General features: G+C 70.8%; 61 protein-coding genes, 1 tRNA gene and 1 pseudogene (1 of these 63 running past the window's edge). 28 read left to right on the top strand and 35 right to left on the bottom strand.

Annotation, left to right across the window (positions count from 1 at the left end):
• Positions 1-65: 65 nt before the first annotated feature.
• The 4 genes from ABZ923_RS10815 (at position 66) to ABZ923_RS10830 (ending at position 1,996) form a co-directional block, all read left to right on the top strand.
• Positions 66-356: a hypothetical protein gene (locus ABZ923_RS10815; protein WP_030342363.1), complete on the top strand. Its 291-nt coding sequence runs from the start codon at positions 66-68 to the stop codon at positions 354-356.
• A 65-nt stretch (positions 357-421) separates the two neighbouring features.
• The gene (locus tag ABZ923_RS10820) at positions 422-781 is read left to right on the top strand and encodes a hypothetical protein (protein ID WP_361469559.1); all 360 of its coding nucleotides are present in this window, start codon (positions 422-424) and stop codon (positions 779-781) included.
• 42 nt (positions 782-823) lie between these two features.
• Complete coding sequence (locus tag ABZ923_RS10825; RefSeq protein WP_361469561.1) at positions 824-1,474, top strand: hypothetical protein; 651 nt, start codon at positions 824-826, stop codon at positions 1,472-1,474.
• A gap of 108 nt (positions 1,475-1,582) precedes the next feature.
• Positions 1,583-1,996, top strand: coding sequence for a hypothetical protein (locus ABZ923_RS10830; protein WP_361469564.1), 414 nt, complete (start codon positions 1,583-1,585; stop codon positions 1,994-1,996).
• 4 nt (positions 1,997-2,000) lie between these two features.
• Here ABZ923_RS10830 and ABZ923_RS10835 read toward each other — a convergent pair whose 3' ends face one another.
• The 5 genes from ABZ923_RS10835 to ABZ923_RS10855 all read right to left on the bottom strand — a co-directional run bounded on the left by ABZ923_RS10835 (position 2,001) and on the right by ABZ923_RS10855 (position 5,131).
• Entirely contained in the window at positions 2,001-2,426 is a 426-nt protein-coding gene (locus ABZ923_RS10835) for a hypothetical protein (RefSeq protein WP_361469565.1), read from the bottom strand.
• Between the two features lie 235 nt (positions 2,427-2,661).
• On the bottom strand, positions 2,662-3,054 hold the full coding sequence (locus ABZ923_RS10840; RefSeq protein WP_361469568.1) for a DUF3592 domain-containing protein: 393 nt from the start codon (positions 3,052-3,054) through the stop codon (positions 2,662-2,664).
• Positions 3,055-3,102: 48 nt separating this feature from the next.
• Positions 3,103-3,678 (bottom strand): hypothetical protein, encoded by a 576-nt coding sequence (locus tag ABZ923_RS10845; protein ID WP_361469570.1) that lies wholly within the window; start codon positions 3,676-3,678, stop codon positions 3,103-3,105.
• 17 nt (positions 3,679-3,695) lie between these two features.
• Positions 3,696-4,295: a hypothetical protein gene (locus ABZ923_RS10850; protein ID WP_361469572.1), complete on the bottom strand. Its 600-nt coding sequence runs from the start codon at positions 4,293-4,295 to the stop codon at positions 3,696-3,698.
• A 77-nt stretch (positions 4,296-4,372) separates the two neighbouring features.
• Positions 4,373-5,131 (bottom strand): VWA domain-containing protein, encoded by a 759-nt coding sequence (locus ABZ923_RS10855; RefSeq protein WP_361469574.1) that lies wholly within the window; start codon positions 5,129-5,131, stop codon positions 4,373-4,375.
• Between the two features lie 56 nt (positions 5,132-5,187).
• Here ABZ923_RS10855 and ABZ923_RS10860 point away from each other — a divergent pair, with 56 nt between their 5' ends.
• From ABZ923_RS10860 to ABZ923_RS10910, 11 genes are all read left to right on the top strand, one after another.
• Complete coding sequence (locus ABZ923_RS10860; RefSeq protein ID WP_361469577.1) at positions 5,188-5,685, top strand: hypothetical protein; 498 nt, start codon at positions 5,188-5,190, stop codon at positions 5,683-5,685.
• Positions 5,686-5,796: 111 nt separating this feature from the next.
• A complete protein-coding gene (locus ABZ923_RS10865) occupies positions 5,797-6,816 on the top strand; it encodes a hypothetical protein (RefSeq protein ID WP_361469580.1) in 1,020 nt (339 codons plus the stop codon).
• Positions 6,817-6,962: 146 nt separating this feature from the next.
• A complete protein-coding gene (locus ABZ923_RS10870; protein WP_361469583.1) occupies positions 6,963-7,799 on the top strand; it encodes a hypothetical protein in 837 nt (278 codons plus the stop codon).
• On the top strand, positions 7,786-10,197 hold the full coding sequence (locus ABZ923_RS10875) for a hypothetical protein (RefSeq protein ID WP_361469586.1): 2,412 nt from the start codon (positions 7,786-7,788) through the stop codon (positions 10,195-10,197). Before ABZ923_RS10870 ends, ABZ923_RS10875 begins: the two co-directional genes overlap by 14 nt.
• Positions 10,190-10,441: a hypothetical protein gene (locus ABZ923_RS10880; RefSeq protein ID WP_361469588.1), complete on the top strand. Its 252-nt coding sequence runs from the start codon at positions 10,190-10,192 to the stop codon at positions 10,439-10,441. The genes ABZ923_RS10875 and ABZ923_RS10880 overlap by 8 nt, the downstream gene beginning before the upstream one ends.
• Entirely contained in the window at positions 10,438-11,094 is a 657-nt protein-coding gene (locus ABZ923_RS10885; RefSeq protein ID WP_361469591.1) for a hypothetical protein, read from the top strand. Before ABZ923_RS10880 ends, ABZ923_RS10885 begins: the two co-directional genes overlap by 4 nt.
• Positions 11,095-11,217: 123 nt before the next feature.
• Positions 11,218-12,063: a peptidoglycan-binding protein gene (locus ABZ923_RS10890; RefSeq protein ID WP_361469593.1), complete on the top strand. Its 846-nt coding sequence runs from the start codon at positions 11,218-11,220 to the stop codon at positions 12,061-12,063.
• 51 nt (positions 12,064-12,114) lie between these two features.
• Positions 12,115-12,330, top strand: a complete 216-nt coding sequence (locus ABZ923_RS10895) for a hypothetical protein (RefSeq protein WP_361469596.1) — start codon at positions 12,115-12,117, stop codon at positions 12,328-12,330.
• The gene (locus ABZ923_RS10900; RefSeq protein ID WP_030342341.1) at positions 12,327-12,581 is read left to right on the top strand and encodes a hypothetical protein; all 255 of its coding nucleotides are present in this window, start codon (positions 12,327-12,329) and stop codon (positions 12,579-12,581) included. Before ABZ923_RS10895 ends, ABZ923_RS10900 begins: the two co-directional genes overlap by 4 nt.
• Before the next feature lie 132 nt (positions 12,582-12,713).
• Positions 12,714-12,941, top strand: coding sequence for a hypothetical protein (locus ABZ923_RS10905; RefSeq protein WP_361469599.1), 228 nt, complete (start codon positions 12,714-12,716; stop codon positions 12,939-12,941).
• Positions 12,942-12,995: 54 nt separating this feature from the next.
• Positions 12,996-14,045: a YIP1 family protein gene (locus tag ABZ923_RS10910; RefSeq protein WP_361469602.1), complete on the top strand. Its 1,050-nt coding sequence runs from the start codon at positions 12,996-12,998 to the stop codon at positions 14,043-14,045.
• A 70-nt stretch (positions 14,046-14,115) separates the two neighbouring features.
• Here ABZ923_RS10910 and ABZ923_RS10915 read toward each other — a convergent pair whose 3' ends face one another.
• From ABZ923_RS10915 to ABZ923_RS10925, 3 genes are all read right to left on the bottom strand, one after another.
• Positions 14,116-14,619, bottom strand: coding sequence for a phosphoribosyltransferase (locus tag ABZ923_RS10915; protein ID WP_181797374.1), 504 nt, complete (start codon positions 14,617-14,619; stop codon positions 14,116-14,118).
• A gap of 13 nt (positions 14,620-14,632) precedes the next feature.
• Positions 14,633-15,208: a dCTP deaminase gene (dcd, locus tag ABZ923_RS10920; RefSeq protein WP_189295289.1), complete on the bottom strand. Its 576-nt coding sequence runs from the start codon at positions 15,206-15,208 to the stop codon at positions 14,633-14,635.
• A gap of 96 nt (positions 15,209-15,304) precedes the next feature.
• Positions 15,305-15,463 (bottom strand): hypothetical protein, encoded by a 159-nt coding sequence (locus ABZ923_RS10925; RefSeq protein WP_361469605.1) that lies wholly within the window; start codon positions 15,461-15,463, stop codon positions 15,305-15,307.
• A gap of 270 nt (positions 15,464-15,733) precedes the next feature.
• Between ABZ923_RS10925 and ABZ923_RS10930 the strand changes: the two genes are divergently transcribed.
• Positions 15,734-15,807, top strand: a tRNA-Gly gene (locus ABZ923_RS10930).
• 124 nt (positions 15,808-15,931) lie between these two features.
• Here the strand turns inward: ABZ923_RS10930 and ABZ923_RS10935 are convergent.
• From ABZ923_RS10935 to ABZ923_RS10945, 3 genes and pseudogenes are all read right to left on the bottom strand, one after another.
• Positions 15,932-16,060, bottom strand: a pseudogene (locus ABZ923_RS10935) (site-specific integrase); the annotation flags it as partial.
• A 119-nt stretch (positions 16,061-16,179) separates the two neighbouring features.
• Positions 16,180-17,247 (bottom strand): CAP domain-containing protein, encoded by a 1,068-nt coding sequence (locus ABZ923_RS10940; RefSeq protein ID WP_361469608.1) that lies wholly within the window; start codon positions 17,245-17,247, stop codon positions 16,180-16,182.
• 444 nt (positions 17,248-17,691) lie between these two features.
• On the bottom strand, positions 17,692-18,432 hold the full coding sequence (locus ABZ923_RS10945; protein WP_361469610.1) for a hypothetical protein: 741 nt from the start codon (positions 18,430-18,432) through the stop codon (positions 17,692-17,694).
• Positions 18,433-18,756: 324 nt separating this feature from the next.
• On the opposite strand from ABZ923_RS10945, the gene ABZ923_RS10950 reads away from it, so the two are divergent.
• The 5 genes from ABZ923_RS10950 (at position 18,757) to ABZ923_RS10970 (ending at position 22,994) form a co-directional block, all read left to right on the top strand.
• Entirely contained in the window at positions 18,757-19,290 is a 534-nt protein-coding gene (locus ABZ923_RS10950; RefSeq protein ID WP_361469613.1) for a SigE family RNA polymerase sigma factor, read from the top strand.
• A gap of 9 nt (positions 19,291-19,299) precedes the next feature.
• Positions 19,300-20,163 carry a hypothetical protein gene (locus ABZ923_RS10955; protein WP_361469615.1) on the top strand — a complete coding sequence of 288 codons (864 nt, stop codon included), beginning with the start codon at positions 19,300-19,302 and terminating at the stop codon, positions 20,161-20,163.
• 134 nt (positions 20,164-20,297) lie between these two features.
• A complete protein-coding gene (locus ABZ923_RS10960; RefSeq protein ID WP_361469618.1) occupies positions 20,298-20,537 on the top strand; it encodes a hypothetical protein in 240 nt (79 codons plus the stop codon).
• Positions 20,538-21,100: 563 nt separating this feature from the next.
• Complete coding sequence (locus tag ABZ923_RS10965; RefSeq protein WP_361469621.1) at positions 21,101-21,466, top strand: hypothetical protein; 366 nt, start codon at positions 21,101-21,103, stop codon at positions 21,464-21,466.
• A 391-nt stretch (positions 21,467-21,857) separates the two neighbouring features.
• Positions 21,858-22,994 (top strand): peptidase M6, encoded by a 1,137-nt coding sequence (locus tag ABZ923_RS10970; protein WP_361469623.1) that lies wholly within the window; start codon positions 21,858-21,860, stop codon positions 22,992-22,994.
• Between the two features lie 65 nt (positions 22,995-23,059).
• On the opposite strand, the gene ABZ923_RS10975 is transcribed toward ABZ923_RS10970, so the two are convergent.
• The 6 genes from ABZ923_RS10975 to ABZ923_RS11000 all read right to left on the bottom strand — a co-directional run bounded on the left by ABZ923_RS10975 (position 23,060) and on the right by ABZ923_RS11000 (position 29,725).
• Complete coding sequence (locus ABZ923_RS10975) at positions 23,060-23,662, bottom strand: hypothetical protein (RefSeq protein ID WP_361469626.1); 603 nt, start codon at positions 23,660-23,662, stop codon at positions 23,060-23,062.
• Between the two features lie 197 nt (positions 23,663-23,859).
• Complete coding sequence (locus tag ABZ923_RS10980) at positions 23,860-24,330, bottom strand: hypothetical protein (protein ID WP_361469628.1); 471 nt, start codon at positions 24,328-24,330, stop codon at positions 23,860-23,862.
• 109 nt (positions 24,331-24,439) lie between these two features.
• A complete protein-coding gene (locus tag ABZ923_RS10985; RefSeq protein ID WP_361469631.1) occupies positions 24,440-25,117 on the bottom strand; it encodes a hypothetical protein in 678 nt (225 codons plus the stop codon).
• Entirely contained in the window at positions 25,114-26,766 is a 1,653-nt protein-coding gene (locus ABZ923_RS10990) for a polyprenyl synthetase family protein (protein ID WP_361469633.1), read from the bottom strand. The genes ABZ923_RS10985 and ABZ923_RS10990 overlap by 4 nt, the downstream gene beginning before the upstream one ends.
• Positions 26,759-27,844 (bottom strand): hypothetical protein, encoded by a 1,086-nt coding sequence (locus tag ABZ923_RS10995; protein WP_361469636.1) that lies wholly within the window; start codon positions 27,842-27,844, stop codon positions 26,759-26,761. Before ABZ923_RS10995 ends, ABZ923_RS10990 begins: the two co-directional genes overlap by 8 nt.
• Positions 27,845-28,033: 189 nt before the next feature.
• Positions 28,034-29,725 carry a serine/threonine protein kinase gene (locus ABZ923_RS11000; RefSeq protein ID WP_361469639.1) on the bottom strand — a complete coding sequence of 564 codons (1,692 nt, stop codon included), beginning with the start codon at positions 29,723-29,725 and terminating at the stop codon, positions 28,034-28,036.
• Positions 29,726-30,349: 624 nt separating this feature from the next.
• Here ABZ923_RS11000 and ABZ923_RS11005 point away from each other — a divergent pair.
• Together ABZ923_RS11005 and ABZ923_RS11010 are read left to right on the top strand one after the other, a co-directional pair.
• Positions 30,350-31,003 carry a hypothetical protein gene (locus ABZ923_RS11005; protein WP_361469642.1) on the top strand — a complete coding sequence of 218 codons (654 nt, stop codon included), beginning with the start codon at positions 30,350-30,352 and terminating at the stop codon, positions 31,001-31,003.
• A gap of 20 nt (positions 31,004-31,023) precedes the next feature.
• Complete coding sequence (locus tag ABZ923_RS11010; RefSeq protein ID WP_361469645.1) at positions 31,024-31,890, top strand: lamin tail domain-containing protein; 867 nt, start codon at positions 31,024-31,026, stop codon at positions 31,888-31,890.
• A 142-nt stretch (positions 31,891-32,032) separates the two neighbouring features.
• On the opposite strand, the gene ABZ923_RS11015 is transcribed toward ABZ923_RS11010, so the two are convergent.
• From ABZ923_RS11015 to ABZ923_RS11025, 3 genes are read right to left on the bottom strand one after another with little or no spacing between them, the layout of a single operon-like run.
• Positions 32,033-32,449, bottom strand: a complete 417-nt coding sequence (locus ABZ923_RS11015) for an arsenate reductase ArsC (protein WP_361469648.1) — start codon at positions 32,447-32,449, stop codon at positions 32,033-32,035.
• Positions 32,450-32,474: 25 nt separating this feature from the next.
• Positions 32,475-33,218: an MIP/aquaporin family protein gene (locus ABZ923_RS11020; protein WP_361469651.1), complete on the bottom strand. Its 744-nt coding sequence runs from the start codon at positions 33,216-33,218 to the stop codon at positions 32,475-32,477.
• Positions 33,215-33,595: a metalloregulator ArsR/SmtB family transcription factor gene (locus tag ABZ923_RS11025; RefSeq protein ID WP_361469654.1), complete on the bottom strand. Its 381-nt coding sequence runs from the start codon at positions 33,593-33,595 to the stop codon at positions 33,215-33,217. The genes ABZ923_RS11020 and ABZ923_RS11025 overlap by 4 nt, the downstream gene beginning before the upstream one ends.
• A gap of 80 nt (positions 33,596-33,675) precedes the next feature.
• Here ABZ923_RS11025 and ABZ923_RS11030 point away from each other — a divergent pair, with 80 nt between their 5' ends.
• Positions 33,676-34,149 carry an ArsI/CadI family heavy metal resistance metalloenzyme gene (locus ABZ923_RS11030; RefSeq protein WP_361469657.1) on the top strand — a complete coding sequence of 158 codons (474 nt, stop codon included), beginning with the start codon at positions 33,676-33,678 and terminating at the stop codon, positions 34,147-34,149.
• 175 nt (positions 34,150-34,324) lie between these two features.
• Here the strand turns inward: ABZ923_RS11030 and ABZ923_RS11035 are convergent, their stop codons facing one another.
• The 7 genes from ABZ923_RS11035 to ABZ923_RS11065 form a co-directional block, all read right to left on the bottom strand.
• A complete protein-coding gene (locus ABZ923_RS11035) occupies positions 34,325-35,005 on the bottom strand; it encodes a hypothetical protein (protein ID WP_361469660.1) in 681 nt (226 codons plus the stop codon).
• 931 nt (positions 35,006-35,936) lie between these two features.
• Positions 35,937-37,787: a hypothetical protein gene (locus tag ABZ923_RS11040; RefSeq protein ID WP_361469663.1), complete on the bottom strand. Its 1,851-nt coding sequence runs from the start codon at positions 37,785-37,787 to the stop codon at positions 35,937-35,939.
• A gap of 328 nt (positions 37,788-38,115) precedes the next feature.
• Positions 38,116-38,562, bottom strand: a complete 447-nt coding sequence (locus ABZ923_RS11045) for a hypothetical protein (RefSeq protein WP_361469665.1) — start codon at positions 38,560-38,562, stop codon at positions 38,116-38,118.
• A 465-nt stretch (positions 38,563-39,027) separates the two neighbouring features.
• Positions 39,028-41,262 (bottom strand): transglycosylase domain-containing protein, encoded by a 2,235-nt coding sequence (locus ABZ923_RS11050; protein ID WP_361469668.1) that lies wholly within the window; start codon positions 41,260-41,262, stop codon positions 39,028-39,030.
• Between the two features lie 20 nt (positions 41,263-41,282).
• Positions 41,283-43,484 carry a bifunctional polysaccharide deacetylase/glycosyltransferase family 2 protein gene (locus tag ABZ923_RS11055; RefSeq protein WP_361469671.1) on the bottom strand — a complete coding sequence of 734 codons (2,202 nt, stop codon included), beginning with the start codon at positions 43,482-43,484 and terminating at the stop codon, positions 41,283-41,285.
• Positions 43,485-43,498: 14 nt separating this feature from the next.
• Positions 43,499-44,350, bottom strand: coding sequence for a hypothetical protein (locus ABZ923_RS11060; RefSeq protein ID WP_361469674.1), 852 nt, complete (start codon positions 44,348-44,350; stop codon positions 43,499-43,501).
• A gap of 136 nt (positions 44,351-44,486) precedes the next feature.
• Positions 44,487-44,966, bottom strand: coding sequence for a DUF1877 family protein (locus tag ABZ923_RS11065; protein WP_361469677.1), 480 nt, complete (start codon positions 44,964-44,966; stop codon positions 44,487-44,489).
• Between the two features lie 446 nt (positions 44,967-45,412).
• Between ABZ923_RS11065 and ABZ923_RS11070 the strand changes: the two genes are divergently transcribed.
• Both ABZ923_RS11070 and ABZ923_RS11075 read left to right on the top strand, forming a co-directional pair.
• Positions 45,413-46,045 (top strand): RNA polymerase sigma factor, encoded by a 633-nt coding sequence (locus ABZ923_RS11070; protein ID WP_361469680.1) that lies wholly within the window; start codon positions 45,413-45,415, stop codon positions 46,043-46,045.
• Between the two features lie 199 nt (positions 46,046-46,244).
• Entirely contained in the window at positions 46,245-47,006 is a 762-nt protein-coding gene (locus ABZ923_RS11075) for a hypothetical protein (RefSeq protein ID WP_361469683.1), read from the top strand.
• A gap of 695 nt (positions 47,007-47,701) precedes the next feature.
• On the opposite strand, the gene ABZ923_RS11080 is transcribed toward ABZ923_RS11075, so the two are convergent.
• From ABZ923_RS11080 to sigJ, 5 genes are all read right to left on the bottom strand, one after another.
• Complete coding sequence (locus tag ABZ923_RS11080; protein ID WP_361469686.1) at positions 47,702-48,130, bottom strand: PRC-barrel domain-containing protein; 429 nt, start codon at positions 48,128-48,130, stop codon at positions 47,702-47,704.
• A gap of 33 nt (positions 48,131-48,163) precedes the next feature.
• Positions 48,164-48,730 carry a PRC-barrel domain-containing protein gene (locus ABZ923_RS11085; RefSeq protein ID WP_361469689.1) on the bottom strand — a complete coding sequence of 189 codons (567 nt, stop codon included), beginning with the start codon at positions 48,728-48,730 and terminating at the stop codon, positions 48,164-48,166.
• The gene (locus ABZ923_RS11090) at positions 48,727-48,873 is read right to left on the bottom strand and encodes a hypothetical protein (protein ID WP_361469692.1); all 147 of its coding nucleotides are present in this window, start codon (positions 48,871-48,873) and stop codon (positions 48,727-48,729) included. The genes ABZ923_RS11085 and ABZ923_RS11090 overlap by 4 nt, the downstream gene beginning before the upstream one ends.
• Before the next feature lie 196 nt (positions 48,874-49,069).
• A complete protein-coding gene (locus ABZ923_RS11095) occupies positions 49,070-49,705 on the bottom strand; it encodes an SUKH-4 family immunity protein (protein WP_361469695.1) in 636 nt (211 codons plus the stop codon).
• A gap of 144 nt (positions 49,706-49,849) precedes the next feature.
• Positions 49,850-50,803 carry an RNA polymerase sigma factor SigJ gene (sigJ, locus tag ABZ923_RS11100; protein ID WP_361469698.1) on the bottom strand — a complete coding sequence of 318 codons (954 nt, stop codon included), beginning with the start codon at positions 50,801-50,803 and terminating at the stop codon, positions 49,850-49,852.
• A gap of 150 nt (positions 50,804-50,953) precedes the next feature.
• Here sigJ and ABZ923_RS11105 point away from each other — a divergent pair, with 150 nt between their 5' ends.
• Entirely contained in the window at positions 50,954-52,072 is a 1,119-nt protein-coding gene (locus ABZ923_RS11105; protein WP_361469701.1) for an LUD domain-containing protein, read from the top strand.
• Between the two features lie 117 nt (positions 52,073-52,189).
• Here the strand turns inward: ABZ923_RS11105 and ABZ923_RS11110 are convergent, their stop codons facing one another.
• Positions 52,190-52,909 (bottom strand): DUF4232 domain-containing protein, encoded by a 720-nt coding sequence (locus ABZ923_RS11110; RefSeq protein WP_361469704.1) that lies wholly within the window; start codon positions 52,907-52,909, stop codon positions 52,190-52,192.
• A gap of 185 nt (positions 52,910-53,094) precedes the next feature.
• On the opposite strand from ABZ923_RS11110, the gene ABZ923_RS11115 reads away from it, so the two are divergent.
• Positions 53,095-54,486 (top strand): helix-turn-helix transcriptional regulator, encoded by a 1,392-nt coding sequence (locus tag ABZ923_RS11115; RefSeq protein WP_361469706.1) that lies wholly within the window; start codon positions 53,095-53,097, stop codon positions 54,484-54,486.
• A 43-nt stretch (positions 54,487-54,529) separates the two neighbouring features.
• On the opposite strand, the gene ABZ923_RS11120 is transcribed toward ABZ923_RS11115, so the two are convergent.
• On the bottom strand, positions 54,530-55,174 hold the full coding sequence (locus ABZ923_RS11120; RefSeq protein WP_361469709.1) for a response regulator transcription factor: 645 nt from the start codon (positions 55,172-55,174) through the stop codon (positions 54,530-54,532).
• A protein-coding gene (locus ABZ923_RS11125) for a histidine kinase (protein ID WP_361469712.1) crosses the window boundary here: on the bottom strand, positions 55,162-55,286 show its end. Its footprint extends 1,126 nt past the window's final position; the window shows 125 of its 1,251 coding nt (coding positions 1,127-1,251); its start codon lies off the right edge, out of view — the gene reads right to left on this strand; the stop codon is at positions 55,162-55,164. Before ABZ923_RS11125 ends, ABZ923_RS11120 begins: the two co-directional genes overlap by 13 nt.

Below are 55,286 nucleotides of genomic sequence, written 5' to 3' on the forward strand. Positions count from 1 at the left end.
GACGCACCTCCCCGCGTCCCGGCCCGCCCGCACCACCCGCTTCTCCTCATGAACGGAGTTGATCCATGGCAGGCTTCGACGTCAGCGCCGCCCGGGCCCAGCGCCTGGAGGCGCTCGGCCGCAGCTGGTCGTTCACCATCGACGGCGACACCTTCACGCTCCCCACCGAGCTGACCCGCAAGACCGCCCACGCCCTGCGCCGGCTGGACGACAACGACGTGGACGGGCTGCTGCGCGTGCTGCTCGGCGACGCCCAGTACGCCCGCTTCGACCGGCACGACATCACCATGCAGGACATCGCCGCGATCATGGAGGCGTACGGCAAGGAGACCGGGCTCGGCCTGGGGGAAGGCTGAGCCTCGGCGAGCTGGTCGACGAGCACGCCGAGGCCCTGGAAGCGGACCTGCTCCGCCACTACGGCGTGGACCTGCTGGACTGGCACCGCGGACGGCTCTCCTCGCGCCGGCTCGCGGTGCTGGTCAGGCACCTGCCGCAGGACAGCGCGACGCTGCGGGAGCTGCACGGCGAGGCGGCCGACTGGTCGGTCACCGACTACCTCCTCGCCGCCGTGGTCGACCAACTCGCCGAGGCCAACTGGATGTTCGCGACGGTCAACCGGGACGAGGACGCGGAGCCACTGGAGTACCCGAAGCCGGTACCGCGGCCGGGCACGGCCGAGCGGACGACCGGCGCGGACGCCGCCGAACCGCCGTCCGGTGCCCCGGAGCCGCCACCGGCCCGCAACCCCACGGCGACCGAACTGGCCCAGTTCTTCTCGTAATCCCGCCCGGTTCCCCTTGTCGTACGCAGGGAGCGATGACCCATGACGAGTTACACCCCGCTCAACGCCCTCCCCTATCCCCAGCCCACCGATCCCGCGAACCTGCCGCTGCACCTGCAGTCCCTGGCCGAGGGCATCGACGGCCGCACGATCCTGCGGTACGCCACCGCCGCCGACCGGGACGCGGCGGTCACCACCCCGGCGGCCGGCATGGTCGCCTGGCTGACCACGCCCGGCACGCTCAGCTACTACACGGGCTCGGCGTGGATCGCGCTCGGCGCGTGGAACACGTACACCCCCGCCTGGACGGCGACCACGACCGCCCCCGCGATCGGGAACGGCACGCTGACCGGCAAGTACGCGGTGGTGGGCAAGGTGTGCCACTTCACCACGCTGGTCACCTTCGGCTCGACGACCGCGTACGGCAGCGGCTACTACGGCTTCGGCCTCCCGGTCACGGCCGGGGCGCTGGGTGGCCTGCCCCAGTTCCACGGCATGGCGACCGTGCCTGGCAACCGTGCGGTCCTCACCGCCCAGCCGGTCGCGTCGACGGGCGCGACGTCGTACACGCTGTGGGGTCCCACCTCGGCGTCCGCTTCCGGGATCGGGCAGATCGGCAGCGGAGGTGTGTTCGGTACGGCGTTCGCGAGCGGCAACGTCATCCGGATCGGCGGCACCTACGAGGTGGCCTGAAGCACCCCCCTGTTTTCCGACCGGCTTCAGAAGGGTGTCGGGTATTCTCGATGGGTAATCGCTCATGCGTTCGATCACGGGGAGAGCGGTGCGGAGGGATGGGGCCGAGTGACGAAGAACGAGGGCGCGGTGCCGGGCGGGATCGACTACGTCGAGGCCACGGGCGAGCTGCGGCGCACGCTGGCCGAACGCCTGCGGGGGCGCCCCCTCCCTCCCGATCTCGTGGTCACCACGCGGTCCGAGATCGAACGGCGGGAGTTCCGGGCGTACGGGCAGGGCTGGCGCGACCGGGGCGAACACGAGGCGCGGCGGGCGGAGGGCACGGATCCCGCGGCCCGGACGGCGGACGGCGCGAAGGTCCTGCCGTTCCCGCAGTCGCCTCCGGCACCGGCACCGGCCCCGGAGCCACCGGTACCGCAGCCGCCGGTGCCGCAGCCGCCGGCGTCATGGTCGCCCGGTCCGCACGCGCATCCGTCGGGCCCGCCGACCGCGCGTCCGCACCCCTCGGACGACCCGTCCTGAGCGCTCAGTGATCGAAGAAGTCCCGGCGGTCCTTCCGCCGGGACCTTCCGCGTTCCACCTTCGGTATGGTCGGCGCCTTCGACCGGGGACTCTTCTGCGCGAACCGGGGGCGCTGCCGGGCCGGGACCGTACCGCCGTCAGCCGGGCCGTCGCCACGTGTGCCCTCGTCCTCCGGCACGCCCTGCCGCTCCGGGAACGGAATGACCTCTCCGCCCTCCAGCAAGGTCAGTTCAGGCCGGCGGAGCTGCACGGGCAGGGAGGTGAGCGCATCTTTCCAGCCATGGGCGTACGCGGCGAACTCCCTGCGTTCGACCTCGGATTCCGTGTACACGGCGTCGCCCCCGTCGCCGAACTCCTTGACCAGTCGCCGCAGTGCCGCCAGGATCTCGGCCAGCTCGGCCTCCTGGCGGCGGTCTCCGCTCGCGTCCACCCCAGGTCGCCCTCACGATCGACCGCACCACGAAGGCCGGCCCGCCCCCTCGCCGCCCCCGGCCGGGAACGGCACGCCCACCTGCCTGATCGGGCGGATGGACATTACCTGATGCGCCGTCAACAGGCAGTTGCGCACGACACACTCCGCCCGGGAACTGATTCCGCGCCGCGACGCACACCGGCAGCATGGACGCCGTTCCGGCGCGGTACGGAGTACAACGTCGCGGTCGTCATCACCATGTAGCGAACGTGATGACGATCGCCAGCACGCAGAAGAGGAGAAGCAGGCTGGAGCCGATGGTGAGCAGGAGTGCGACGCGGCCGGTCCCGATCTCGTCGGGCATCAGGACGTTGCTCAGATCCTGCGGGTCGTAGATCACCTCCACGGTGCCACCAACCGAGGCCGGAGGCCACTTGAACGGACCCACTGCGACCCGCTTGGACCCTCCCTCGACGGAGAACTGCACCAGCAACTCGGTCCGGCCGTTCTCGTTCCGGGTCCCCACACATCTCGCCCGGGTGCGAATCCCGCGCCTCCGCAAGGCACGCCCCCGCCAATGGATCCCCCACGAGAAGAAGAGTACAAACCCCGCAATCACGGCAACAGGAATCGCCGGCCCGCCCATACCGCCCCCTTGTGCGCCCGCACCCTTATGCGCCCGCACCTCGGCGAGTCAGCTCACGACCTCCAGGGACCACTTCGTCAACGGCCCCCATTTCAGCTCCGGACCTTCCACCGCGAGCAGACCCTTCACATCCGGCACGGTGACGACGTCGTCGAAGCGATGACCGCGTCCCGCCAGAACACGAATGCACCGCCCTCGCTCGTCGTAGACACCCAGCCGCCCCCCGGCGTCACCGAACTGCGCGGCGATCCGCGTTCCGGGTGCCGGGCACCGGAAGAACCGTGAAGCACCGCCGCGGACCTTCGACGGCATGGCCTCCACGGACATCGCATCCAGGAACCGCACCTTCCAGCGGCCCGACATATGGGTACCGCGAATGATGCGCACCTCCTCGCACTCCCCCGGCTCCAGAAGGATGTGCGCCTTCTCGCGCATCCCCCCGGACTCGCCGGCACGCTTCTCGGTGTAGCGCCCACGCGGCCGGGTCACCCCGACGACCTCGAACCCGCCGGCGCTGCCGAGCCACCCCCACGCCTCCACTACGACAGCCCGCTCGCGCAGTTCATCGGGCACCGGCACGATGCGCGACCGGTATCCGGAGAAAGAGCTCTTCTGACCACCCACGCCGGACGCCCTTCGCATCAAGTGCCGAGCAGCAGTCCGACGACCACTGCGCCTGCCAGGAACCCGGCCGCCATCGCAAGGTAGTACCTGAACTCGTAGGCGGTCAGCGGGCCCGTCCACGGTGTGGCGTTCTGCTGGCGTTTGTCGGTGCCGGCCGGGACATCGGCCGCCCGCAGCAGCAGCCGCGGATTGCGGCGGCCCGGCAGTCGTACGAGGCGCACGGTTTCCCCGCCCGCGATCCCAAGGGCGATCACCGTGAACGCCACGGCCGGGGCGGCCGACTCCCGGGTGACCGCGATTCCCACGCACAGGGCGACCCCGAAGACCGAGAGATAAGTGGCGAGGAGCTGTCTGGCCGGGACACGTCTGCGAAAGGCGAGGTGATAACCGAGCAGGATCCACTGGCTCAGCCCCAGCACCAGGACGCAGCTCAGGACGACGGCAATGATCAGGTTGCTGGTGTCAAGGTCGCACTCCGCCTGTAACCGGCCACCGCATGGCCCTCGTTGTCCCAGTTCGTACAGCAACGCAGCAGCCGCGGGTACGGCAGCGAAGAACACACCGACCCCCAGGACGTTCAGCCACCCCCAACGCCCCCCTCCGACCGCTTCTTTCATACCCCCACCCCTCGATGGTCGTGGACCGCCTCGCCGGGTCCCCGACCGAGATGTGAGGCCGCCCTTGAGGACATCCGTCACCGCGGTCTTCGCCCACTTCGGTACCAGCGGCTGAAGGGCTTCAACACGCCTTTGGCGAAGAAGTAGTCTGGCGTGTCGGCGAGTTCGTCCCACCCATTGTAGAGATGGACGTTCGCGATGTCGGGCGCTTCCGTGCGCAGTCGCCGGAGAACTTCTTGGACGGAGTCCTGCGCGCTGTACTCGCCGAGAAAGAGCCAGAAGACGTTACGGTCCGCCTCTTCGCGCAACCGGTCGGCCAACTCCGGCCCGTCTGATTGCGCGGCCCACAGGAAGAACAGCACCAGAGTGGGCGTCCCGTCCTCCGGAATCCTCCCAGCCAGGTCTTTGACTGCGAGAGCCACATCCTCGTCGCTTCCTTCACCGTCCAGGCCGTGCTGGCGCATGTAGCCCGCCAGCCGGTTCCTCGGCACTGCGTCCTCGGTGAACAGAGGATCCTTCGATAGAACCGCCCAGTCCTCGATCCACTCAGCGGCATCGGAGGGACGCAGTTGCGGCAACTGATACGCACGCGAGGTGTAGATCCACACGTCTGCATCCGACGTCTCGGAAAGGAACGATGCCAGCAAGGCCGCCCTACGTACGATGTCGGCCGCCATTCGATTTTCCAGGAAATATCGCTTGCCCGCCGGAAACGCGAGTACGACTCGCGCCGACTTTCGTCGCACGCCTGCTCGCCGGGAAGCAGAAAGAACGGCCAGGCGCCCTTTCATGTCGCGTAATTGACTCTGCCTCGAAGACTCACCCTCACGACTCATGGCGCACAGGCTACAACACAGGTAAGTAAGCGACAACAGCAGTGAAGGAGTTTGCCATGGCAGTGGATGTCGTACATCTACTCAACGAAATCGGAGTACTCAAGAAGGAAGTCAAACGGTTCAGTGACGCCGTGCCCGGCTTGAAGGCAGATCTTGACGGGCTCAAGTTGGCAGTCTCCGTAGCCGCCGTTTCGGCACAGATCCTGAAGATCGACTACAGCCTGTGGAAGGTCGACGAGAAGGGTGTCACTTTCCGCGGCATGCAGAAGGTGACGTGGAGTCGGATCGCAGAGGCAGACAAGGAAAAGGCTCGCCGGAAGCAGGTGGAACTGGAACAGCGCTTGCATTCACTGTTCCTCGAAAAATCTCACGAGGGCGACATCAAGGCCGCACAGGGATCTGCCGACAAGGCGAATCGCGACATTCATGAACTCAGGACATCACTGCGCACGATGGGCCAGTCCTCGATTCCTGGCACCGGAAACAAGAAGCAGGAATTCAATCAGGTCCGGAACTCTATACGCAATCTCACTCAGGCTCTCGCCGGTATCTGATGTAGCTCGACAAGTGGATTGGGGAACACGATGAACCTGAAGCAAGCCGTAGCGGAGGTGGACACCAGACTGGGTGTTCTCGCCGGCACACTGACGCGTGCGGGCGCTTCGATGAACAGGGTGAAGGGGTACGCCGAGAACGTTTCACGCTCCTTCGGCCAGATCAGGACCGCGGCGAACAACAGCGACAGTGGGCTGAGCAAGATGCGCGGCAGTCTGGCCAGTACCCACACCTCCCTCGGCAAGCTCAAGACCGCCGCGACCCAGGGCGGTGGCGGGCTCGACAAGGTGAAGTCGGCCTCGCGGGACGCCGACGGCGGGCTCGGCAAGGCGCGTACCGGTACCGACAAGCTCAAGTCCTCCTTCGACAAGCTCAAGGCCGCCGCCAAGGGGGCCCACGGTGAGTTGAAGAACGTCAAGAAGCAGTCGGACGCAGTGGAGAAGTCCGTCGGCAAGGCCGCGAAGAACGCCGACCGGGGCGGGAAGTCCATGGGCGGCCTCGGCAAGGGGCTCAAGGGCGCCTCGCTGGCGCAGAAGGGGCTGAACCTGGCGATGGCCGCCAACCCCTTCGGCCTGGTGATGACCCTGCTGACGCCGCTCATCGCGCAGTTCGTCAACATGGACAAGATCACCAAGCTGCTGCAGAAGGGCGTCTCGTACGCCATGAAGGCCATCGGCTCCGCGGTGGGCGGCCTGGTGCACAACGCCGGCCCCCTGCTGCGCGGCCTCGGCAACGCGATGCTCGCCCCGATGACCGGCCTCGCCAACGCGCTGAACGGCCTGCTCGGCGCGCTCGCCGGCATCCACATCAGCATCCCGGACTGGGTGCCGAAGTTCGGTGGCCGCTCCTTCGGCTTCCCCCGCCTGCACGTGCCGGTCCCGCACCTGGCCACCGGTGGTGTCGTCCAGGCCCGCCCCGGCGGCACGCTCGCCCTGCTCGGCGAGGCCGGCGAGAACGAGGCCGTCATCCCGCTGTCCAAGCTGGAGCGGATGCTCGGGCACGGCGGCGGTCTGCGCACCCTCGCCGCCGCGGTGGAACGGCTGGCCGACCGGCCCGTCGTCGTCCAGGTCGACTCGCAGGAGATCGCCCGCGCCGTGTTCCTCGGACAGCGGCAGCTGTCCCGGCGGTAGCGCCGCCTCGCAGAAGTACGCCTCCGGTCGACGGCTCACGCCCGTCGGCCTTTTTTCATGCCCGCATGCCCGCATGCCCGCACGCATCACGCCCGCATGCCCGCACGCCCTCATGCCTGCACGCCCTCATGCCCTCAGGAGTCCTCATGGGAAATCTCTGGATCGGCCCGCCCGGGGCGATGACCGAGATCGACCAGGCCGCCAAGTCCTTCGACCGCAGCGCGGACCTCGGCGTCACCGAGTTCAAGTCGCTCGGCGGCCGGGTCACCGTCACCCGCAACCAGTCCCCCGTCCGCCGGCTGAAGCTGTCCTGGGACCTGCTCGCCCCGGCGCACGCGCGCGCCCTGGACCGCATCGCCCGCCGCGTCGACGGCCCCGGCCCGGTGTACGTCGTCGACCCCGCAGCCGGGAACGTGCTGAGCGCGTCCCAGGCCGCCGGTACCGGCGCCGCCGGCGCGACGGACATCACCGGCCTCGCCCAGTGGTTCAAGACCTCCGCGACCGGCACGGTCGCCGAGAGCGCCACCGCGCCCGGCACCTTCGTCTTCACCGCCGCCGACGCCAACAGCGCCCTGGGCTGGCGCCACACGAGCACCTTCGGCAACTTCCCCGTCTCGCCCGGCCTCCAGGTGTCCTTCCGCGCGCCCGCCGCCCTGGCCGCGCTCGGCACGCTGAGCGTGGGCATCGACTTCAAGAAGGCCGACGGAAGCTGGCTCGCCTCCGCGACGGCCACGGGTCCCTACGTCACCGGCACCGTCCCGGCGGGCGCGGTGTACGCCACCCCCACCGCCAAGCCGGGCACCGCCGGCACCTACGCGCTCGCCGGTGCCTGCTTCACGTACGGCGCGGTGGCGGAGTCCGGGGTCCCCGGTGACGGCCTGCCACCGATGTCGGTCACCGGCTACAGCGACACCCCGGGCCGTCCGCTGCCCTACCGCAGCATCGGCCTCGACCTCGTGGAGGTGTCCGGTGCAGCCGGCTGACGACACCACGGCCGCCGCCCTGTCCGCCGGCGAGCGGACCACCCGGCACCGCACCCGGCTCGGCGGCAAGGACGTCTCCGCACAGGTGCAGTCCTGGCAGCTGGAGCGGTCGTACGCCACCGACCTGCCGGCCGCGATGCGCGCCTTCTCCGGCTCCTCCGCCGCCCAGTTGCAGCTGCAGCTGTCCGGCGCGGGCGGGCGGACGGCCCCGGAGCTGTACTCGCCGTGGGCCGCCCGGGCCACCGGCGACGTCGTGCGGCCCGGACAGTCCGTGGTCCACGAAGGCGGGGTCGGCGGCGCCACGCTGCCCGCGTTCCGCGGCACGGTCCGTTCCCGCTCCGCCGCCTCCGGCGGCGACGCCGTCCAGGTCACCGCGCTCGACGGGGCGGAGCGGCTGCGCGGCCCGGCCTGGCTGCCGAAGCCGTACGCCGGTTTCTACTGGAACCGGCCCGTCTCCTCGGCCACCTGGTGCGTCTCCGAACTGCTGCGCCAGGGCGGCATGTACGCCTGCCCGCCGCCCCGCTACCCGGACTTCGCCGACGGCAAGCCGCTGACCCTGGTGTACGCCACCCTGCACGGCGGGTTCAGCACCCCCTACGGTCAGCCGGAGGTCCTGCCCGACCCGGCGACGTACACCTTCAGCCGGGAGGGGGCGCCGCACGAGATGGCGCTCGTGCCCAAGCAGCCCCAGCTGCGGGCGACCTGGTTCCCGCGCAGCCGGGTCACCGTCCCCGGCAGCAAGCTGTTCGCCGAGGTCTGGGTCGACAACTCCGTCCGCTACGACAGCGACAGCGGCGACGACGGGATCGGCAACGGCGACAAGGTCGTCCTCCAGCTGGACCTGAACCGCAACGGCACGGACGTCGGCTTCCTGAAGCTCATCGTGAACTTCGCGGAGCGCTGGGTGCGCATCGTCTCCAACGACCTCGACTCCGTCTGGTACTTCGAGTGGACCTGGCCCGCGCTCAACCAGCGGGGCGCCTGGCACCTCGGCTTCTGGGTCGACACCACGAACGGCACCACCAGCGTCCACCCGACCGTGCAGCCCCGGCTCACCGCGCCGGACGGCTCCCAGCTCATCGGCGGCGAGGCGACCTTCACCAACCCGGAAGCCCTGCAGTACGCCTCCGAGCTGTACCAGGTGTCCCTCTTCACCGACCTGCCCACCGAGTGCCTGCAGGTCACCAGCGGGATGCCGGCGATCCCGACGGCCACCGAGTTCTCGCACGCCGGCGCCTGGGCCTGGACGAAGAGCGTCGAACTGGACGACGTGGTCCTGCCGTTGTACGCGCTGCCCCGGGTCAGCGGCTCCCAGTGGGAGGTGCTCTCGCAGATCGCCAAGGCCAGCATGTCCACGGCCGAGATCGACGAGCGGGGCCTGTTCCGGTGGCGCAACCACACCCGGTTCGCCACCCGGCCCACCGCCCCCGACCTCACCCTCACCAGCACCCGGGAGATCGCCTCGCTGACCGCCACCGAGGAGATCGACGCGTGCCGCAACTACTGCGTCCAGCCGTACCGGGACTGGCGGAACGCCGGGGCGGACACGGGCGTGCGGACCCAGGACAGCGTGATCCGCACCCTGCCGGCCCGCTCGACGACCACGGTCAAGTACCTGTTGTCGAACGACGAGTACGACATCAGCCCGCCCACCACCGACGACGACTCCGGCGTCACCGGCGGCAGCAACGTCCGCTTCGGCACGGCGCCGACGGGCGGCACCGCCGTCAAGGGCATGGTGGACATGCTCATCCGCCGGGAGGACGGATACCTGGTCGTCCGGTACACCAACCGCGACACCCGGACGCTCTACACCGTCACCACCGACGGAAAGCCGTCCCTCGTCCTGGTCACGCTCAAGCCGAAGTCCGACCCCGTCGACCGGGTGGCCGTCGCCATGCTGGACGACCCGGCGAACGACCCGAACGGCGTCGCCAGCGAGAAGTACTACGGCCGCCAGGAGTACACCGCCGACAGCACCGACTGGATGCAGGACGCCGCCTCCGCCGCGGCCCTGGCGAAGGCCATGCGCACCGCGGGAGTGCTGCCCGTGCCGGTCATCGGTGACGTCGACGTGCTGTACGACCCGCGCATCCAGCTCGGGGACGTCGTCCGCGTCGTCGACGGCACCGGTGCCGCCCTCGACACCCTCGCCTGGGTCGTCGGCATCCGCACCGCCGCCACCGCGGACGGCGGCGTCCAGCAGACCCTGACCCTGCGCGGGGTCGAGCCGGGCGCCCTGCCGGCCGACTCGGGGCTGACCCCGGACGCACCGAGCAGCTCGGCGCCGGTGCGCTCGGTGACGTACGGGGCGGTCACGGCCGCCTACCCGAAGCTGTCGGATCTCACCGCGTCCGGTCTGACCTGGTCCGCGGTCAAGGAGGGAGCACGTGTCTGAGACCACCGTGGACCAGCCGCCGCCCGTCCCGGACGACACCCCCGGCGACCCGGTCGTGATCATGACGCCCATCGAGGTCACCGTCACCCAGCTGCCGCCCGAGGAGCCGCCCGCGCCACCGGAGACCGACGAGGACGCCGTGGTCGCCGAAGCGCAGCCGGGCCCCGCCCCGGCCGTACCCGCCCCACCGCCGGACGGCGACCCGTCCGACCCCGACCTCAGTGAGGAGCCGAGCCCCGCATGACCGCCTACACCCCGCTCAGCGGCATCCCCTACCCCCAGCCCACCGACCCGGCGAACCTGCCCCAGCACCTGCAGAGCCTCGCCGAGACGGTCGACGCCCGGACCATCCTGCGCTACGCGAACGCCACCGCCCGCGACGCGGCCGTCACCACCCCGGCCGCCGGCATGGTCGCCTGGCTCTCCAGCCCCGGCCAGCTGACGTACTACACCGGCACCGCCTGGCTGCCGGTGGCGGCGACGCCGGTGTTCCTCTACAACAACGACGCCGGTACGACCACCTCGACCACTCCGGCCGAGACCCTGTCCGGCGCGACCGGCGACCCGCTGGTGGGCGCGTTCACCGCCCCGCCCAGCGGCAAGGTGATCATCACGGTGGGCGCCTGGATCAACTGCTCCACGGCCGCGTCCGGGTTCATGGGCGCCACCGTGAAGAAGGTCTCGGACAACTCGGTGTTCCTGGCGTCCTCCATCGACCGCGCCTGCTCGGTCTACAACACCGACCGCGTCTCCGCGTCGAGCCAGTTCGTCGTCACCGGTCTCACCCCGGGCACGGCGTACTCGGCCACCCCGACGTACTGGTCCTCCGTGCCCTCCTCGGGCACCAACACGGTCGCCTTCGACAACCGGTTCATCCGCGTGGACCCCGTCCTCTGACCTGCCGTACCGAAGATCCGCCGTACCGAACACCCGCCGTACCGAACACCCCGGAGCCCCGGTGCGCCGTGCCCGTCACGGCCGCCGGGGCTCCGGCGTTCCCGCCCCACGAAAGGGACTCCCATGGCGACACCCCTGCCCGCCTCCGCCTTCCGCGCCGCGCTGCGCGCCGAGGGCGTCCGGACCGCCGAACACGGCACCTGGTCCACCCACAACCGCAACGCCATCGGCGCCTGGGGCCCGATGGCGGGCGTCATGCTGCACCACACGGTCGGCGCGGGCAGCGTCGACATCTGCCGTACCGGCCGCCCCGACCTGCCGGGCCCGCTGTGCATCGCGGTCATCGCCAAGGACGGCACGGCCCACCTGGTCGGCTACGGCCGCACCAACCACGCGGGCCGCGGCTCCCAGGCCGTCTACGACGCCGTCCGCACCGGCACCGCCCTCCCGGCCCGGCCGGGCCCGGACGCCGTCGACGGCAACGCCCACTTCTACGGCTTCGAGATCGAGAACTGGGGCAACGGACGCGACCCCTACCCCGAGGTCCAGCTGTCGGCCGTGGAGAGGATCGCGGCGGCGATCTGCCGGGCGCACGGCTGGGGCGCCGACCGCGTGATCGGCCACAAGGAGTGGACGACCCGCAAGATCGATCCCAGCTTCTCCATGCCGTCGATGCGCGCCAGGATCGCCGGGCGGCTCGGCACGGACACCGGTACGGACCCGTACGAGCCGTTCCCCGGGCCGGCGTTCTTCGTCGCCGGCCGCCACAGCGCCGTGATCACCGCGATGGGCCGGCGCCTGGTGGCCGAGGGCTGCGGCCGCTACGTCCAGGGGCCGGGCCCCGACTGGACGGAGGCGGACCGCCGCTCGTACGCGGCCTGGCAGCGCAAGCTCGGCTACTCCGGCGCCGACGCGGACGGCATCCCGGGCCGCACGAGCTGGATGAAGCTGCGCGTGCCCCGGGTGTGAGGAAGCCGACGACACACATGTACGAGAGCGACGAGAACGGAGCCGGCTGACATGACGGACTCGACCCGCAGGACCGTCCGTACGGCGTTCCAGACCCTGCTGGCGGTCGCGGCGGCACTCCCGCTGCTGGCCGACGACCCCCGGCTGGCCGACCTGCCCGCCTTCGGCGCGCTGGTGACCGTGGCGACGGCGGTCAGCCGGCTGATGTCGGCGCCCGCCGTGGAGAAGGCCCTGCCGCGATGGCTGCGCAAGGAGGAGTCGCCGTGACGGGCCACCCGGGCGAGGGGGTCGCCCTGGAGCTGGAGCGCCTGCGCCGCTCGGTGGACGTCGGCTTCGCCACCACCCGCGGTGACCTGGCGCTCCTCCTGCAGCGCGCCGACCAGACCGACAAGACCCTCGGCGACCACGAGGACCGCCTCGACGCCCTGGAGCGCACACGCTGGCCCCTGCCGTCGCTGGCCGCGGTCGTCTCGTGCACGGCCCTGGCGGTGACCCTGTGGGAGGCGGCCGGCAGATGACCCGGCGGGGGCTCCCCCGCTCGCCCGTCCGGCCGGCGGAGGAACCCCCGCGCGACACCCCGGCGCCCACGCAGGCACAGCCGGCACAGCCGGCACAGCGGCTCCAGGAACACACCGAACGCGCGTACAACCTTGCCCATCCCCGCAGGTCTCCTGACCGCCGGCCGCGCCGCCGTACAGGCGAGCGGCCCGGCCGACCTGGTGATCGGCTCGTACGAGAACGGCGGCGACGGCGCGATCACCTACCTGCCGTCCAACGGCAAGAAGATCACCACGTCCGGCTCGCGCGCCTTCGGCGTGGACACCGTGGGCGTCTCGGCCTCGGGCAGACCGCAGCTCGGGGCGGTCTTCGCCGACTGAGCGCCCGGGAACCCCCGGCGAACCCCGAGGCCGGTGCTGACGGTCCCTTAGGGGATGTCACAGGTCGGCAGCAAAGCCGGGCCCGGACCACCGGGCCCGGCACATCGGCCCGCGGGACCAGGTACGTTCGATGACGTGGCTGGATTCAGGATCGGACGCGGGGGCCGGGACAACCGCACCCCCCAAGGACAGCAGGCGCAGCACGGACCGTCGTACGGGCGCGGGCGCGGCCCGGCTCAGCCCGGAGGCCCGTCGTACGGCCAGCCGCCGTACGGCCGGCCGGGCCCCTCGGGCGCCCCGGGCCCCTCGTACGGCTACCCGTCGGCGCCGCAGCCGCCGTACCCGCAGCAGGGACAGTCGTACGGGCACCCGGGACCCGGCGACGACGGACCGGAGTACTTCGGCGACGGCGGCTACCCGGGCCCCGGGCACGGCGGGCACGACCCGTACGCGGCCAACAACCCGGGCCACACCCAGGCCTTCTCCATCGACGAGGCCGCCGGCTACACCCAGGGCTCGACCTACCACGCCGGCGCCGCCGCCGCGCCCGCCGCGCCGCTCGGGCCGCCCCTGCACTGGAAGGAACTGCTCAAGGGGATCGTCCTGTCCCCGAACGAGACCTTCCTGCGCATGCGGGACTACACGATGTGGGCGCCCGCCCTCATCGTGACCTTTCTCTACGGCCTGCTCGCGGTCTTCGGCTTCGACGGCGCCCGCCAGGACGCGATCACCGCGACGCTGTCCAACGCGGTGCCGATCGTGCTGGTCACGGCCGTCGTGATGGTGCTCGGCCTGTTCGTCCTGGGCGTCGTCACCCACACCCTGGCCCGCCAGCTCGGCGGTGACGGCGCCTGGCAGCCCACGGTGGGCCTGTCCATGCTGATCACGGCCCTCACGGACGCGCCCCGCCTGGTCGTCGCCATGTTCTTCGGCGGCGACGCCGGCTTCGTCCAGCTCCTCGGCTGGGCCACCTGGATCGGCGCGGGCGCCCTGCTGACCCTCATGGTCTCCCGCTCCCACGACCTGCCCTGGCCGAAGGCCCTGGGCGCCTCGGCGATCCAGCTGATCGCCCTGCTGTCGATCGTGAAGCTCGGCACGTTCTGATCTCCCGGCGCACACGGAAAGGGCCCCCGGCACGGCAGCCGGGGGCCCTTACGTGTGTGGCCGGCGCTTCTCAGGCGTCCAGCACCTGCCCCGCCCGCTTCACCACCGGCGGCTCGACGCTCCACGGGAAGTTGATCCAGTCGTCGGTCCGCTTCCACACGTACTCGCACTTCACGAGGGAGTGGGACTTCTCGTAGACCACCGCGGAGCGCACCTCGGCCACGGTGTCGAGGCAGAAGTCGCGCACCAGCTTGAGCGTCTTGCCGGTGTCGGCGACGTCGTCGGTGATCAGCACCTTCTTGTCGGAGAAGTCGATCACGTTCGGGACGGGTGCGAGCATGACCGGCATTTCGAGGGTGGTCCCCACACCGGTGTAGAACTCCACGTTGACCAGGTGGATGTTCTTGCAGTCCAGGGCGTAGGCGAGCCCGCCCGCGACGAAGACCCCGCCCCGGGCGATGCTCAGCACGATGTCCGGCTCGTACCCGTCGTCGGCGATCGTCTGCGCCAGCTCGCGGATGGCGGTCCCGAACCGCTCGTAGGTCAGGTTCTCCCGCACGTCTGCGCTGCTCATGCTGTCGTCGCCCTCACACCTGGGTCCGATGGAAATTGAGGAAGGACCGGGAGGCGGTCGGCCCGCGCTGCCCCTGGTACCGGGAGCCGTACCGCTCGCTGCCGTACGGGTGCTCGGCGGGCGAGGTCAGCCGGAACATGCACAGCTGGCCGATCTTCATCCCCGGCCACAGCTTGATCGGGAGCGTGGCCAGGTTGGACAGCTCCAGGGTGACGTGCCCGCTGAACCCCGGGTCGATGAACCCGGCGGTGGAGTGCGTGACCAGCCCGAGCCGCCCCAGCGAACTCTTGCCCTCCAGACGGGAGGCGAGGTCGTCGGGGAGCGTGATCACCTCGTAGGTGGAGGCGAGCACGAACTCCCCGGGGTGCAGGATGAACGGCTCATCGCCCTCGGGCTCGACGAGCCGGGTCAGATCGGCCTGCTCGACGGAGGGGTCGATGTGCGGGTACCGGTGGTTCTCGAACACCCGGAAGTACCGGTCCAGCCGCACGTCGATGCTCGACGGCTGCACCATGGTTTCGTCATAGGGATCGATCCGTACCCGCCCGGCGTCGATCTCGGCCCGGATGTCCTTGTCTGAGAGAAGCACGTAGCGAGGATACGCAAGGCGCGCGGAGCCGTGGCAATCACGACAACTCCGCGCGCCCGCTGTGACGGCCCGGCTACAGCCGGTGCCCGCCGCTGGTCACCGCTTCTCCAGCACGACCGGCACGGCACTACGGAGCCGGGCACAGCGCGGGCACCGCACCAGCCGGCCGGGGCCGAGCCGCTCGGCCTTCTGCATCGGGAACGAAGCGGTGCTGAAGACGTGCCCGTCCGCGCATCGGACGACGGTGCGTTCCATCAAGTCCCTCAAGTCCCTTCCCCAAGAGCCGCGTCCGGCGTTGCTACCCGGACGGCAAAAGCCACATTACGGGATCAAAGAGACGACTCTCCACGCGGCACTCCGGCCCTCCCCGAGGCCTCCACGGTACGCCCCAACTCCGGCCGCCCGCAGCCGGATACCCCCACCGAAAGGCCCGCACACCTCCGGGATCCGAACACCGGGGGCCCGCGATGATGTAGAGTGAGCACCGTCCGGACACCAACCCCTCGGGGACAAGTCCGTACTTACGCGGGTGTAGTTTAATGGTAGAACATCAGCTTCCCAAGCTGAGAGCGCGAGTTCGATTCTCGTCACCCGCTCCATGCGAAACCCCCAGGTCAGAGGCCCGGGGGTTCTTTGTTGTGGGGCCCCGTGCGCGGGCTGCGCACCACATCCGCACCACAAGGACGCGGCCGGCTGCCGGTGGGCTTCTCCTTGTGGTGCGCGCCCGGCCGCCACGTCCCGCTGCCGCTCCTCACCGGAGTGCCGGTAGATCAGCGCGGCCATCTCCGACGACTGGCCGGCGCGGACCATCGTGTCCTTGAGCGTGGCGCCGGAACGGGTCGAGAGCGTGTGGGGTAGCGGTCCTTCATTGTCTCTGGGCCGTGCGAGGCCACCCGACGCCGACCGACAAGGACAGAAGCCCACGGCATCCGATCCGATCAGAGCCGTGGGCTTCTTCACTCCGCCCATCTTCAGAACCGCAGGTGCCCCCAAACCCAGCCGTTGCCACCGGGGACGTTGCGTCCGGCGACCTGGCACCAGGATTCCGGCTCACAACTTCGCACGAGCTCGACTTGTTGGCCGACGCGCAGGATGCCGATCACCCGCCCGGCACCGTCCGGCTCATTCTTGACGTTGTAAACGTCCACATCCTCACCGACCACCGTTGCCGTTCGCCCCGTAGGTGGCGAGGCTTGCCCGAACTGCAGGTGCCCCCAGACCCAGCCGTTCCCACCGGGGACGTTGCGTCCGGCGACCTGGCACCAGGATTCCGGCTCACAGCTCCCCACGAGCTCGACTTGTTGGCCGACGCGCAGGATGCCGATCACCCGCCCGGCACCGTCCGGCTCATTCTTGACGTTGTAAACGTCCACATCCTCACCGACCACCGCTGCCGTTCGCTTTGTAGGGGGCGATGCTTGTCCGGGCGGATAGGGCGTCTGTCCCTCGATGTTGCCTGCGGAGCGGTAACGGCACACCACAAACCATCCGTTGGGCTTGGGCGCACCCTGCTTTATCCCACAGCCGATCTCCCTGGTGGACGACCACACCATCTGCGTGTAATGGCCCCACCTGAATACGTTGGTCCTTTTCGCCGGATTCTGGTCGTTGACCGCATGGGCCAGATCGATCTTCTTGTTGGGGTCGGCGTCGTAGTACTGCTTCTCGTTGGCCCACGAAGCCGCCGCGTCACGGGCTATGGAGTCACGGGGGGGAGTGGGGGTTCCCCAGGCCTCGTACAGGCTTTCGCCCTGGTCGGCGGGCCTCTGCCCCTGCTTGGGATCGCTGTGCGTCCCCGTTCCGAGATTGGCCCAGGCCTGCGCATCGGCGGCGAGTTGGTTACTCCACACCAAAGGTGGCACGCCGACCGCATGGCGCTCCTGATTGTGCCGGGCGAGAACGGCATTGCGCTCGGCATCGGTGAACTGGGATCCGGTCTGCGCCTGAGAAGGGCCGGTGAGCCCAAAGACGCCGCTGATCAGTGCGGCGCTCAGAATGGCCGCTCCACGAGCTACCCGCCCGCGTCGACTTTTCGTCATGACCCGCCCAACCTCTCGGATCTTGGGCTCAACTCGATGGGCACCGCTTCGGCATTCACTTCTCTTTGAGAAGGCCCATAAGGAGCGCCGCATCCTGCGCGAGACAGAGCTGTAAGGCGCTCCGCCACGGTTGTTGAAAGCGTCTCCGCACTGATGACCTTGCGCGGTCACTGCGGCCGTCGGGCAGCCGTCGGCATGCACATTCGTCTTCAGGCAATCAAGACATCAGACCTATGCACGTAGCATCCGCGATCCCGGCGGAATGACGCCGGCGTTCCGCTGTGTCCGCGCCTCACCTCGCGCTGCGCCGTGAGGCACCCCTTAATTCCAGACTGCACTCGTTCGGCCGACATCGCGAGTCGTACAACAACATGCGGGGCTTGTTCGTCACCTACGGTCCCCGCGGCCGGGCTGAACTGCAGCCGGTGGCATCGGTCCGGCGTATCACCAGGGCAGGGGTTCCGGGCGGCGGTTCCACCACCATCCGTGGGACGAGGCGGTGCCCTCCGCCGGAAGCAGTTCCTTGCGGAGCAGACCGCCGGTGTCGTCGACCGTCAGCTCGGCGAAGAGGGCGTCCAGGGACCCGAGAGAGTCCCGGATCAAGGCAGCGAGGTCCTGCGGGAGTTGCGTGCGAACCTGCTCCAGCTCGTCTCGCACTTCGAGGCGTTCACCATAGAGGTCTGGGGGATACCAACCGGAAGGCGCCCACGCGGCGTCCATCTGGCCGACGAGCTTTTCCCAGGCACCGAGACGACCACGCGCCGTCCGAGCCGGCGATCCCAAGGTGCCGGCCTCGTCCGGGTGCATGCGTCGCAGGTGCGCGGCGAAGGTGTCGGCGAGTGGCGTTGCGATCTTCAGTTCGCGGACCACTTCCGGAATCCGGGCCACCGTGACATGCGGCAGTCGGCCGACGGGATCCTCCACCCGGTCGATCGTGTAACGAGGTCCGTCGTCGGAGCCGTACAGGCGCGCTCGCGTGACCAGACCCTCTTCCCTGGCCGGCCAGTACGCACTCGGCGGCGCTTCTTCGGCGGGGAAGAGAACCACGGTGTCTGCCGCCCGGGCGGAGGCGGACGCCAGGTCGCGCTCGCTGGGCTGCGGTTGCACGGACTCCTGGACATGGATGTCCAGGGACACGGACACGTCACCCAGCACCGTGACCTTGTCGCAGAACACCAAGGTCATGACGGATAGGTCCCGTTGTAGATGTCCAAGGCCCTCTGCACGGCCTGTGGGTTGTTCACGAAGCGCGGGGCACGGGTCAGCTGCGGGGCCGCACTGACCACCCGTAGCGCTGACGGCGTCGAGGCCAGACTTGTGGGATCGATGATCTGCAAGCGCGCGAGCACGTAAATGATCAAAGTTAGGTGCAGCACGCCAGGTATCCCATAGGTGAACAGACCGCACATGGACCAGGGCGAAAAATCGGTTTCAACCTTTACTGTGCGGCAGCGCTCTGAAGAGGGTGACAGGACACGGCCCCTTGACGGGGTCGGGAGAGGAGAGCAGATGCCGGAGAACGGCCGAGGCTCCGAAGCGTCGCAGGGATCCCAGGCGCCCGAGAGCTTCGAGGCCTTCGCCCAGGCGAGCCAGAGACGGTTGTACAGGACCGCGTACCTGCTGTGCGGGGACCCGGACACGGCCCGGGACCTGACGCAGACCACGCTCGCCAAGCTGTTCCAGCACTGGCGGAGGGCCAGTGCCGCCGACCACATCGAGGCCTACGCCAGGACCGTGCTGACCCGCACCTACCTGGCCGAGCGGCGGCGGCGCCTGCGGGACCTGCTGGCGCACTCCCGCCCCGACACCCGGTCCGCGCCCGACCACACCGATCTGCGCGTGACGCTGATGTCGGCACTCGCTGGGTTGCCGCCCAGGGCGCGAGCCATGGTCGTGCTGCGGTACTGGGAGGACCAGAGCGTCGAGTCCGTCGCCGAGCTCTTGAAGTGCAGCGAATCCACGGTCAAGAGCCAGTGTTCACGCTCCCTGGCAAAGCTGCGCGCCCAACTGGGCGAGGCCCACATCTACGCCACGGGGAGCTGAGGAACCGTCATGAGCGACAACATCACCGAGGAAGACCGCCGCAGCGCCCTGCTGGTCAGGGACGCGATGGACAGTGCAGTGGCGGAACTGCCCGCGCCACACGACCTGGTTCCCGCCGCAGTCACCCAGGGCCGGCGCCGCAAGGCGCGTGCCCGTCTCACGACCGCCGCCGGGATCACCTGCGTGGCCGGGGCCGTGCTCTTCGGCTCCCTGACACTTACCGCCGGGGGCGACGCCGACAGGACAGTCCGTCCTGCCACGAGCAGCACACCCTCGCCACACCAGTCGGTCCAGCCGGAGCCCTACCGCACGCCGATCCACATCGACCCCACGAGCGACGACGAACGGGCCATGGCCAACCTGCCCCCCACCGAGCGGAAACGGCGAGCGCAGTTCCAGCAACAGGCGGCTGTCCTCCTCGACGAACTGCTGCCGGACGCTGTCGGCCCAGTCCGGCCGGTCGACCTCGACGTGTCGCGCTACCAGGGCGAAATCACAGACGGGAAGGTGTTCACCATCATCTTCTCCGTACGGCCCTCCGGCGACGGTCCGGACTCGAAGCACTGCCCCTCCGCTGCTCTGGCCGCCAAGGGCGGAAGCTGTAAGCAGGCCACGCTGCCGGGCGGCATCAAGGCCACGTCGCTCCGCGTGATCACCGGCTCGTCCGAGACCATGTCCACCGACGTCCGCTTCCGCTACGGACGCAGCGATGTCTACGTCTCCATCGAACCGGACGTGAACGCCAAGGCCTCCGCCCCCGTCACCAGCGAGGAACTGCTCGCGGCTGTCGGTGACTCCCGCTTCCTCGACCTGGTGCGGTACGCCGACGAGCACCCGATGCAGAAGAAGCAGACCACCATCGCGGGCGGCTGAAAGCGGGTGGCGGTGTTGAGGCCAGGACCGATACAGCGTGCGCCCTCGGTGCCTGACGGTCCCTGAGTACGCGATGCTTGGGTATGGCCCCTGAACCTAGCGCCGCACCGTCGATGACCACTGAGGTGAGTGCGGTGACCGACGGAACCACCAGAGTCTTCACCTGGGAGGAAGACGCACGCATCGAGGTCCGGAACCTCGGCCGAGAGATCGTCATCGAAGCCAACGCCGCCGGGCTGAAGACCCTGGCCGGCCATCTCCTCACACTCGCCCAGGACGGCACACCGGATGGCGCTCACCTCCACCTGGAGGAGCACAACGGACTCGAGGAGGGCTCCGCAAGCCTCGTCTTGGAAAGGTGCGACGGCGAATGACTGGTGCCAGACGCGTGCCAGAAAGTTCGATTCTCGTCACCCGTTCCACGCGGAACCCCCAGGTCAGCGACCCGGGGGTTCTTGCGTAGAAGCGGAAGCCGTCCCCGCTCCCTTCTCCCCGACGAAGACCAGGCCGTCCGGACCCTTCTCGGCGAATCAGGCTCGTCTCCGGACAACCCGGCCGCGCCACCCCGGCGGGTCCGGGGGGTGACATACGACCGTGAATTCGCGGACGAGTTCAACGGCTCGAAAATTCCGCGCTGACCTTCCTACGCTCCCGTGCGCTTCGAATCCACTCGAACAAGTGATGTCGAATCGATCCGGCGTTCCAAACGGGGGAATGACGGCATACCGCCACGGCAGCAGAGGCTATGTATGTACGCGGCTGGCGGGTTCGGTGCAGGGCGCCTGCCTGCACGACGCCCCGGCCCGAGCCGCCCCCGGCGTCCAGCGTTTCCATCCCGGGCAGTCCCGGGCACCTGCACTCCAATGGACGGCTTTGCCTCGCATTGGAGTTCTTCGATCGAGCGGCGCTCCCGCCGCTCGGACAGGAGGTACACCGCATGGCAATCGCATTCAGAGTAATCAAGATCAACATTCCACAGACTTCGTGTTCGGATTCGTTCGAAGCGAAAGAGCCGGTCAGTTTTGGGCACAAGATTCGCCGGGACGAAGAGGACAACCGCGTCGTGGACGTGGCGCTCCGGTCGTTCAAGTTCGAGGTTCTGTACAACGGAGCCGTGGAAGACTTCGAGATCGGCGGCCAGGAGATCAACCTGCACTTCGAGAGGAACGGCCACGACTCGGGGCAGGTCGTGCTCAAGGCCAATCTGCGGCCAAGGAAGCAGGCGGCAGCAGGCGACCCGGCCTGGCAGTTCAAGGGACAGGTCGAAGCGCTGGTCATGGCGGAGCTGGAACCCCTCAAGTGACCCCGGACGACAGCCCTCACACGTCTGACTCGGCGGGGCTGTCGTAGAGCGTCGCCACCCCGACGCGGCGCCCTCGTCAGCTCGACGAGGGCGCCAGTCCTGTGTCCTCAGGGCCTGCCCATTGCGGCGGGTCGATTCCAAGGGCAGTCTTGCGCCGGGGCGCCTTCCGCTCCACTCCATGGGGCGAGTTTGACCCTATTGCCCCGGCCTGTATCGCTGTGGGCGCGATGGTCGTCCCATGAGTGAGACGCGCGTATTGCCTGATCGGAATCCGGCGGAGGTCGGGACGGACGATGTGCCGCGGTTGCCAGGGGGATGCCGGAACCTCCCGCGCTTCCGACTCCCCCGGACGCGACAGCCGCTCCCCTTACCGGCCCTGTGGGTCCTCGCGGTGCTGCTCGCACTGACCACGGCCTCCGTCCCCGCCCAGCGTGCCCACGCCGTCAACGGGAGCACCTCGCCGTGTGCGCTGCAGGGGCAGGGGACCACGGTCAACGAGGGCCAGAACACCGACTACACCCAGTTCCTGGATCCCCTGGGGGTCAAGAACGTCGGTGTGGTCTACGTGGACTTCCCCGACGTGGCCGGCGCCGGCGACGTCGCGGACTACTACAACCTGCTGTCCCCGGCCGCCGACTGGGTCTGGAACGCCTCGTACGGCAAGACCGGGCTGAGCATGCGGCCGGTCGTGAACCGCTGGGTCCGCATGCCGTCGGCCTCCGACGCCTACGGCACCTCCAGCCCCACGTACCAGCAGCACACCCGGTACGTGACCGACGCACTGCGCACAGCGGCCGACGCCGGCGCCGACCTGGCCAGGTATGACCTGTTCTACATCGTCTCCACCGCCCACTCCCGGGTCAGCGGCTCCCACACGTGGTACTGGACGCCCACCCAGCCGATCCTCATCAAGGGCACGACGATTCGTTGGGCGGTGACGTTCGGCACCGACATGTGGCACTGGGGTCACAAGGTGGCCGCCCACGAGACCGCTCATGTCTTCGGAGCGCCGGACCTGTACGCCTTCAGCGGTGATCAGCACCGGTACGTCGGCGGCTGGGACGTGATGGGCCACGTGGCCGGAGCCGCACCGCAGTACTTCGGCTGGCTCTCCTGGAAGTTCGGCTGGACGAGGGACGACCAGACCGTGTGCGTGTGGCAGAACAGGACCCAGAACACCGCCACGTTGAAGGGTGTGGAGTACGTCGGCGGTACCAAGCTGCTGGTGGTCAGAACCGGCGCCACCACCGCCTACGTCGCCGAGGCCCGCAGGAAGGCCCACAACGACTTTGGAGCCTGCTCCTCCGGCGTTGTCATCTACAAGGTCGACACCTCCGTCGCGAACGGCCAGGGACCGATCCGGGTGGTGCCCCATCCCAACGCCGCGGCGCCACCGGCAGGGTGCGGCACGCTGGACATGGCCACGTGGCAGCCCGGCCAGACCTTCTACGACCGAGCCGCCAACGTGCAGTTCACCGTCCGGGCCGCCGACGCCCACAACAGCACGGTGAACGCCATCAAGTGGTGACCACCAGGTGGCGACGGACGGCCGGCATGTGTCCACGCCGGCCGACGCGTCACCTCATCGTCCTGTCATCCGATGCCCGAGGACGATTCGCAGCCGAGAGCGGCGCGGCTGGCAACCGTGAAGGAGATGCTTCCGGTGTTCTCCCAGATGTTGTTGATGTTGGCGAACAGCCACCTCGTGGTCAGGCTGTGGTCGGCCGAGGAGAGGGTGGCCGTCCGTCCCTCCGTGCCCGGCCTGATCCGGAACCTCACCACGGTGTCCCCCAGTTTGCCCGGGGGTGTCTCCTGGGCGCTCAGCGTCGTGCCGGACAAGGTGCCCGGCCCGGTCACCGATTCCACATGGGCCACCGCCATGACGGAGGCCAGGTTGACCCGGTGGACGTGGTACTGGGCTCCGACGGGATTGCGGGTGGTGTCCGGGCGCCACCTGAACGTGAAGGTCGACCCCGGTGCGATCCGTCCGCCGAACGGGTTCGGTGACGACGACTCGTGAATCACGCCCTCGCCCAGCCGGGCGCCGAACACGTTCCGCCAGTAGAAGCGGGGGTCGAGCCGCGCGTTCCCCGGCTGGATGCATTCCGGGTCGCGCGCCGCCGTGGACTGCGCCGCCGCAGCGGGTTGTGCCGGTGCCGTGGCGGCGTGCGCGGGCAGTGACGCCGTCAGCAGCATCGCCGCGGCCGTCGCCCCGAGGACCCACGTGCTTCGTTCTCCCCGCCGCGGCCGCAGCACCGACAAGGCGGTGCCCCTGGTTCGGCCCGGCGGACTGTTTCCTGCTCCGTGCATTCTCCGGCCTTTCTCTTCCGCGTGACCCGTCGGTGGCTCCGGGGCGAGCCGCTGGAACCACCGACGGACCGGTTCGTCGCGGGTCAGTCCTCGTCGGGGTCGAGGACGCGGCCCTTGAGCTTGATCGGGTTGGCGGCGCCCACCTTGAGCTGGCCGTCGGTGTAGCGGCCCGGCGTCGCGCCGTCGACGGCGGTCACCTGGGCGCCGTAGCCGATGCACTCCTGGTTGGTGGACAGGTACGGGTTGTGGGTGAAGGTCAGGGTGCGACCCCCGTCACCGACGGTGCCCTGGGTGGTTTCCAGGTTGCCTTTCGCCTGCAGCGTGTTGACGTCGTGGTAGGCCCAGGACAGCCATCCGGTGAACACGAAGCCGGTGGGAGCCTTCAGGGTGAAGGTGATGTCTCCGGGGTTGACCGGGTCGGGCACGGTGCTGAGGATGCCGAAGCTCAGGTGGGCGGGGACTCCGCCCGGCGCGTCCTCGACGATGCCCTGCTGGAGGATGTAGAGCTTGTTCTCGGAACCTGGCTGGACGGGGGCCTGGGTCTGCGTGGCCATGCGTATCCCTTCTGTGGATGGGTGCGTCCGCGTGAGCGGATCCGCCGGTGGCGGGCTTGGGGACCGGGCCGGCTCACGGACCGTCGGGAGCGGGGACGGGCGTCATGAGCTAGACGGACGGCGCGGGATCGGTCGGTGCGTGGTCGGCCAGGAGCGGGCCGAGGACGGACAGGGCGCCGAGGACGATGTCCTCGTAGAGGTAGAAGCCGGCTTCCAGCGGCGGCAGGTCGGTGACGGTGTCGTCCGCTACGGGTTCCGGATCGGCGGCGTGACCCGCGTCGTCGTCGGGGGCGGCGTGCGGTCCGAGCAGGTCGGTGATGTCCTGCGCGGCACCCAGGAGGGTGCTGCGGGCGGTGGTGGCCAGCAGGCGCAGGGGGAGGTCGAAGGCGGCGGTCGCGCGCTGACCGGGAACCAGCTTCGTCACCGTCGGTACCGCTTCGGTGGCCGTGGCGGCGATCAGCTGCACGGGGAGCGTGCAGGCGGCGACGATCCGCTCGGTGGGCATCAGGGGCGGGGGGTCACCGTCCACCATGAGGTCCTCCCACTCCATCAGGTCGAACAGGAACTGGCCGCCCTTGTACAGGGGCCAGGGCCGTACGGTGTCGAGCAGGAGGCGGGCGCGTTCGGGGGCGTCGCGGCGCAGTGCCACGCCGTGTCTGGCCAGGGTGCACAGGCATTGGCGCAGGCTGCTGTTGACGTGGCCGAGGAGGGCGAAGGCCCGGTGGTCGGTGGGGGTCAGCGGGCCGGCGGCGGTGGGCTCGGCCGGCGGGGGCGGGGTGGTGGTCACAGGGGCCTCGAGGTGACGTAGTGGGCGATCTGCCGCAGGACGGCTTTGCCTTCGTTCTCGGGGATGAACCGGAGGTCTTCCTCGAAGCGGGCGATGCCTTCGGCGGCGAGCCGGTCGGCGAGGTCGGTGGCGTACTCGATGGAGCCGTGCCGGCGCATGGCGGCGAGGAGTTCCTCGGCGTGCTGCTGGGTCTTGTCGGTACGGCGCTGCCGCAGGACGTCGAAGAGGCGGGGGCGCTCGTGGGCGTACGCGGTGCGGAAGAGGTGGATCAACATCACCGTCCGCTTGCCTTCGAGCAGGTCGCCGAGAGGTTCCTTGCCGTAGAGGGCCTCCTCGCCGACCAGGTTCAGGATGTCGTCCTGGATCTGGAAGGCGATGCCGATCAGGCGGAACGCCTCGTCGAACCGGCCGAGGACGGCGGGGTCGGTGACGCCGGCGCAGACGGCGCCGATGCGGCACGGGCTGATGCAGGTGTACCAGCCGGTCTTCTTGGTGCTCATCGTGAAGTAGGCGTCGTCGGTTTCGGGGACGACCTCGTGACGGATCCAGCCCAGCTCCATGGCCTGCCCCTCGATGGACTCCCGGCACATGTGCACCGCCTCGTGGATGAGGCCGAGGGTGCGGACCAGACCGAGGGTTTCGAGGTTGGACAGGACAGCGTCGACGGCGAGCAGGTTCAGCCCGTCGCCGACGTTGACGGCCAGGCCCAGGCCGTGTTCCTCGTGCATGGTCGGCAGACCGCGCCGGTGGGTGGACTCGTCGGCGATGTCGTCGTGGACGAGGAAGCCGTTGTGGAACAGTTCCAGCGCCGCGGCGGCGCGTACGGCGTCGTCGGGGCGCCCGCCGAAAGCGGCACAGGCGGCGATGGTCAAGGTGGGCCGCAGGCCCTTGCCCTGGCGAGCGGGGTAGGAGCGCATGAGGTCGTACAGCTCGGCACGCGGTTCGCGGTCCGGCAGCAGCCGTTCGATCTCCTCGTTGGTGCGGGCCCGGCACCGGAGCATGGTCTCCATCAGGTCCGCGTCCCGGACGGTGTCCTCCAGCGACCAGTCGGTGCTGGTGCGGCCGTCCCACAGCAGGCGCGGCGCGGTGACGGTGGTGTCACCGACCAGCGCGGGCGGCGCCGGCGCGTCCTCGGGCGAGCGTCGGGCGAGGAAGTCCAGGGCCGTCCAGTCGACCGGGTCGGCGGCCGGTACCCGGGCCGCGGGTGTCGCGCTGCCCCACAGCTGGGGGGCCTGTTCGCGGTACGCCCCCCACAGTTCCTGCATGCTGCGCAGGCCCGACGCGCGCTGGGACAGCAGGGTGAAGGCCCGCCAGACAGCGAGGGTGTCGTCGCGGGAGCCGCGGACATCGAGGCTGTCGGGCAGGACCTGGTCGGCGGGCGGGCGCTGGAGGTCGAACAGCAGGTTCATGGCCCGGTTGTCGAAGGCGACCTCGACATCGGGGTCCGGGCAGCGGTCCCGGTCCACCACGATACGGCTGTGCCGTGCGGTGAGTGTGGCGTGGCTGCCGTCGTTGAAGTGCAGGCCCAGCCGGATGCCGCGCAGGTGGCCGGCCGCGGCGGCGAGGATCGCCGGCGCCCGGTCGGACAGGGCGGCGACCGTCTCGTCCAGCAGCCGGGCCCCGGTGAACGCGGGGACGGTCTCAGTCATGGGCACCGCCGGCGAACTCCACGATGCCCCCGGTGTGGAAGCCGATACGGCGTCCGCCGACCCGGCCCTCCACCGTGCACGGGCCGAGGGTCTCGTGCACGCTGAACGGGTGCAGGCTGGTCTCGGAAGGGTTGACGATCCGGCCGGCCGTGTGCGAGCGGAAGTCGAGGACGAGACGGTCGTCACCGAGTCGTGCGGTGATCAGCAGTCGACCGGGCACCGCGGCCATCGGCGGGGTGCCCAGCAGGCCCGCCAACGGCGGCACCATCGCCACCCGGTCGCGGTCCAGGCTGCCGCTCACCGCCACCCGGAGATCGCGCCGCGGGAAGTGACGGATCATGCGCCCGTCGCGCCACAGCATCACCGACCCGTTGGCCGCGTCCGCGGGGTACGCGGGCTGGATCAGGGTGAAGACGACGGCCGAGGGCGGGGCCTGGTCGGCCGGGCCCGAGGGGTCGTTGACGAATCCGAACACCCAGCCGCCGAGTGTGGGCCAGGACCACCGGCCGCGTACCCGCTCGTGATAGCCGAGCAGGTCCGTCCGAGTCGCCGTACCGTCGCCGTGCCGCAGGGTCCCGGTACCCAGGACGCCGGGCTCCGACTGCCACCGCAGATGCTCGTCATCACCGAACGGCGCGCACTGCGAGGTGCACGGCCTGCTGGTCCGGGTCAGCCGTACGTCCGCCACCGGCGCAGCCGAGCGGGCGGCCACCCGGAACGCGCGGGGCTCTCCGTGCGGGTGCGGCAACCGGAAGGCCGACCACGGCAGTTCCGGCTGCTCGGCGTTGAACTGTGTCGCGCTCCAGCCGTGCCCCTCCCCGTAGAGGAGCAGGATCGCCATGTGCTGTCCCTCGGCCGCCGTGCCGGTTCCGCTGCGACGTCCGGTGGCCGGAGCGCCCGGATCCGCGAAGACCGAGCCGGTGGAGGAGCCCAGGACGGAGAGGTTCGCGATGAGTGCGTGTTGCCCACACCGTGACAGGAACGCGTAGTGCAGCCACTTGCGGTCGAGCGGGTGGGCGAGCGGGGCGTACGGGAAGGGGCCCGGCGGACCGAACCTCGGGAGGGCGGGCGTGGACACATTTCGAACGCTAACTCAAAGTAGCCAATCATTTACAACTCGTGACGGTCGTGAGGGTGACCTGGGAGCACAGAAACGATTACCTCCGCATTCATGGTTTGAGAACGCAAAGAGCCGCCCATGGCGGATGGTCTGCCATGGGCGGCTTCGAATCTCGTGCGTACCCTCGTGAGTCCTCGTCAGTCCTCGTCAGTCCTCGTCGTCGTCTCCGAGCACGCTCGCCTTCAGGCGCACTTCCGGCTGGCCCGCGATCACCGCCCGCCCGTCGGTGTACCGGCCCGGCTCGGCGTCGTCCAGGGCGCGGATGCCGAGCGTGTAGACCAGGGCCGCCGCCGGATGGCCGGGGGTGTTCAGGCGGGGCTCGTCCGTGACGGCCAACGAGCGCCCGCCTTCCCCGACCGTCCCCGCCGGGCCCCCGCCAGGGAGCACCGTGCGATCCGCGCGGTAGTACGCGCAGGTCACCCGGCCGTCGAAGACGAAACCCGTCGGAGCGGTGAAACGGTGCTCCACCCGTCCCGGGGCCCAGGGGTCGCCGGAGGAGACCCGGACGTGGATCAACTCGCTCTGCCCGCGCTGGACCTCCAGGCCGACCTCCTGTCGGACCAGCAGCCGGGCGGGCTGCGCGGACGCGGTGCCGCCGTCACCGGCCGGCACGCTGTCCGCTTCCCGGTCCGGTTCCGGTGCCGGCGCCGGTGCCGGTGCCGGTGCCGGCTTCCGCTCCGGTTGCGGTTCGGGGGACCGCTCCCGCTCGGGTTCCCGGTCCGGCTCCGGTTCGGGCTTCTCGCCCCGTACCGGGTCCGTGTCCTCGGAGAGAGCGGTGGTGAGGGGCACGGCCGCGATCCGGTGGTGGAAGTTGTCCGCCACGAGCAGCTGCCCCGCCGGATCCACGGCGAGACCACACGGGTAACGCAGCGCGGTGTGGACGGCGGCATCGGGCGTGTCGACGGACGCGGTGGCCTCGCCGGCAGCCGGATCCGGCTGCCCCGCGATGATGCGGGCCGCTCCGTCGGCCAGCCGCCACACGCGGTGTCCGGTCTGGTCGGCGACGTAGACCGAGCCCTCGCCGTCGACCGCCACCGCGCACGGTGCACCCCAGTCGACCACCGTGGCGCCGGCGGCTCCGTCCGGCGGACCCGCCAGTACCCGGAGTTCCCCGCCCGAGCCGAGCAGCAGTACCCGCCGGCCCTCCGGGTCGGCGATGTACAGCCGGTCGGCCGCGTCGACCGCCAGGCCGGCGGGCAGGAACGCCTCGCCCGCATCGGCCGCACCGGAGCCGCCGGACCGCCCGGATGCCGCGACGACCGTGCTGATGACGCCGTTGCCGTCGATCCTGCGCACCCGGAGAGTGCCGGCTTCCCCGACGTACAGCCGGCCCGCCGCGTCGACAGCCACGGCGCACGGGGAGTCCAGCCGGGCGCGGTCGGCCGGCCCTCCGTCGCCGTCACCCTCGCCTTCACCGCGCGAGCCGTCTCCCACGGCGGTGGTGATGACACCCGAGGAGTCGATCCGGCGGATCCGGTGGTTCATCTCGTCGGCGACGAACACGGCTCCGTCCGGGGCGACCGCGAGCGCGGACGGGAAGCCGAGGCGGGCACCCACCGCGTCGGCGCCGTCGCCGGTGAACCCCCGCAGCCCGTCCCCGGCGATCGTCGCGAGGAGGCCGGTGCCGTCGATACGGCGGATCCGGTGGTTCGCGTGGTCGGCGACGAAGACCGCCCCGCCTCCCACGGCCACGTCCGCGGGGAAGGCCAACTGTCCGTCCGGCGCGGGCCCGCCGTCCCCGGAGCACCCGACCGTGCCGTTGCCCGCCACGGTGCCCGGCAGGCCACCTCCGTCCGGCGAATCCGGCGGACGCCGCAGCGCCGTAGCCCTGGCCGTCACGCCGCCACCACCCGGCAGGGGCGCGGCCGGGCCTCGACGACGCCCGCCACCTCACACCTCCGCAGCCTGGTCTCCCGCATCTACGTCCCCTTCCGCATCGTCGTTGGCGTTTCCCCTGCATACCGGTCGGAGGGGCACCGCAGGAGCAGCCACCGCGTCGGCCACTCGCACGAGGGAGGAGCCGGGCGAAACGGACGACGAGGAACTTCCTTACGAGTGGGAGGACCGGAGAACGCCAACGGCATCGACAGGGGCGCGGATTGAGGCGCTCCAGTCCGCCCCGTGCGCCGTATCACGCCTCAGCTGCACTCGAACAAGTGACGCAGAATCGATTCGTCGTTCCAAATGGGGGAATGCCGGCATACCGCCGGCGGGGGCGGGCTAACGATGGACCCGAATGAGGCTCCGATGCGTGCCGCGGCGCCCGCGCGAAACGCCCCGCCCGAAGCCACGGGCGGCGTCCGCGTTCCGCCTTCCGGACACAGCCATCACAACGTCCGCGATCGGTGCACCGCACGGCGTGCGGTGCCGAACTCCGGCCGCCTCCTGCGGGCCGGACGAACCGCACCAGGACGCCTCTCGTTCCGTCACACGCTTCGATCACAGCCCCAGGAGGACTCGGAGATGGCCACCGACGTGCAGACCAAGAAGGACGCCTACAAGCGGGGAGAGGATCAGGGGCGCGCCGACGCGCTCGCCGGAAAGCCCTACGCCGACCCGCCGCGCGACGGCACACGCGGCGAGCAGGACCATTACGCGAACGGCTACGACTGGGGATACGAGCAGGGCCGTACCCAGAGCGAGCACGGCCAGACCACGGACGGGCAGGGCCAGGACCAGAAGCTCGACCTCGTGGTCTGGCAGGAGGGCGGGGTCGAGGACGCTCCCGGGGGCCTCGGCACCACCATCAACGTCTGCGTCCGCACGCCGAACTGGAGCGAGACGGTCGACGCCGGCGAACGCGAGCACGTCTTCACGGCCCCCACCGGGTTCCGCTGGAACGGCACGGTGGGCGCCCAGTACAAGCGCATCGACCAGACCACGGGCGGCAACCTGCCCCCCGTCCAGCCCAAGGTCAGCGCCGACGGACGCACGCTCACCTTCACCTACCACGTGCACCTGAACACGAACGGCCAGGACAAGGACTGCATCGTCTACACCTGCGGCCTCGAAGCGGTCGACGGGGCCAAGCCCGGCCGCCACACCGACGGCGTCGCCCAGATCGGCACCGCGCCCCCGGCCAAGCTCAAGGCCGAGGTCATCGAGGACGAGGACTGAGAGAGCAGGAGCCAGACACCATGACCACCGTCGTCACCTCAGGCGTCTTCTCGTCCACCAACCCCGCCATCTCACCGGTCAACGGCGTGGGCACCGACTACATCCAGTGGGGCAGCGCCGGCAGCCAGAGCGGGTACCAGTTCCGCGGTGAGGCCGCGGATGTCCAGCTCGACGGCACCGAGTTCGTCATCGGCACCTTCATCCACCGCAACAAGCCCACGACGGTCAGCCCCAGCCAGTTCGACGTCCAGCTGACCATCAACGTCATGTTCGAGGACGGCAGCACGACCGACCTCGACTTCAGCTTCCACCACAACGAGACGCCCAACAGCACAGGTACCAGCCCGGCCGACGACGACCTGGTCGACCTGCAGACCTTCGTCCACCCCCGGCCCGTCACGATCGACGGCAAGCAGTATCGGGCGGTACTGAGCGGGTTCAAGCGCAACGGCCAGATCGTCCGGCAGTTCCGCAGCCCGGAGGACGGCATCAACTTCGCCGACGTGGTCTGCATGTTCACGCTCGACGAACCCGACGTGATCATTTCCGGACTGCGCTACCAGGGCACGAGCACCGGTCAGTCCGACGAGTACGTCGAGATCTTCAACAAGGGCGGTGCGCCCCAGGACCTGACCGGCTGGAAGGTGGAGGCCAAGCCCACCGAGCGCTCGTTCCCCTTCCCCTCCGGCACGGTCATCCAGCCCGGCCAGCGCTACCGCGTCTACACCAACGAGAACCACCCGGAGTACGGCGGCTTCTCCTTCAGCTCCTCCAGCGAGGTCTGGCGGGACCAGGGCGGCATCGCCCGCCTGGTCGCGGACGACGGCTTCGTCGTCGACCAGTCCCCCTACCTGGACAGGGGGTTCAACAAGACCAGCACTCCGTGAGCCGGAACCCGTCGGCCCTGCGACGACAGGTGAGGGGGAAGGACACCTCACCTGTCGTCGTCGATGCCGAGCTGGTGGATCGTCAGGACCTGGTGGGGGTGCTCGGTGCCCGTCACGGTGATGCGGTACTCGTCGACCAGGGTCAGTTCGCGGGGGCGATCTCGTCGACCAAGCCGCGGATGCGCTTCTCGATCTCGTCGCGGATCGGGCGGACCGCTGCGACACCCTGCCCCGCGGGGTCGGGGAGTTCCCAGTCGAGGTAGCGCTTCCCGGGGAAGACGGGGCAGGTGTCACCACACCCCATCGTGATGACGACGTCGGACGCCTGGACCGCTTCCACCGTGAGCACCTTGGGCACCTGGGCCGAGATGTCGATGCCCAGCTCTGCCATGGCTTCGACGACGGCCGGGTTCACGGTGTCGGCAGGGGCGGAGCCGGCGGAGCGCACCTCGACGCGGTCGCCTGCCAGATGGGTGAGGAAGGCAGCCGCCATCTGCGAACGCCCGGCGTTGTGGACGCAGACGAACAAGACAGACGGTCGCTCAGAGGGAGAGGGCATGGCGGATGTCTTTCCGGGCGGTGGGTCAGAGGCTCGCGGGGGCGGCGAGTTCGGGTTCGCCGGAGGCGGGGACCGGTGTGACCGGCGTCGGTGCGGGCTTTGCGAACAGGGCGGCCACCAGGCCCAGGCCGACCACGGCACCGGCGACTTGGGCCGCGATGAACGGGCCTAGCGAGGCGGGTGCGATGCCGGCGAAGGTGTCGGTGAAGGCGCGGCCGACGGTGACGGCGGGGTTGGCGAACGACGTGGACGACGTGAACCAGTACGCCGCGCCGATGTAGGACGCCACAGCCGCCGAAGCAAGGTGGGCGCGACCGGTGCGCCCGAGGCCGAAGATCAGCAGGACGAGACCAGCGGTGGCGACCAGCTCGCCGAGCCACAGATGGCCGGCGGAGCGGTCATGGCCGGACCACTGCACCAGGGGCTTGGCGAACATGGCGTCAGCCAGGACGGCGCCGCCGATCGCTCCGGCCGTCTGGGCGGGGATGTAGGCGGCCAGGTCTCGGATGGTCGGCCCGTCAGGGGTGCGCCGGCCGGTGAACCAGGCCGCGAGTGTGACGACCGGGTTGAAGTGCGCGCCGGACACCGGCCCGAGCAGCGTGATGAGCACGCCCAGCCCGAAGACGGTTGCCAGCGAGTTGGCGAGCAGCTGCACGCCGACGTCATGGGTCAGCTCCGTGGCCTGGATACCGGAGCCGACCACCACGGCGACCAGGGCGGCCGACCCCACGGCTTCGGCGAGGGCGCGACGCGCGAGTGGTGCGCTCACGCGGTCGTCTCAGCCTTCTGCGTGCTGGTGAGGAACGCGGCGAGTCGGTCCAGGGTGCCGGGCAGCACCCAGTAGTAGACCCAGGTGCCTCGGCGCTCGCAGTCGATCAGGCCGGCCTGCCGGAGCAGCTTGAGGTGATGCGAGATCGTCGGCTGGGACAGTTCGAAGGCCGGGGTCAGGTCGCACACGCAGACTTCGCCACCGGCCCGCGAAGCGATCAGCGACAGCAGGCGCAGGCGTACCGGGTCGCCCAGCGCCTTGAAGATCTTGGCCAGATCGGCCGCCTGGTCCTCGTCCAAGGGCGCGGTCACCAGCCCCGGGCAGCAGGCAGCGGACGGATCGTCCGGCCCGAGCACCACCAGTTCTTGCTTCGACATACTTCTATGTTGACGATTCTCGATCCAAGGTGCAAGCTCTGTATTGACAGATATCAATGCAAGCAGATGGGAGACACGTCATGTCCCGTGCCCAGCTCGCCCTGCGCGTCAGTGATCTGGAAGCGTCGATCACCTTCTACTCGAAGCTGTTCGGCACCGAACCGGCCAAGCGGCGCGAGGGCTACGCCAACTTCGCCATCACCGAGCCCCCGCTCAAGCTCGTACTCATCGAGGGCCGGCCCGGCGAGGACACCCGTCTGGACCACCTCGGCGTCGAAGTCGAGTCCACCGAGCAGGTCAATGCCGCCGCGACCCGGCTCAAGGACGCCGGTCTGGCGACCTTCGAGGAGAACAACACCTCCTGCTGCTACGCCCTCCAGGACAAGGTCTGGGTCCACGGCCCCGGCAAGGAGCCCTGGGAGGTCTACGTCGTGAAGGCCGACGCCGACACCCTCGGCAAGAGCGCCGACCCCACCGCCACCGGCGACGGCTGCTGCACCGGCCAGGCCCCCGAGGAGACCCCGGCAGCGGCCGGATGCGCCTGCGGCCAGTGATGCGACGGCGGTCACCATCCCTCGTCCAGGGGAGTCCGGCCACGACTCCCGCTGAACGGACGGACGGGCATGGACGCAGGCGCACCACCCGAGTGCTCCTGCCTCCATCCAGGTACCCGCCCTCACCCTGTGCCTGGGCCGACCGGGGCGGAGCCGTGATCGGCGGCGGCGCTGCTCATGTCCCCGCGGTCAGCACCAGCACGCGGCACGAGCCGGGCGGTACGGCCGTGAGGGTGCCGTCTCCGGCACTCCGCCACCCCCAGGACCTCAACGTCTCGGCGATCCCGTCGTTCCGGGCTTCCACCAACGTGACTCCGAGCGCGGCGCCGTCGTCGGCGAGCAGTCGCCGCTGCAGGCGCCGGGCGAGGTTCCAGGCGCGGTCCTGGTTCTCCCGGCGCACGCGGGGCGGGACGACGATCGCGGAGACGACGAAAAGCCGCCCGGGGGCGACGCGGCGGAGCAGGCCCTCCCGAACGTGTCCGCCGAAGTCCGCCCGCCACGGGCCGGCGCCGATCAGGGGAAAGCCGTAGGCACATCCGGTCAGGACCGTGGTCTCCGCGATCAGCAGCGAGAACCCCGGTCGTCGTGCGTCGGACGCGAGGTGTCGCAGGAAGTCGGCCCGCGCCTCGTTCCACGCCCAGGGGCCGCCGCCGGAGACCTCCGCGTACAGGTCGCCCAGTTCCTGCCGACGGTCCTCGACCTGGCCGCGGCTCAGCGGACGGAGGCGTTCTCCCTCGTGGGGTGAGGATCCCCGCTCCCGATTCGGCCGGCCCGGCGTGGGTGTCCCCGACCTGTCCGGCGCCGGCCGGGGTGCGGGGAGGTTCGAGGTCGTCGGGATCAGCACGTGCGCGCTCATGGGCCGAACCCTGCCCCGGGCGCGGTCCAGGGCCGACCCGGCGTCGTCGATCACCGAGAGCGGCACCGGCGCCGTAGCCGGTGCGCGGCATGCCCTCGATGTCTCCACCGTACTCCCGGCCGGGCCCACCACGACGGCAGCTGACGGCCGCGACAGCGCGTTCCGTGCGGCGCACGGTCTGCCGGGGGCGGTCACTGCTTCCGTGCCGGGGTCGGCTCGGCCGGCCACGGGTCCGGGCGGCTGGACCAGCGGTCGGCCGTGGCACCCACGTCCCTCCCTGCCCCGGCATACCTTTCAAGAGGGGGTGTCCGTGATGACGCGCCGCGACCCCGCACCGTCGACCGGCGTCGCCGGGCGCTGACCCGACTCGGCTTCACCTGCCACGACGCGCACCCGGTCGCGCCGAGCTGGGATGCGCGGGCGGACGACGGCACGCTCGGCTGGTGAAAGCTTTCGAGATCGACGCCAGGTGAGTCGTCGTCCGTGGGTTGGAACACCGATGGATGTGGCACCCGGCTGGTGGCGGGCCGGACACGCGAACGGCGTCCCGCGGGCCACGACGGTTCGGCAATGAGCCGCAACGCCCTACGAGACCGGTACGGCCCGCTGCCTCGGTTGTCGCCGCGAGACTGCCCGGCGACCACCGGGGTCCGCCCCGGGCCGTACCCGGCACCGCTGCACAGGTGCGACCGCGCACGGACGCACGCCTCCGTCGCCAGGAACCGCGCACCCCGCACTGCGCCACCGAAGTCGGGAAGCGTGCGTCCGCCCACGCCCACACGGGAGGGGGTGCGCGGCCGGCGCTGGCAGGTCATCTCATGTTCCGGGGTGGTGTAGAGGACTCGCTCCGGTCCTCGCCCCCGACGTAGTACCGGGGTCCGTAGAGCAACGAACCCCCAGGCTGCTCCAGGACCGCTTGCCTGAGGTGTTGTCATCCGGGCTGTGTGTGGGTCTGGGTGGGGCAGGCGGTTGGGCTGGTTGTTGTTGGGCGTGTGGGGACGGGGGTGAGGGGGGTGCAGACGGGGGTGGCGGCGCCGATGAGTTCTACCAGGCCGGTGCCGCCGGTGGGTGGGACGAGCTTGGACCAGTTGTTGGCCAGCCAGACGTTGCCGGACTGGTCGAGCTGGATGGCGGTGAGGTGCTGGATGGAGTTGCTGCGATAGCCGTGGGGCGGCGTCAGCAGGGAGCCGGTGGCGGAACCGGGCGGGCAGGCGCTGGTGTTGACGCCGCACAGGACCGAGACGGAGGGGGCGCCGAAGCCGGCGACCCAGACGCGGTCGGATCCGTCGACGGCCACGGACCAGGGCGCGATGGTCGTGGGCAGCTTGTAGACGCCTGCGACCTTTCCGCTCGGTCCGATCTCGGTGATCGAGTTGCTGACGAAGCTGGGCACCCAGACGTTGTTCCTCGAGTCGACGGCGAGCGCGAGGGGCCAGTCCAGTGACGCGTCCTTGATGGGGGAGAACGAGGTCGGCTTGAAGTCGGGGCCGATCACGGTGACGCTCCCGCCCACGTGGCCCTTGGGTACGCGGGTGTCCAGGACTTTCGCACCGTTGAGCCGTGCGTTGCTGACCCAGGCCCGGCCGTAGCCGTCGATCTGGAGGGAGAACGGATGGTCGAGGCCGCCGCCCGTGATGGTGATCGCCTTCGAGGGGTCCCCGTGGGGATAGACGATCACGCTTCCTTTGCCGCGATTGCCTTTGAGGCCGTAGAAGTTGGCGATCCAGACGTTGCCCTTCTGGTCGACCGCGGTGCCCTGGGGGTGGTTCAGGTCGCCGTTCTTGAATCCGGTGTCGGGCGACAGCGGTTTTCCGGCCGGCGAGTACTTCGACATGGCATTGCCGGCGTAGCTGGGCACCCATACGGCGCCGGCGTGGTCGATGGCGATGCCCCAGGCGCCGGCCTTCATGCCGCCGCCGCTGATGGGGCTGTTCAGGGTGGGGTTGCCCACCGGGTCCTGCACGGTGACGTAAGGGCTGGGGTTCCGCGTTCCGGGCAGCCAGTTGTTGGAGGCCCACACGTTGCCCTTGGCGTCTACGGCCATGCGGCCGGGGGCGTAGACCTGGGGCGCCGTGAAGTGCAGGGCCAGGACCCAGGCTTCGGGCGCCGCGGAGAGCGTGGGGGTGTAGGTGTGCGCCCGGCCGGCCAGGTCGTACAGCCTGCCGGTGGCCAGTCTCGGGTTGCGGGCGAGGTTGAGCACGGCCTGTGCCGTGTCACCGGGAGTGCTCCCGCGCTGCGGTGTCGCCAGGCGCAGCGCGTCCTGGCACCGCCCGGTGTCCGCTCCCGGCGCACAGAGGGAGACGAGGTTGGCCAGGGTGCCGAGTGTGGCCAGGGTGTCGTTCTTCGTGCCGTTGTTGTGGTCCGTGACGACCTTGCCGGGCTTGCCCGTGACCGGATCGGCGAGGTTGTAGGACGTGGCGGCGGCGTTCTCCAGGCCGGGGCTCGGTCCGCTGATGCCGCGCGGGCCGGCGAACTGGGCCAGCGCGTAGGTGGCGGCGACGGTGGTGAACTCGTTGACCGTCACAGCGGATTCGGAGCGCTGCTGCACACCGCCGCCGGGGCCGACTCCCACGACGGAGCGCAGACGCAACGACCGGTCACCGGACGGTACGGCTTCGACGTACTGCACCGAACCGGTGCGCCGGCCGGGCCGGATCAGGAACGTTCCGTGGGAGTCGGTGGTGGCGTGTCCCAGCACACGCGTGCCGTGCCGGTCTCCGGCGAAGAGCGTGACGTCGGCGTGGGCCAGCGGCTTGCCGGCGCTGGTGGCCGTGCCCCGCAACGGGGCCGGCGTCCCGTGCGGCGGGGTCGCGGGGAGCGCCGTCAGGGTCAGTGCCAGGGTGGCCGATGCGGCGAGAGCGGTGCCCGGCAGGTGTCGGCTGGGCCTGGTCTTCCCAACACCGCGCAGAGCGCGCCGTGCTGGTCTACGGGGGTGCATGGCCGGGGGAAACAAGGTGGGGGCCTTTCCTCGTGTCGGCTCGTCGCTGAACGTGCGCTCGCGGGAGGGGACCGACCCGTCGACCGGATGTCACGATGTCCCGGAAAGACCGCTCACGACAGCGGCCGCGTCACGGTCGTGATCGGAGCGCCACGGTTCCGCGCGACCGGTTCTAGCCGTTGCCGCTGTTCGGATCGCGCAGCGTGAACCATCCGATCCGGCGGTTGCCCAGCCAGATCAGACCCAGGTACAGGTGCGGGTCGACCTGACGCAGCTCATCGCGCACGCTCCCGCACACCAGTGACGTGTGGGAGTAGTCGATGACGATGCACTCCCGGTCGTCCAGACGGCTGGGGCCCGGCCCGACCATGGCGACGATGGACAGCACGTCCAGCGGGGAGAGCCGGTTGCTGAGGTAACCGTCGGGGCTGAAGACCTTGCCCCGCCACCAGAACAGATGCACCAGGCGGGCGAGCACCCGTGCCCCCGAACGCCCCGCCCCCGGCAGGATGGCCAGCCCCTCCATCGGGCCTTTGGGGATCTCACCCGCCGGAATCTTGCGAAACAACTCCTCAAGCTGCTCGTTGTCGGTCCTGAGCAACTCGGTGTCGGTAGGCATCGCGAACCTCCTTCTGGCCGTCGCCCATGCTCCGCCTCCACCATTCCGGGACACGGTCCGACAGGGAGGCGGGAATGCCGTTTGCACAGGCCCAGGGGGTCCGCGCTGTCCCCTCACGGCCCGGCAACCGCCCCGGCCACGAACTGGTTCGGCAGCAGCCGGTCCTTCAGCCGTCCCCGTTACCGTTTCCATGGGCGCAAGCACTCAGCGCGGGGAGCCCATGCAAGAAGGGGCGATTACACACGAAGGTGACCAGTCCAGCCCGGTGATCTTTTGTGGCTTTCCATCAGGCGCTTCCTCCATCGTGAACCCCGTCGACGCGGCTTGCCACCGCTGACGAGCGGCCGCGGTGTCGTGCGGGGCTCGGCTGAGACATGGTCCAGTCCAGTTCTGCGGGCCGTCTGTGGATGTCCTCGCCATCGGGCTCCGCGGTGCCGGTGAAGACCCGCGGTCGCCGGCATGCGGTCACCGGCACCTGTGGCCCCGGCACTTGGTGCGGGGCGTGGGTGCGCCGGGTGCGGGGGTGGCGGTCGTCCTCTTGTCGATCTTGCCTGGCCGCTTGTCGGGTGTCGCCGAGGGTGAGGGGGAGGGGGAGGGGGACGGAGCACCGGGCTGGTCGGTGCCGTGGCCGAGGGGGGCGGGTGCCGGGAAGGGGGCGATGGGCAGGGAGGCGAGGGCGTCGCGCATGTAGCGGGTCCAGATCTCGGTGGGGATGTCGCCGCCGAACACCTTCCGCAGGCCGCCGACGCCTGCCATGGACTGCAGCTCGGGGTGTTTCGGGTCCTCCCGGAAGAGGAGGACGGAGGTGGAGAGCTGCGGGGTGTAGCCGATGAACCAGGCCGAGCGGTAGTCGTCGGTGGTTCCCGTCTTGCCCGCGGCGGGCCGGCCGAGGGCCTGGGCCTTGGTGCCGGTACCCCGCTCCGTGACGCCGCGCAGTACGTCGGTCACGTTGTCGGCGACCGCCGTCGGCAGGGCGCGTACGGGGGCGGGGGCGGTGAAGCCCGGCAGCGTCGAGCCGTTGTGGGTCACCTTGGTCACCGAGTACGGACTGGCCTGCAGACCGGAGGCGGCGAAGGTGGCGTAGACGCCTGCCATACGGATGGCGCTCGGTGTCGAGGTGCCGATGTAGAAGCCGGCGCTGGGGGCGGCCAGGCTGCCGGGGCGCAGGCCCAGGGCCTGCGCCGTGTTCGCCACGTTCCGGTACCCGATGTCCTCTCCCAGTTGCACGTACGGCGTGTTGACGGACTGCTCCATCGCCTTGCGCAGGGAGATGTACCCCCAGCGCTGCGTGGTGTCGTTGCGCTGGTGGAGGAGGCCGGTGGGGTCCTTGTCGTCCGTGACGTAGTCGCCCTGCTGGTCCTTGATTTTGATGCCGTCGTCACCGTTGAACTTGCTGGCCGGGGTGATCGGTGCCGGGGGCTCGCCGGGTTGCAGTACGGCCCCGTGCCGGAGCGCGGCGGCGAGGACGACGGGTTTGAAGGTCGAGCCCACCGGGACGCCCGAGGTGTCGGCGTTGTCCGAGTAGTGGGCCCGGTCGAAGCCGGGACCGCCGTAGACGGCCAGGATCCTGCCGGTCCCGGGCTCCACCGAGGCGGCTCCGACCTGGACGTTCCGGTCGACGGGCCGGTGGGCGGGGTCGAGGCGGCGCTTGCGGACCGCCTCGACGGCGCGGGCCAGTTCCGTCGTCCTCTTCCTGTCGAAGGTGGTGTGGATCTGGTACCCGCCCCGGCTCAGGCTGCTGTCGGTGATGGTGCGGTCGTGCGTCTGGGCGTACGACCTGGCCAGTTGGACCAGGTAGCCGGTCTGGCCGGTGAGCCCCGAGCCGGGCGTCCACTTCCTGGGTGCCGGGAAGCCCGCGGCCGTGTACCGGGCGCGCTGCTGCGGGGTCAGTATGCCGGTCTTCACCATCCGGTCCAGCACCCAGGACCAGCGTGCCTCCGCCCGGCTCCTGGCCGTGGGGTCGGAGTCGGCGTACTGGAAGAGGCTCGGCTCGTTGACCGCGGCGGCGAGGAAGGCTCCCTGGCCGGCATCGAGCTTCTCCACCGGCAGGCCGTAGTACATGCGGGCGGCGGCCTGGACGCCGTTGGCCTGGCGGCCGAAGTAGCAGGTGTTCAGATAGCCCTGGAGGATCTCCTGCTTGCTCATGGATGCGCCGATCTTGGATGAGATCAGCAGTTCCTTGAACTTGCGGGAGAGGGTCTGGGACTGGTCGAGGTAGGTGTTCTTGACGAACTGCTGGGTGATCGTCGAGCCGGACTGGACGGAGTCGCCCCGGGCCATGTGGACGACGGCGCGCAGGATGCCCTGCGGGTCGACGCCCGGGTCGGTGTAGAAGGAGGCGTTCTCCGCGGCGATGAAGGCTCCCTGCACGTCCTTGGGTACCTGCGCCAGGCTGACGTTCTGGCGGTTGACGCTGCCGTCGGTCGCCAGGACCGTGCCGTCCGACCAGTAGTAGACGTTGTTCTGCAACAGCGTCGTGGGGTTCGGGTCGGGGATGGTGACCGTGGCGTAGGCGTAGCCGACGGCGGCTGTCGTGCCGCCGAGGAAGAGCAGGAGGAGTGCCAGCAGCTGGCGGATGGACGGCAGCCAGCGGCGCGGACCGGTCCGGCCCCGGCGCGGGTAGTCGATCCAACGTTTCTGCTGGGTCGCCCGCCTCCCTCGGCCGGAACGCTGCGGCGGTCGGCGCCGGTGTCCGCTCATGTCTTCGGATCCCTGTCCTCTCAGTACCACTGCGTGGTGTCGTGCGGGGCCGGCTGCTGAAGGGGGGCGGAACCCGCGGGCGCGCGCAGGCTGCCGTACCGCTCCATGCGCTGCCACCGCAGCCGGGCCCCCGAGACGGCGGTGAAGACGGACTGGATCACCACCAGGTACATCAGCTGCCGGTAGACGAACTGCTGGAGCGGCAGGCTCCACAGCGGGCCGGGCCGTTCCCCGTCCAGCCGGAACGCGTACAGGCCCATCAGGAGTTGCAGCAGCAGGAAGGCCAGCCACAGCCCGGTGATCCGCAGCGGGTCCAGGAAGAGCAGCCCGTAGAGGGCGAAGATGTCCACCACGGGTGCGAGCAGGGGCAGCAGCACCTGGAAGAGGAGCAGGTAGACGAGTCCCCTGCGGCCCAGTTTTCCGGCCGCACCGCGCTGCACCAGCGCGCCGCGATGCTTCCACATCGCCTGCAGGGTGCCGTAGCACCAGCGGTACCGCTGCCGCCACAGGGCGTTCAGCGACGCGGGGGCCTCGGTCCAGGCCACCGCGCCCTCCTCGTACACCACGCGCCAACCCGCGCGGCACAGCGCCATGGTGAGATCGGTGTCCTCGGCGAGGGTGACGTCGCTGACGCCGCCGAGGGCCAGCAGCGCCCGGCGGCGGAACGCGCCGACCGCCCCGGGCACGGTGGGCATGCATTCGGCGAGGTCGAACAGGCGGCGGTCGAGATTGAAGCCGACCACGTACTCGATGTGCTGCCAACGGCCCAGCAGCCCGCCGCGGTTGACGACCTTGGCGTTGCCCGAGACGGCGCCCACGCGGGCGTCGGCGAAGGGCTGCACGATCGTGCGGACCGTGTCGGGTTCGAAGACCGTGTCGCCGTCGACCATGACCACCAGGTCGAAGGTGGCCGCCGCGAGTCCGGCGTTGAGTGCCGCGGGCTTGCCCGAGTTCGACTGCCGGATCACCCGTACGGGCAGGTGGAGCGACTCCACGAGATCGGCGGTGCCGTCGGTCGAACCGTCGTCCACCACGATGATCTCCACCGGATGGTCCGAGGCGAGCAGCGAGCGTACGGCCGCCTCGATCCCGGCGCTCTCGTTGTACGCGGGGACGATGACGCTGACCGGTTCGGTCACCGGCGGGCCCCAGGACCGGCCCCGCCTCCTCGTCCGCAGTCTGCGGTGCCGGCGGGCCGCGATCAGCAGGACCGCCGCGCGCAGCGTGCTGATCGCCCCGGCCGCGTACATCAGTACGCCCAGCAGCGTTACGACCCAGTCGCCGGCCTGCAGCACGCTGACGAAGGCCATCCCCTGCAGACGGTCGGCCGGACCGGCCGGCTGGACGGGCTCGGCCATGCCGACCGCGGTACCGACCGTCGCAAACCGGAAGCCCTGTGCCTTGAGCCGTGGGACCAGGGCGCCCAGCGCGGCGACGGTCTGCGAGCGGTCACCGCCGCCGTCGTGCATCAGCACGATCTGCCCGGCGTGGCCGCGCGGTGTCGCACGGGCGAGGATGCGGTCCGTACCGGGACGCCGCCAGTCCTCGGCGTCCCGAGTGGACAGGACGGTGACATAGCCCGCCGCGTCGGCCTGCTCGAGGACGGACCAGTCGGAGTCGTCCAGTGCGGCGCTCCCGGACGAGTACGGCGGCCTGAGCAACGCGCTGGTGACCCCCGCGGTGCCGGCCAACGCCAGCTGCGTCTCGCGCAGCTCCAGGGCACGCTGCCACGGGGCGAGGTGGGACAGGTCGGGATGGGTGAAGGTGTGGATGCCGATCTGGTGGCCTTCGGCGACGATCCGGCGGACCAGCTCCGGGTGGGCCACGGCCTGTGTGCCGACGACGAAGAAGGTCGCGTGCACGTGGTTGCGGCGCAGCACGTCCAGGATGCGCGGCGTCCAGACGGGGTCGGGGCCGTCATCGAAGGTCAGTGCGAGAGTGCGGTCTTTCACCCGGGCGGTGTGCGGGGACGTGGCGGCGTTCGCGATCACGGGACCGCCGTGGGTCACCTCGCTGGGCACCGCCTCGCTCCGGCCTCGGGCGCCGGACACCGCGTCCGAGGTGATTCCGAACATGTGGTGGGTGTAGCCCTGCAGCAGGAGGGCCGACGACAGGGTCACCGCGAGCACGCTCAGCAGCAGCCAGTGGGTCCGGGGAGTGGTGGTGGTCCCGCGGGGGCGGCCATGGCGGCGAGCAGGAGGTTTGCGGCGGCGTTCGGACACGTCGGGAACCTGGTTCACTTCACGGGCTTGTGGGACGCGCCGACCGCGTGTCCGCGGGTGCCGTGGATGGCGGTCGGTGCCGGGGCGGGACTTCCGGCGGGCGCGACGGTGGTCGGGGACGAGGCCGCGGAGGCGGTGGGGGCGGCCGACCGGTCAGCGGGGCTGGTACCGGTGGTCCTCCGCGCCGCGGGGCCGGAGACCTTGTCCGCTGCGGTGGGGCTCGCGCTCACTGCGGAGTGTCCGGTGCCGGGCGAGGAGTCGGAGGCGGTCGCCCTCGGCGGGGCCGGGCCCGTGGAGTCCGCCCGCGGGACGAACGGAGAGCTGATGCTGGGACCGCCCAGCACCGTGCCGATCAGCACGGTGACGTAGACGCCCGCGGGGATCATCAGCAGCCGGGCGGCGCGGAGCACACGGCGCTGGCGCCGGCCCGAGGGATCGACGAAGACGGCCCGCACCGGCCCGCTCTCCCCTGTCCGCGTGCCTGGTCCGGGAGGGCCGGGTGTGTCCGGCTCCGGAAGCGGCACGGTGAGCACGTCCCCGTGGGGGGAGTCATACGGCAGGTCCCAGGGGGACGCGGCGGGACTCGACCCGGCCGCGTGGAGAGGCATACCGGGGCGGCGGGGATACGTGGCGTCGAGGGGGTCCGCGGCGAGGAGGGGGTCCGCGGAAATTCGGGGGCCGGGCGCCATGGCCGGGGTGTGGGCCGCGGGATGCGTCCACTCCGCGAAGTGCACCAGGTCTCCGGTCGGCGTGGCCGTGCCGGTCGTAGGGCCGCTGCCGTACTCGTGGCCGTAGGCATGCGCGTACCCGGCGCCGCCATACGGGTCCTCGCCGTACGTCTCGCCTCTTCCGTCCGTCCACTGCACGAGCCGTGTCCCCTGTCCTGGCCGACCGACGTGGTCGTCCCCATGGAAAGAGCGCTCGTGGCCGGAAGTGTTACACCTGAGCCTCGTGGGACCGGCGGGGCACGCGGGCGAGGGGCGGCTCCCCGTGCTCCGTGCCTCAGGCGGCCAACGCCTTCACCACGGCGTCCCCGGAGGCGGCCGTCTGTGCGTAGAACGCCCGCAGCTCCTGGTGTACCGCAGCGAACGCACCCCGTGTCTCGGGTTCCGCGGCCGGACCGCCGTGGCGTGACAGCAGCTCGTCACGGGCGCACGCCCACAGGGCGCAGAAGTCGGCCGTCGTCAGGAACTCGGCCACCCCCCGCGCCTGGGCCGCCGTCAGCACCAGGAACGGCGGCTTGTGGCGATCGGGCCGGAACAGGGGCCGGCCGCCGAGCACCACCTGGCTCCGGGGCCGGTCCCCGGCTCGCTGCGCGGGAGTACCGGCGTAGATGCGTTCCTGGTCGAGGTAGTGCTTGTCCAGCACCTCCTCCCGGTGCCGGAAGGCGTCCGCCTCGTCCCCGAACAGCCGCTCGAGCCAGGTCGCGCTGTTGCGCAGTGCCGGAGGCGGCACCGCCAGCAGGCGGAGATTCGTACTCATGCCAGAGGGAGCGCACGAGAAGGCCGAAGCATCACAGGTCCGACGGAACCGTTCCTCACCCGAGCGACCGCCGCCGGTCCGACCGGTTCGGGGGTGACCGGAATCCCGGGCAGTGGCCGGGATTCCGGTCACCCCGTCCCTCTCCGTGCCGTTCACGGGGGGAGTGGCGACGGCACGGAGAGAGATCCGGGGGTGGGTCACGGCGCCGACGGGCGGTCGCCTCGTGCGGTGCAACACCGCGACCCGTACCAGCCAGCGCACGGACGGCGTGAAACGTCACCCGGCCGGAACGCGTACCGGTCTCGGCGCCGACTACGTGAGGGATCACTGGTGCGCTGTGACACTTCTGTGAGGACGGACGCTGATCACCGTGGGGGCCGTCGCTGCGACCGAAGCGCGGCGGACAGCACGGACTCGCTGTGAATCAGGTACGAACGAGGACAGTCTTGGGCCAGGTACGGCAACCCCGGCGCGTACAGGCGTACGACGGGGAATTGGGCGCGGCCGTCGCGCGGGCCCAGGGCGGCGACGAGACGGCTTTCGCGGTCGCCTACCGGATCGTGCAGCCGGGTCTGCTCGGCTACCTGCGCGGGCTCGTCGGCGAGGACGCGGAGGACGTGGCCTCCGACGCCTGGCTGGAGATAGCCCGTGACCTCGGGCGTTTCCAGGGGGACGGGGCCGGGTTCCGCGGCTGGACCGCGACCATCGCCCGGCACCGGGCACTGGACCACGTGCGTCGCCAGCGCGTGCGTCCCCGGGCCGGCGGGACCGAACAGGACCTACTGCACCTGCCCAGCCCCCACGACACCCATGACCAGGTCCTGGAGTCCCTCTCCACCGAGCGGGCCCTGGAACTGGTCCGCGGGCTGCCGCAGGACCAGGCCGAGGCCGTGCTCCTGCGGGTCGTCATCGGCCTGGACGGTCCCGCCGCCGCACGCGTCCTCGGCAAACGCCCGGGAGCGGTACGTACTGCCGCCCACCGCGGCCTGAAACGCCTGGCCAGGCAGCTGGGCATCAGCGGTGAGTCGGGCGAGGGTGTGACGGATGTGGCCCCCAGAGCGCTGGGGGAGTCGAAATGAACGGCAACGGCGACATTGGGCGGGCGGAAAGGCATCAGACGCAGAACGCCGACCGAACCAGGACTGTCGGACAAGAACGGAATCGGACATGGGTGAACGGCTGAGCGGCAACGGGGTTCGGGGCCGCAGACGTGTGCACCCTGGCGACGACGCCGGGTCCGGACCGTGGGTCGCGCCTGACACCGCCCCCCTGGAAACGGTGCTGGCCTCCGTCATACGCGACGGCGGCCTCGACCCCGAGGCCGAGCAGCGAGCCCTGGCCGCCTTCCGGGACACCTACGCCGCGGGCGTACCCGCCGCGCCTACCCGGCGCCGGGACGACTGGCGTCCGGCCGCGCAACGGCGTGCCCGCCGGTCTGTCAACATGACGTTCGGCGCGGTCTTCGCCAGCCTCGCCCTGGGCGGAGTCGCGGTCGCGGCCATCGGTTCCGCCGGCTCGTCCACGGAGGATGACGGTGTCGGCCGGCCGAGCGCGCGCCCGTCGGCGGTGGCACCGGACCATCCCGGCGGAAGGGCTTCGTCAACGCCGTCCACCGGCCCCGGCGCGACGGACCGTCCGGCCCCCGCCCAGGACACCGAAGCCCACTGCCGCGCCTACGAACAGCTCGAGGACCGCGGCAAGGCGCTCGATGCGACTGCCTGGCGGCGACTCGTCGCAGCCGCCGGCGGGAAGGACAAGGTCACCGCGTACTGCTCGGAGCAACTGGCGCGGGCCACGGCCAAGCCGAGCAGGTCCGTCGGCGCGGACGAGTCCGGCAACGGCGGCGCGGTCGGCGGCAACGGCACGACGGGGAATGCCGGTGCCTCGGACAACGACAGATCCGGCAACGGCTCCGGTGGCACGGACAACGCGGGGGACGGCCAGGTGGGCGGCGGCGGAAGCGCGGGAGGCGACGGAAGCGGCCGGAGCAGCGGGAGCGGGAACGGCGGGAGCGGCGGAAGCGGCGGGAAACGCGAGTAGCTCCCGCTCCCTGGACCGCCGGGGCCGGGCGCCGTTCGCGGCCGGGGGCCCGTAGTGGCGTTCGCGGGACTGGGGAGAGCGGTGGGCCGAGGCAGTGGCCGGGGGTCCGTGTGGCGCCCGTCGCCTGATCCCGCCTGGGAAGAGTAAAGCCTTCCCGTACGGCCGCCTCAGTGAAGATGAGGGGGGTGGGGTCCACGGCCTGCAACACAGTCCCGAGGTGGCTCCCGGGGACCTTTGTGCCCACCCCCCTTGACCGCGGACCTCGAAGGTTCTCTGACCGGTCTCTCTCCACCAGGCAACCTAGCGGGCGGCACTGACAACGGTCCGGTGCCAGGAGGACACGAGGACTGACCGTGGGCTCCTCGGGCGGACCACCGGACAACGGCCCGGACGACCTCCTGGTCCTCGGCCAGCCGGTCGGCACCCCGGCGCAGCCCGTCCACCAGTCGATCACCCAGACGGTGGGCCCCGCGGGGGCACGGGCGTCTTCGGGTACGCGGACCTCGGCTACGGCTCCGCCGCGAACACCTGGGTCCTCCCCTTCCGCACCACGAACGGCCGCGTGCTCGGCCCCACCTGCCGGCTGGACACGAGCCTGGCCGACAAGGCGTTCCTGTGCCCGCCGGGCACCCCGACCGGGCCGGGAACCAGCCGGCCCGGCGGATCCGCGGCGGCTCGATGAGCCGCGGCTGTTCTCAGGCGGGTTCGGCGCGTACCACCGCGGCATAGGAGCCGAGGCCCATCAGGCGTGTGCCGGTGATCTCGCCGAGGGCCGTGTAGAGGGTGAGGATGCGACCGGACACGGGGTCGAAGGCGACGTCCCTGACCGTTCCGTGCTCGACGCCGTGCTCGGTCAGGACCCGGCTCCCGAGGATCCGGTGATGGGCGGGGACCCGGTCGTGCCCCTGCTCGGCCGTGACGCGGGAGCGGACGATCACGGCGTCCGAGCCCACCGTGTCCACGGCGGTCCATGCCAGCGCTTCGGCGCGGTCGGTCGCTCCGGACAGCCGTACCGCGGCCACCGTGGCGTTGTCCGCGTCGACGGTCAGGTCGGCCACCTTGCCCACGGTGGTCGCGTCGTCGGCTGTGACGACCGGCAGGCCGAAGGCCTGGGAGAAGAGCATCGCGGGTCCTCCTTCGTCGGCGGGGCGGCGCGGTCAGCGGTGCCGCATGTGAGTGAGGAAGGCTTCGACCTGGGCGGCGAAGCTGGGCAGGTCGTCGGCGACGAAGCGCTGTGCCTGCGCGGGCACGACGAGGGCCTGCCCGGAGACGGCCAGTGACTGGCCGCGCGGCACGAACACCCTGCGGTGCTGCGGGTCGAGGTTGTCGTTGGCGGCGACCTCGAAGCCGACCACCCGGCCGCTCGTCCCCGTCTCGATCACCACGTCCGCCACGGTGCCGATGTCGGTGCCCTCCTCGGTGAGGACCGGAGCGCCCAGGACCCGGCCGCGATCGGCTTCGCCGCGTCCGACGACGGCGTCCCGGTCCTCGAAGAGAGCCTGGCTGACGATCATCACCGCCGACGGCCCGACCGCGTGCACCCGGGAGAAGGGAAGGCTCTGTTTCAGCGGCCCGGCCAGCAGGCCGCGCCCGCTCAGGGTGAAACCGGTGATCCGGCCCGCCGGGCCGTCGAAGACGACGTCCTTGATCTGCGCCACCGCCTCCCCGCCGAGGGTCACCACCACGCGTCCGGACAGTTCGGAGGCGAGTACGAGGGAGTTCACCGATCGCCTCCCCGGCCGGCGCGCCCGCGGTTGACCGCGATCACCGTCCCCGACCGGCGTCGCGCCTGAACGAGGACCATCGCCCCGGCGAGCAATGCCACCGCCGCGACGAGGGCGACCAGCCAGACCCACCACATCGTCATCCACCTCCCTGCCGTCGGTCACCCGTCGTGACCGGAGATGCGCTCAGCGACCTCTCCGTGGTCTCCGGTTGCCCTCTGTACCGGCGGACACGCCTGTCTTTCCGGGCGCGATGCCGCGGCAACTCCCGTTCGACGAGGCGGAGGTGCGGCCGTGCTGCACCGGTGCCGGCCCGGTCCGCGGGAAGGCGGCCGGCGGTCAGCCGTAGAGCGAACGGGCCCCCGGGCTGTCGCCCCTGAAGCGCTGGCCCGCGGCGATCTCCTCGCCGACCACCGACCAGACGGTCTCGTCGTCCTGGAAGGGGAGCGGGTCGATGCCGCTCGTCTCCTGACGGATGCGCTCGGTCTCGCGCTCCAGGCGTTCGAAGTCGGCTTCCTCGTCGGCTTCGTCGCCGCTGAAGGTGAACTCCTCGAGCAGGCGCTGGAACCGGAGGGTGACCTGGACGAGGGAGGAGACGTCCGTGTGGAGTTCCCGTACGGTCCCCTCGTCGGCGTCGACGGCGTACACCGTGCCGGACCCGGGATCGAGGGCGAGGTGGGCGTTGAGCAGCCAGCCGATGACGGGCCACCCGCCGGCGTCCGCCGCGGCGGCCTCGAAGCCCTCGAAGTCCCCGAAGTCCTCGACGTCGACGACGTCCTGGACGAGGGGCAGCCGACCGGTGTCCTCGTCGGGCACACGCAGCCAGAGCGTCCCGGTGGGGACGCCGACGGTCTGCAGGAGGCGGGCGCCCCCGGTGTCCGCGACGGCGGGCGGGAAGGCGGTGGCGGGCAGGGTCGCGAGCCGGTCCTCGCCGAAGAGGGCGACGAGTTCGCTGCGGGTGACGTCGAAAAGCACGGCCGGGACTCCGGGTCTCAGGAGAGGTGGTACGTGACCACGGCGCGGGCGGGGACTCGCAAGAACAGCTCGGCGTGCCCGGAATCGCTCATGAAAGCCCCCTCGATCTGCTGTGCATGCGGCACGCGGAGCATATGCCGGTGATCAACCCAGGCCCCAGGGGCGGAGCTTGGCCGGGTTGCGTACGGCCCAGATGCGGGTGATCCGGTCGTCGTCGGCGACCTGGAAGGCGAACACCGTCTCGACCCGGCCCCCGGACTCGACCACCAGGCCCGGCAGCCCGTTGACCGTGCGTTCGAGGACCGTCCGGGGCGGCGCGAACCGGGCGATCCTCAGGTAGAGGTGGGCGATCCGTTCGGCGCCTTCGAGCGGCAGCAGGTGGGCGATGGCGCGGCCGCCGCCGTCGGAGACCGCGGTGGCGCCCGGGTCGAGCAGGGCGATCAGGGCGTCCATGTCCTGTGCCTCCCAGGCCGCCTTGAACCGCCGGACGACGCGCGCCTGCCGGACCGCGTCCGGGCTCGCCCCGGTCCGCTCGGCGGTGATGCGGCGGCGGGCCGAGGACGCCAGCTGCCGGCAGGCCGCCGGGCTGCGGCCGACGATCTCGGCCACCTCGGCGAAGGGGTAGCGGAAGACGTCGTGCAGCACGAACGCGACGCGTTCGGCCGGGGTCATCGACTCGAACACGACCAGGAAGGCCATGGTCACCGACTCGTCCAGGGTGATCCGGTCGGCCGGGTCGACGCCGGCGCCGCCCGCGGCCCCGGCGATCCACTCGGCCGGGTCGGGCAGCGGCTCCGGGATCCATTCACCGACGTACTGCTCCCGCCGGGCGCGCGCCGAGCCCAGCAGGTTCAGGCAGATGCGGCCGGCCACCCTGGTCAGCCAGGCGCCCGGGGACTCGATGGCCTCCTGCTCCGCCCGGGACATCGCGTACCAGCGGGTGTAGGTCTCCTGGACGACGTCCTCCGCGTCGGCCAGCGACCCGAGCAGCCGGTAGGCGAGATTGAGCAGCTGCCGCCGCTCGCTCATGATCGCGCTCAGGCCCGGGTCCGGCTGCTCGTCCGGCTGCCGCCGTGCCTGTTCCGACGGGGTGTTCATACGTCCTCCGGCTCCCTCGTTCTCGTTCCCTCCCCCTTACGACGGATCAGGGCGGCGGAATGTGAGGTCGGTGCTCGCCTCACATTCCGCGGGGCTGCGTTGTCGGACTGGTGAACAGGAGTACGCCATCCACAGGACGGGACGCCGAGCATGAACGACTTCCAGGAGATCGCCGACCGCGTCGAGATCGAGGCGCTGCGCACCGAGTTCACCGACGCGGTGATGATGCGCGACCGGGCCCGCCTCGCCGCGCTGTTCACCCCCGACGGTGTGCTGCGCATGCCCAACGTCCCGGTCGAGTTCACCGGACGGGAGGAGATCCGGACCGGAGGCGAACGCCTGCAGAGCCAGTGGGACTTCTTCGTGCAGAACAGCCACCCGGGCACGGTCCGGATCGACGGCGACACCGCCGCCGGGCGCACCTACATGCAGGAGATCGCCCGTCTGCTGGACGGCCGTTCGGGCCAGAACTTCGCCGTCTACCACGACACTTACCGCCGTACGGCCGAGGGATGGAGGTTCGCCGAGCGGGTCTACGAGGTGAGGTACGCCGACACCACCCCGCTGGCCGGTTCGGCACCCGGTCCCGACGCCCGGGCGCACGACGCGGGTGAGGCAGGGAGCGCCGGTGGTACGGACGCCTCGGCCACGCAGGTGGCCGGTGACTTCGCCGCGCCCGCGTCCGCCGACCGGCTGGACCGGACCGTCGCGGCGCTGCGGGCCAACGGCTTCACCGCCGAACTGCTCGACGACGCCGCGTCGGCCCGCGCCCGCGTCAGGGAACTGATCCCGGCGGGCGCGAGCGTGTTCACCGGGGCCAGCGAGACGCTTCGGCTCTCCGGGATCGCGGACGACATCGAGACGGACGACCGCTACGAGGCCGTCCGGCCGCGTGTGGTGACGATGGACCGCGCCACCGAGTCCGACCTGATCCGCCGGCTGGTGGCCACCCCCGACGTCTTCGTCGCCAGCGTCACGGCCGTCACCGAGACCGGCTCGCTCGTCATCGTCTCGGGCAGCGGCAGCCAGCTGCCCGCCTCCGCCGGCGGCGCCGGGAAGGCGATCTGGATCGTCGGGGCGCAGAAGGTGGTGCCCGACCTCGGCACCGCGCTGCGCCGGGTCGAGGAGCACGCCCTGCCGCTGGAATCCGCGCGCGCCCAGGTGGCCTACGGGCAGCCGAGCGCGGTCAACCGCCTGCTCGTCCTCAACGCCGAGCCGCAGCCCGGGCGGGGCACCGTCCTGCTGCTGCGCGAGGCCATCGGCTTCTGACATCGCGCGCGGTGGACAGGGGGAAGGACCAGGTCGGGGACCTGGGCCTTCCGCCGTGCGCGGTGAGGCGTGCCCGGACCGTCCGCCGGTGCCGGCGGAGTCAGGGGTGCCGCGCCGTCACCACTGGACGGCGTCGTCCATCGACTGCTGCCAGTAGGTGACCTTGAGCGAGTCGTCGACGTAGACGCCCTTCGCGGGCAGCGCGGGGTGCGCGCCCGTGCCGACGCTCTCGTTGCCGGAGCGGCCCTGGAAGTAGACGGTCAGGGAGTTCACGGTGTGGCCTTTCGAGCCGCTGCCGTCGGTGGCGGACAGGTTCACGGAGGCGTAGCCGGACTCGCCCGGCTCGAGCGTGACGACTGCCTGCGGCTTCGAGTCCTCGATGACCGGGGGCACCGACTGGGCCTCGCCGAAGCGGACGGCCGGGTAGCCGTACAGGTAGCAGGTCGCGCGACCGGTGTTGGTCACCGTGAGCAGCATGTGGTTCACCGGGCGGTTCAGGGGGGCCGCGACCGTCCTGGTGGTGGAGCCCTCGCAGGTGACCGGCTTGCCGGAGGGGACGCGCGCCTTCGCCGTGGACGTGGACGTGGGCGTGCCCGCGGCGGGGTGTGCGGTGCCGGTGGTGACCCCGGCCCGCGGCGCGGAGGAGCCGGTGCCGGCGGGGGAAGTGTCCGCAGAAGCGGTGGGGGACGCGGAGTTGGCGGTCGTGGTGGCCGCCGCCGGGGTGCCCGAGACATGGACGCCTGTGCCGTCCTGGCAGGCGGTCAGGGAGAGCGCGGCGAGAACGACGGTCGCGGCGGCGCCGGCGAGACGGGTGCGGGAGGTGCGGAGGCTGGACATGCGGCTTGCCCCTTCGGTGTTCGGGTGGCGGTGGTGATTGGATGACGGAAGCTTGTGAGGTGATCCGTCCCAACCGCCACGCACGGCGGGCAGTTGGGGACGCTGGAACACCGAAATGCGGTCTGACCAGGGGGAACGCGGTGGCCGCGGAACGCGCGGCTGGGACACGAGGGGACGGGGAACGGGTGTCGGGGACAACGGGGACCGGCGGAACGGAGGCGTTCGCCCGGCTGCTGCGGGAGCTCAAGGACCGCTCGGGACTCAGCTACGGGACGCTCGCCAAGCGGCTGCACATGAGCACGTCGACGCTGCACCGCTACTGCAACGGCACGGCGGTGCCCGTCGAGTACGCACCGGTGGAGCGCCTCGCGAGGGTCTGCCGGGCGACGCCGGAGGAGCTGGTGGAGCTGCACCGGCGCTGGATCCTGGCCGACGCGGCCCGGGGAAGCAGGGCGGACAGGGCCGCGGCGGCGGCTCCGGCTCAGGAGGCCGGTGGTGCCGCCGAGGCCGGCGGGACGCCCGCGACCGACGGCGGCCCCGGCTCGGCGGCATCAGCCGGGCGGGGCGGGGGCGGGACCGGTGAGCCGGTCGCCGTCGACGTACCGCCCGAGGTCGCGCCGCCGGGCGGTCCCCGTCCGCCCCGTCGTCGCCGTACCGTGCTGATCGCCTGTGCCGCGGCGGCCGCCGTGCTGGGCGCCGTGGTGCTCACCGTGCACCCGCACGGCGGCGGGTCCGACACCGGGGACCGGCGGGCGGCCGGTGCCACCGCCGCGATGACCGGTACGGCGGACTCCGGGAAGCCGTCCGCGCGGCCGTCCCCGAGCGCGAAGGGCCACGAGCCGTCCGCATCGGCCTCCGCCTCCCCCACCGGGTCCGGGGCCACCGGATCCGAAGGCGCCGGATCCGAGGGGGCCGGGTCCGGCAGGTCCCGGGGCGGCCGGCAGGGCGGGACCCGGCGCACCGACGGCAGCGCCTCCGGCGCCGTACCGCTCACCGTCGGCGTCCGTCCCTACGTCTACGACAGCCCGTGCAGCCAGCACTTCCTCGTCGACAGCGAACCCGGGCAGGTGGGCCCGCCGGCGAACGAGCAGGACGCCCCGCGCTGGGCCGCCGCGTACGGGGCGGTGTCCTCGGGCGACCAGCGGGTCGCCCTCACCGTCCAGGGGACCGGCGAGGACACCGTGGTGCTGGAGGCGCTGCACGTACGCGTCCTCACCAAGGGCGCGCCGCTCGCCTGGAACGACTACTCGATGGGCGTCGGCTGCGGCGGCGGTGTCGAGACGAAGTCGTTCGACGTCGACCTCGACAACGGCAGTCCCACGGTCACCGTCAAGAACGGCCAGCGCGGTTTCCCGTACAAGGTGAGCGAGTCAGACCCGGAGGTCTTCTACGTCACCGCCCACACCAAGGCGCACGACGTGCGATGGGACCTCACCCTGGACTGGTCCAGCGGCAACCGCCGCGGCACCCTCCACATCGACGGCGACGGCACCCCGTTCCGGACCAGCGCCGGCACGGGCCGCCCGGGCTACGACTACCCGCTGGGCGGCGGCGAGTGGATCGAACGCGACGGCTGACGGGCCGCGGGAGACCGCGGGGCCGGAGCCTTCCGCGGTCCGGTCAGGACACGCCGAGGAAGCGGAGGACGGCGAGGACCCGGCGGTGGTCCGCTTCCGCTCTCGGGAGGTCGAGCTTGGCGAGGATGCTGTTGATGTGTTTGGCCACCGCGCTCTCGCTGACCACGAGTTGTTCGGCTATGCCGGCGTTGGAGCGACCGCCCGCCATCAGTTCCAGGACCTCGCGTTCGCGGGGGGTGAGCCGGTCCAGGGGGTCGCTGTGGCGGCGTACCAGGAGCTGGGAGACCACTTGCGGGTCCAGGACGGTGCCGCCGGCCGCCACCCGGCGCAGGGCGTCGACGAACTCCTCGACGTCGGCGACCCGTTGCTTGAGCAGGTAGCCGATGCCCGAGGTGTGGGCGGACAGCAGATCGGCCGCGTACCGCTCCTCCACGTACTGCGAGAGCAGCAGGACCGCCGTCCGCGGAGACTGCCGCTTGATGACCAGCGCCGCCCGGACGCCCTCGTCCGTGAAACCGGGCGGCATGCGGACGTCCACCACCGCGATGTCCGGCCGGTGTTCCTCGACCGCCGACAGGAGCGTCTCGGCGTCACCGGCCTCGGCGACCACCTCGAACCCGGCCATCTCCAGGACCTTGACGACGCCGATCCGCAGCAGCACGGAATCCTCGGCGATCACGGCACGCACGGCAGCTCCACGGTCAGCACGGTCGGCCCCCCGACGGGGCTGTCGACCGACAGCGTGCCATCCACCGCGGCGACCCGTCTGGCCAGCCCCGCCAGCCCGGTGCCGCCGGCGG

It is taken from the genome of Streptomyces sp. NPDC046881 (genome assembly GCF_040645015.1).
Classification (GTDB): Bacteria; Actinomycetota; Actinomycetes; order Streptomycetales; family Streptomycetaceae; genus Streptomyces.

Bases quoted from the DNA above. Each gene is read 5' to 3' on its own strand.
- ABZ923_RS10950 (WP_361469613.1), top strand. From the start codon at position 18,757: ATGCCGGAGAACGGCCGAGGCTCCGAAGCGTCGCAGGGATCCCAGGCG.
- ABZ923_RS11090 (WP_361469692.1), bottom strand. From the start codon at position 48,873: ATGACGATGTGGTGGGTCTGGCTGGTCGCCCTCGTCGCGGCGGTGGCA.
- ABZ923_RS10840 (WP_361469568.1), bottom strand. From the start codon at position 3,054: ATGGGCGGGCCGGCGATTCCTGTTGCCGTGATTGCGGGGTTTGTACTC.
- ABZ923_RS10815 (WP_030342363.1), top strand. From the start codon at position 66: ATGGCAGGCTTCGACGTCAGCGCCGCCCGGGCCCAGCGCCTGGAGGCG.
- ABZ923_RS11045 (WP_361469665.1), bottom strand. From the start codon at position 38,562: ATGCCTACCGACACCGAGTTGCTCAGGACCGACAACGAGCAGCTTGAG.
- ABZ923_RS11030 (WP_361469657.1), top strand. From the start codon at position 33,676: ATGTCCCGTGCCCAGCTCGCCCTGCGCGTCAGTGATCTGGAAGCGTCG.
- ABZ923_RS10870 (WP_361469583.1), top strand. From the start codon at position 6,963: ATGGGAAATCTCTGGATCGGCCCGCCCGGGGCGATGACCGAGATCGAC.
- ABZ923_RS10925 (WP_361469605.1), bottom strand. From the start codon at position 15,463: ATGGAACGCACCGTCGTCCGATGCGCGGACGGGCACGTCTTCAGCACC.
- ABZ923_RS11015 (WP_361469648.1), bottom strand. From the start codon at position 32,449: ATGCCCTCTCCCTCTGAGCGACCGTCTGTCTTGTTCGTCTGCGTCCAC.
- ABZ923_RS10990 (WP_361469633.1), bottom strand. From the start codon at position 26,766: ATGACTGAGACCGTCCCCGCGTTCACCGGGGCCCGGCTGCTGGACGAG.
- ABZ923_RS11010 (WP_361469645.1), top strand. From the start codon at position 31,024: ATGACCACCGTCGTCACCTCAGGCGTCTTCTCGTCCACCAACCCCGCC.
- ABZ923_RS10965 (WP_361469621.1), top strand. From the start codon at position 21,101: ATGGCAATCGCATTCAGAGTAATCAAGATCAACATTCCACAGACTTCG.
- ABZ923_RS10980 (WP_361469628.1), bottom strand. From the start codon at position 24,330: ATGGCCACGCAGACCCAGGCCCCCGTCCAGCCAGGTTCCGAGAACAAG.
- ABZ923_RS10945 (WP_361469610.1), bottom strand. From the start codon at position 18,432: ATGACCTTGGTGTTCTGCGACAAGGTCACGGTGCTGGGTGACGTGTCC.
- ABZ923_RS10890 (WP_361469593.1), top strand. From the start codon at position 11,218: ATGGCGACACCCCTGCCCGCCTCCGCCTTCCGCGCCGCGCTGCGCGCC.
- ABZ923_RS10850 (WP_361469572.1), bottom strand. From the start codon at position 4,295: ATGAAAGAAGCGGTCGGAGGGGGGCGTTGGGGGTGGCTGAACGTCCTG.
- ABZ923_RS10975 (WP_361469626.1), bottom strand. From the start codon at position 23,662: ATGCTGCTGACGGCGTCACTGCCCGCGCACGCCGCCACGGCACCGGCA.
- ABZ923_RS10855 (WP_361469574.1), bottom strand. From the start codon at position 5,131: ATGAGTCGTGAGGGTGAGTCTTCGAGGCAGAGTCAATTACGCGACATG.
- sigJ (WP_361469698.1), bottom strand. From the start codon at position 50,803: ATGAACACCCCGTCGGAACAGGCACGGCGGCAGCCGGACGAGCAGCCG.
- ABZ923_RS11065 (WP_361469677.1), bottom strand. From the start codon at position 44,966: ATGAGTACGAATCTCCGCCTGCTGGCGGTGCCGCCTCCGGCACTGCGC.
- ABZ923_RS11050 (WP_361469668.1), bottom strand. From the start codon at position 41,262: ATGAGCGGACACCGGCGCCGACCGCCGCAGCGTTCCGGCCGAGGGAGG.
- ABZ923_RS10825 (WP_361469561.1), top strand. From the start codon at position 824: ATGACGAGTTACACCCCGCTCAACGCCCTCCCCTATCCCCAGCCCACC.
- ABZ923_RS10910 (WP_361469602.1), top strand. From the start codon at position 12,996: ATGTCACAGGTCGGCAGCAAAGCCGGGCCCGGACCACCGGGCCCGGCA.
- ABZ923_RS10895 (WP_361469596.1), top strand. From the start codon at position 12,115: ATGACGGACTCGACCCGCAGGACCGTCCGTACGGCGTTCCAGACCCTG.
- ABZ923_RS10865 (WP_361469580.1), top strand. From the start codon at position 5,797: ATGAACAGGGTGAAGGGGTACGCCGAGAACGTTTCACGCTCCTTCGGC.
- ABZ923_RS11005 (WP_361469642.1), top strand. From the start codon at position 30,350: ATGGCCACCGACGTGCAGACCAAGAAGGACGCCTACAAGCGGGGAGAG.
- ABZ923_RS11110 (WP_361469704.1), bottom strand. From the start codon at position 52,909: ATGTCCAGCCTCCGCACCTCCCGCACCCGTCTCGCCGGCGCCGCCGCG.
- ABZ923_RS11080 (WP_361469686.1), bottom strand. From the start codon at position 48,130: ATGCTCTTCTCCCAGGCCTTCGGCCTGCCGGTCGTCACAGCCGACGAC.
- ABZ923_RS10885 (WP_361469591.1), top strand. From the start codon at position 10,438: ATGACCGCCTACACCCCGCTCAGCGGCATCCCCTACCCCCAGCCCACC.
- ABZ923_RS11105 (WP_361469701.1), top strand. From the start codon at position 50,954: ATGAACGACTTCCAGGAGATCGCCGACCGCGTCGAGATCGAGGCGCTG.
- ABZ923_RS10940 (WP_361469608.1), bottom strand. From the start codon at position 17,247: ATGACGAAAAGTCGACGCGGGCGGGTAGCTCGTGGAGCGGCCATTCTG.
- ABZ923_RS11035 (WP_361469660.1), bottom strand. From the start codon at position 35,005: ATGAGCGCGCACGTGCTGATCCCGACGACCTCGAACCTCCCCGCACCC.
- ABZ923_RS10915 (WP_181797374.1), bottom strand. From the start codon at position 14,619: ATGAGCAGCGCAGACGTGCGGGAGAACCTGACCTACGAGCGGTTCGGG.
- ABZ923_RS10955 (WP_361469615.1), top strand. From the start codon at position 19,300: ATGAGCGACAACATCACCGAGGAAGACCGCCGCAGCGCCCTGCTGGTC.
- ABZ923_RS11025 (WP_361469654.1), bottom strand. From the start codon at position 33,595: ATGTCGAAGCAAGAACTGGTGGTGCTCGGGCCGGACGATCCGTCCGCT.
- ABZ923_RS10860 (WP_361469577.1), top strand. From the start codon at position 5,188: ATGGCAGTGGATGTCGTACATCTACTCAACGAAATCGGAGTACTCAAG.